The sequence below is a fragment of the Pseudomonas sp. R19M genome, assembly GCF_050312585.1.
GTDB classification, from domain to species: Bacteria; Pseudomonadota; Gammaproteobacteria; order Pseudomonadales; family Pseudomonadaceae; genus Aquipseudomonas; species Aquipseudomonas palleroniana.
The window spans coordinates 455,340-513,010 of sequence record NZ_JBNPJV010000092.1; the positions used below are offsets into that span (position 1 = coordinate 455,340).

Below are 57,671 nucleotides of genomic sequence, written 5' to 3' on the forward strand. Positions count from 1 at the left end.
GCCTACGGTGTCGGCCAGGATCCGGTGTGCTGGACGGAGACCGGGTATGCCACGGGCTTCGTCAGTGGCCTGTTCGGGCAACTGGTGGTATTCCGTGAAGTCGAGTGCCGTGGCATGGGCCACCGCAGTTGCAGGGTGCTCGGCAAGACGGTCGAGCAATGGGGCGACGCCGAGCAGGACTTGCGCTACCTGAATGTGTCCCAGGCCGTCACCGGCCCCGCCGCCGCCCCGCTGCGCCATAGCCCGGCAGGCAGCCCTGCCGGGGTCAGCCAGGCACAACCGCTGGTGGGTGCCAGTGCAGCGTTCAACGCCGCGATGCAAGCCTTGCAACGCGTCGCGCTGACCCCCGCCACGGTGCTGATCAGCGGTGAGTCCGGCGTCGGCAAGGAGATGTTCGCACGCCAGCTGCACCAACTCAGCGGCCGCCGTGACAGCCCATTCGTCGCGCTCAATTGCGCGGCCATCCCGGATAACCTGATCGAAGCCGAACTCTTCGGGGTCGAGCGTGGCGCCTACACCGGCGCCACCCACTCGCGTCCCGGGCGTTTCGAGCGGGCCCAGGGCGGCACCCTGTTCCTGGATGAAATCACCAGCCTCAGCCTGGCGGGGCAAAGCAAACTGCTGCGGGCGTTGCAGGAGCGCGAGATCGAACGGGTCGGCGGCGTGCGCGGCATCACGGTGGACGTGCGGGTGGTGGCCGCGACCAATATCGACTTGCGCAAGGCGGTGGCCGACGGCTCGTTTCGCGAAGACCTGTTCTACCGCCTGAATGTCTACCCCATCGCCCTGCCGCCGCTGCGTGAGCGCCGGGATGACATTCCGCTGTTGATCAATGCGTTCCTGACGCGCTTCTGCCAGGAATACGCGCGGACACCCGCCGGCCTGACCATGCGCGCGCTGAAGGTGCTGCTGCGTTACGATTTCGCGGGCAATGTGCGTGAGCTGCAAAACCTGATCGAGCGCGGCCTGATCGCCAGTGACGAGGGCCAAGCGATTGATCTGGTGCATCTGTTTCGCAACGAACCGCTGCCGGCGGATGCCTATGGCCTGGACCACCACGGCAGCCTGTCAAACACTGCGCCGGCCAGCCCCCCTGTGCTGCTGGACACCCTGGGCCAACTCGACCAGGGGTTTTCCATCGAAGGGCTCGAAGCACGCCTGATCCAGGAGGCGCTGCAGCAGAACGCCGGCAACCTGGCCGCGGCGGCCAGACGCGTTGGGCTCAGCCGTGCCCAATTTGCCTATCGGTTGAAGAAACATCAGCGGCAAACCCCGTGAGCGCGCAGACCGACCTCAGAATTATCGAGCTGCTCCAGCTCCACCCATTAAAAAAAGCAGCCCTTTGGCACCGATAACATCGTTTCTCGGGGACGCCGCCAATCCCTATATTGGCTCGCACTATCTGTGTGAATGACTCAACGTTCACCCCTCAGTGCGAGTATCTCAATGAACAAAAAACCTGACAGCACAGGACTTGATAATGCGGGCGCCGGGACCCGGGCGGTCTGGGGCGGGGAGCAAGTCAGGCACCCCTACAACGCTACCCAAACCCCGATCGTGGCCAGCGCCGCGTATGGCTACGACGACATCGATGTGTGGTATGACGTAGCATTGGGCAAAGCCCAGGGCTTCATCTACAGCCGCATGAGCAACCCGACGGTCGAGATCCTCGAAGCCAAGATCGGCGAGTTGGAAATGGCCGAATCCGCCGTTGCCTTCAGCAGCGGTATGGCGGCGATCAGCAGCGTGCTTTACACCTTCCTGGCTCATGGCGACCGCGTGGTCTCCACCAAGGACAGCTATGGCGGCACCAACAAGATTTTCGAAGAGTTCCTGCCGCGCATGGGCGTGGCGGTCACGCTGTGCGAGACGTTCGATCATGAGCAGATCGAGCGCGAAATCGCCAAAGGCTGTCAGGTGGTGTACCTGGAAACGCCCACCAACCCGACCCTGAAAATCCTCGATATCCAACGGCTGGTCGCGGCGGCCAAACGCGTCGGCGCCTTGGTCGTGGCCGACAACACCTTCGCCACGCCACTGAATCAGAGCCCGCTGGCGCTGGGGGTGGACGTGGTCATTCACAGCGCCACCAAGTTCCTAAGCGGTCACGGTGATGTGCTGGGCGGCCTGGTCTGCGGCCAGGAATCGTTGATGGCCAAGGTTCGGCATTACCGCGAAATCAACGGTGCGTCACTCGACCCGTTCTCGGCCTACCTGATCATTCGCGGCATGAAAACCCTGGTACTGCGCATGCGTCAACAGCAGCGCAGCGCTCGTGCCCTGGCGGAATTCTTGTGCACCGAACCCTTGGTGTCATCCGTCAATTATCCCGGCCTGCCCGGGCATCCGAACCACGCAGTGGCCTGCGCGCAAATGGCTGGCTTCGGCGCCATCGTCAGTTTTGTACTGGTCGGCGGCATGGACACGGTCAAGCTGCTATTGCCACGCCTGCGCTTTGCGCATTGCGCCGGCAACCTCGGTGCGGTGGAAACCATTTACGGCCCGGCCCGCACCACCAGTCATGTGGAAAACACGCTGGAGGAACGGCTGGCGCTGGGGATCTCGGAAGGGTTGGTGCGGGTCTCGGTCGGTATCGAGGACACCGATGATCTGCTGGATGATTTGAAGCAGGCGTTCGCCTTTGTGCGCGGCCTGCGCGAGAAAAACAGCCCACAGAGCAACTGCGCCGAAGTCGCGAGCTGACGTTTCAAACCTCACGACAGGGCCGTCTGTGAGGCGTTTCATGAAGAGGAATAATAATAAGACTTAGCGGCAACGTTCCGACCTGCCCTAACAACTTTCATGAGAACAACCATGTCCACAAAAGAAGAAAAACTCAACACGCGTGCCGGATTCAAACAGGAAATGCAGACCCGCCATATCGTCATGCTCGCACTCGGTGGCGTGATCGGCACCGGGCTGTTCCTGACCTCTGGATATACCGTTAACCAGGCAGGTCCTCTCGGCGCGGTCATCGCCTACGTCATTGGCGCGCTCATGGTCTACATGGTGATGATGTGCCTGGGCGAATTGGCGGTGCAGATGCCTGAAACCGGCTCGTTCAGCAGTTACTCGACGCGGTTTCTCGGCCCGGGCACCGGCTATACCGTGGCATGGCTGTATTGGCTGACATGGACCGTGGCCATCGGTTCGGAATTCACCGCTGCCGGTATCCTGATGACGCGCTGGTTCCCCGACACGCCGGTATGGATCTGGAGTGCGCTGTTCGCCGGCGCGGTGTTTTTCACCAACGTGGTGTCGGTGCGTTTGTTTGCCGAAACCGAGTTCTGGTTGTCGCTGATCAAAGTCGTGACGGTGGTGGTGTTTCTTGTGATCGGCGGCGGCGCCATTCTCGGCCTGCTCAATATCGATCAGGCCCACAGCATCGGCCTGGGTAACTTCACCCGTGAGGGCCTGTTCCCGACCGGTTTCATGTCGATTGCCATGACCTTGCTGGCCGTGTCGTTCGCCTTCTCGGGCACCGAGCTGATCGGTATCGCCGCCGGTGAAACCAAAGACCCCCAACGCAATGTGCCACGGGCCATCCGCACCACCGTGCTGCGCCTGGCGATCTTTTTCGTCGGCACGATTTTCGTCCTGGCAACCCTGCTGCCCCGCGAACAGGCCGGTTTGGTGGAAAGCCCCTTCGTGACCGTATTCACCTATATCGGCATCCCCTACTCCGCCGACATCATGAACTTTGTGATCATCACTGCGCTGTTGTCGGCCGCCAACTCCGGGCTGTACGCCGCCTCGCGGATGCTCTGGACCTTGAGCGACCAGGGCCATCTGCCCAAGCAGTTCTCCCAGCTGACCCGCATGGGCACGCCCTTGAATGCGATTGTGTTGAGCATGGTCGGTGGCGGCGCCTCCCTGCTCAGCAGCGTGTTCGCAGCCGACACCGTGTACTTGGCGCTGGTTTCCATCTCCGGGTTGGCGGTTGTGGTGGTGTGGATGAGCATTGCCGCGAGCCAGATCGCCTTTCGCCGCCAGTATGTGGCCAACGGCGGCGATGTGCGCGACCTCAAGTTCCGGGTGCGCGGTTACCCCTGGGTTCCGCTGGGCGCGTTGGTGTGCTGCGCGCTGGCGTGTGTAGGCATCGCGTTCGACCCCGAGCAGCGGGTCGCGCTGTACTTCGGCGTGCCCTTCATCGCCTGGTGCTACTTCGTGTATTACATTACCCGCAATAGCCGCGAGCGACGCCTGTCGCTCGCCTCCACGGTTCGACCGTCCGATGCGTTCTAGGCACGCTCGACGGTGTGGTCCAGCGTGCTCGGCACAGCGTCGATAAGGGACAGATCATGAAGCAAAAGCCACTCCCGCCGTTGAATTGGCTGCGGGCCTTCGAGGTGTCCGCTCGATGCCTGAACTTCACTCACGCCGCTGACGAACTGTGCTTGACCCAGGGGGCCGTCAGCCAGCAGATCCGGCAGTTGGAAAGCCATCTGGGGGTGGCGCTGTTCAAGCGGTTACCACGTGGCCTGGGCCTGACCGAAGAAGGCCAGGCCTACCTGCCGGTGGTACAGGATGCGATCACCCGCCTGGCCGTCGGCACCAATGAGATCTTTGGCCAGCACAAACGCCGGCCAATCAAAGTGCGCGGCAGCCTGGCGTTTTTCGTGCACTGGCTGGCGCCCAAGCTGGTGGGTTTTCGTCAGGACCATCCGCAGGTGGATATCCGCTACATCAGCAATATCTGGGTCAAGGAGCTAGATGGCGAGGACGATATGGAGATTCGCTGGGGCCATGGTCAATGGCCCGGCCTGGTTTCGCAGCGCCTGACCTGGGACACCTTGTTTCCAGTGTGCTCGCCCGCCCTGATCGCACGTTCACCACTGAATGCGGCCGAGGACGTGGCCCAGCACACACTGCTGCATGTGCTGGGCTACGAAGAAGGTTGGGGCTACTGGTTGAAGATGGTCGGCGCGGACGCCGTCGATTCGTCGTGCGGCCTGCAGTTCGACACGCTGATCTCGACCTTGCGCATGGCGGAGCTGGGGCAAGGGATCGCCCTGGCACGCTCCTCGATGGTCGACGAAATGCTTGAGGACGGGCGCCTGGTCGCACCCTTCGACCAGCGTATCGAAGCCAGCGAATCGTTTTATCTGGTACGCGGTTCAGGCGCCGACGAGCATCCCGACGCCGTGATGTTTTCCACCTGGCTGGTCGAGCAGGCACACCGATACAAGTAGTGGCCGGAGCCCAAGCATGCACTATGTGAGTACCCGAAACGCCGCCGTACGGGTCGACTTCGAAAGGGTCGTATTGTCCGGTATTGCCGACGACGGCGGGCTGTTCGTCCCCCTGGACCTGCCGCAATTCGAAACCCAGGACATCGCGAACTGGTCAACCTTGCCCTATGACGAATTGGCGTATCGGATCTTGCGTCCGTTCATTGGGGACGCCATTCCCGAGCCGGATCTCAAGCGCCTGCTCAAAGACGCCAGCCGCCGTTTCCAGCACCGGGCCGTCGCGCCTTTGCATCAGGTCGACCGCAATGAATGGGTATTGGAGCTGTTCCACGGCCCGACCCGCTCCTCGAAGGATTTTGCCGCGCAATTGCAGGCGCAATTGGTGCAGTACTTTCTGCAACGCCGCGCCCGACGTGCAGTGATGCTCGGCGCCACCAACGGCGATACCGGCCTGGCGGCGATCGAGGCGTTCAACGATTGTGACGAGGCCCATCTGGTAGTGCTTTACCCGGAGCGCGGGGTGCCGCCGCATCAGTTGCACGCACTGTGGGCGGCGGCACGGCCCAATGTGCATCTGTTTGCGGTCGACGGCAGCTTCGACGAGTGCCAGGGCATTGTGAGCCGGCTGTTCAGACAGTGGCCGTGCCCCCAGTACGAGGCGATCAGTTTCAACTCCAGCAACTGGGTCAATGTGCTGGCGCAACTGGTGATGTATTTCCACGCGGTGCTGCAATTGGGCGGCGGTCAGCGGCCGATCGGTTTCAGCGTGCCGGCGGCGAGTTTCGCCGAAGTTTATGCAGGCTACGTGGCGCAGAAAATGGGCTTGCCCATCACTCAGATTATCGTCGCCACCAATACCAACGATGCCCTGCACCAGTTGTTCCTGAAGAACCATTATTCCAGGCTGCGCGCCAACAAGACCCGGTCACCGGCGATGGACCTGTCGACGTTCTCCAACCTGGAGCGGTTCCTCTGGGAAGTGTATGAGCATGACCACCAGGCGGTCAGCGCGTTGATGCTCGAGCTGGAAACCCACGGCGAGATCACCCTCGCCAACGAATGCTGGTTACGTGCACGGATGATCATTGACTCCTACGCCGTCAGCGATGAGGAAACCCTGAATGAGATGACCGCACTGCATCGCGACACCGGCTACGTTGTCGACCCGCACACGGCCACCGGCGTGATTGCCGCTCGCCTGTACCGTCGCAGCCTGGTGGCGCCGATGGTCACGCTGGGGGAAATTTCCCCGGTCAAATCGGCGGCGTTGCTCGCCGAACTGGGGATCGGCCTCCCGCAGCCGGCCAACCAGGGCGAGCCACCGGTACACCCACCGTGCCATCGGGTCGCCCCCGATGACATCACCCCCCTTCTTAACGTGCTCGACACGCTTTGAACGCGTGGCCAGTGGAGGCCCCATGAAGCGCATCCTGGACCCTCTCGATGAACGCATCATCGCCGAGCTGCGGCTTAACGCACGGGCGGCCCACGCCGAGCTGGCGGCCAAGGTCAACCTGTCGCGCAACGCCGTGCGCCAACGGATCGAACGGCTGGAACGCGACGGTGCGATCCTCGGCTATACCGTCCTCACGGGCGATGGACGACACGCCGCCTCACAGATCAACGCAGTGATTTTCGTCTATCGCTATGACCGCATGCGCGGGGAAGACGTCTTGCAGGCCCTGCGCGCGATCCCTGAAGTGACCCAGTGCGATGTCATGAGCGGCGAGTTCGACCTGATGTTGCGCGTCAGCGCAACCAGCCCGCAGCGGGTGCATCAGGTGTGGAATCAGATTTCGGCACTGGCGGGCGTGGAAAACACGGTGACTTCGTTCGTTTTATCCTCAGTCGTCTGAGCCGTTTTTTGCGTGGAAAAAAGTCAACTGCGGTTGGCTTTTTTTATGCCGGTCATGCGCGCCCTCCCTTGGTCAAAACGCCCATGAAATAGAGCAAATCGGCATATTTCACTGCCCTGGGCGCGCCCCTAATCTAGAGCCCTACCCCACCTCATCCAGATCAAGGGCAATAAAAAAATGACTGAATATAAACTCGCGCTGGTCGGCTTTGGCGGCGTCAATCGTGCCCTGGCGCAATTGATTGCCGAGCGCAATGAACGCTGGAAAACCGAACTGGGCTTCAGCCTGAAAATCGTCGGCGTCACCGACCTGTTCCTCGGTTCGCTGATCAATCGTCAAGGGCTGGATGCGGCCTTGCTGGCAGGTCTGCCGGCGGTCAAGGGCGCCCTGGCGCAACTACCGGGTGGCAGCGCCTTGGCGCTCAACGAGGTGGTGATCAAGGACTCCGGCGCGGACATCATCGCGGAGGCGACATTCACCAACCCGGTGGATGGCGAACCGGCGACGTCCTTCTGTCGCTGGGCGCTGGAAAGCGCCAAGCACGTAGTGACCACCAACAAAGGGCCGATTGCCCTGCACGGTGCTCAATTGAAAGCCCTGGCCCAGCGCAATCACGTGGCCTTTGAATATGAAGGTTCGGTCATGAGTGGCACCCCGGTGATTCGCCTGGCCAGGCAGTTGCTGGCGGGCAGCACGATCAACGGTTTCGAGGGCATTCTCAACGGCACGTCCAACTTCGTCCTGACCCGCATGGAGAGTGGCCTGGGTTTTACCGAAGCGGTCGAGCAGGCCCAGGCGCTGGGGTATGCCGAAGCCGACCCGACGGCGGATGTCGAGGGCCATGACGTGCGCCTCAAAGTGGTGATCCTGGCCAACGAACTGCTGGATGCAAAGCTCAATGTCAGCGATGTGCGCTGCCGCGGTATCAGTACCCTCACGCTGGACGACATCGACCAGGCCCGCCAGAACAATGCACGCTGGAAGTTGATCGGCGCCGCCACACGCCAGGCCGACGGTTCGGTCAGTGCCAGCGTCGAACCGCGCCTGCTGGACAACGCGCATCCGTTGGCCAGCATCGGCGGAGCCACCAACGCGGTGTCGTTCAACACCGACCTGATCGGCACGGTGACAGTGTCGGGGCCTGGCGCCGGGCGTACGGAAACCGCCTTCGCGCTGCTGTCAGACATCATCAGCCTGCATCAGGCTGCGGCACAGAACCGGGAGTAAGCGCATGAACGTATCGAACCTGGCCCGGGCCGTCGTGGCACCGCAGATCCAAATCCTCAACCCTTACAACGGTACGCTGATCGACAGCGTCGCCGAGGTGTGTGCCTCGCAGGTACCGCAGTTGCTGGCGCAGGGCCGCGACGGCGTGCAGGCGTGCGCGGGGTTGCCGCGTCATCGCCGGGCGCAGATTCTCGAACAGGCCGCCTTGCACGTGGAGCGCGATGCCCAGGCATTTGCCCGACTGATCGTCGAGGAAGCCGGCAAGACCCTCAAGCAGGCCGAAAAAGAGGTCAAGCGTTGCGTCAACACCCTCAAGCTGTCCGCCGAAGAGGCCAAGCGTAACGCCGGCGAGGTGATCCCCTTTGATGCCTATGAAGGCTCGGCGTCGCGCCAGGGCTGGTTCTCCCGTGAGCCGCTCGGTTTAATCGTCGCTATCACGCCGTACAACGACCCATTGAATCTCGTGGCGCATAAGCTCGGCCCGGCCATTGCCGGCGGCAATGCGGTGATTCTCAAACCCTCGGAGCTGGCGCCGTTATCGGCGATCAAACTGGTGTCGTACCTGGTCGAAGCCGGCTTGCCCGAATCCGTGGTCACGCTGGCCACCGGCGGCGCGGAGCTGGGCAAGGCGCTGGTGGCGGCGCGAGAGGTGCGCATGATTTCCTTTACCGGAGGCTTTGTCACCGGCGAGCAGATTGCCCGCACTGCAGGCTTGAAGAAACTCGCAATGGACCTTGGCGGCAATGCACCGGTGATCGTCATGGCTGACTGCGACCTTGAGGCCACCGTGGCGAGTTGCGTGTCCGGCGCGTTCTGGGCCGCGGGACAGAACTGCATCGGCACCCAGCGGCTGTTGGTGCATGCGTCCATTTACGCAGCGTTCCGCGCGCGTTTCGTCAGCCAAACCGAAGCCTTGGTGGTCGGCGACCCAATGCTCGCCAACACCGATATCGGCCCGATGATCACTCAACAAGCCGCGCAGAATGCCGAGCGTGTGGTCGCTGAAGCATTGGCCCAAGGCGCTACGTTGCTTTGCGGGCATCGACGCCAGGGCGCCTGCTACGCCGCCACCGTCCTGGAAAACGTCGATCACGCCAGCCAGCTCTGGCGCAACGAGGTCTTCGCGCCGGTGGTGGTGTTGCAGAGTTTTGAATCCTTCGATGAAGCCATCGCGCTGGCCAACGAACCCGAGTACAGCCTCCACGCCGGGATCTTTACCCGCGACCTGGCCACGGCCATGAGCGCCGCACGTCGGATCGAAGCCGGTGGCGTGATGGTCAATGACTCTTCCGACTATCGCTTCGATGCGATGCCGTTTGGCGGCTCCAAATACGGCAGCCTGGGCCGCGAGGGGGTGCGTTTCGCCTATGAAGAAATGACCCAGCCCAAGGTGGTGTGCTTGAACACGCTGACTTGATCGCTTCAAGCACGGCCCAATCGGGTAGTGAGGCATTGGGCGGGGCTGGGCGCCTGCCCAATGCGGTTTATCTGCCCAGCGCCCAGACAACAATCGATCCGGGCACCTCGTTCCGACGCCTCATGAGACGAGGCCCACCCCACGAACGGTCCAAGCAGCAGCAACAACGTGACCGAGACCGCCGCAACATCATAAAAATAGAGAATCTTAAAAAATCTCAAAATAACAATATCTAATAATTAGCTTATTCTAAAAAAGACTTTCACTGAGCTTTTTTATAGGAATATCTTCATATCACAGACCGACCCCATACCTGGTGGAGGACGTACCTTCGACCATCGGGAGCCTGAACCAGGCTCAAGGGACCTCGCTCGATATGCCGGACATTGTCTTTCCCATTCCTAAGTTCCACCTGTCATTGTTGACCAGTTCCCTCCTGCTGGCAGCGGCGCCCTCCTTCGCCGAGGAGGCCAAACTCGATACCGTCACCGTGATTTCCACCGGCCTGCGCGGCCAGGCGCGAACGGTGGCGGACAGCCCGGCACCGATTGATGTGATCAACAACGAACAGTTGCTCAAGACCGGTCGCGCCGAACTGTCGGAGGCGATTGCCAAGCTGCTGCCCTCGTTCAATTTCGGCACCAACATCGCCGGCTACAACTCGGTGACGCGCCCCCTGAGCAACCGTAGCCTGGGACCGGCTTACACCCTGGTGCTGGTCAACGGCAAGCGCCGGCACAACGGCGCCACCGGCCAGCGTGGTTCTATCGACAACAGCGGTGCGAATGCCGTGGACATCGACCTGATCCCGGTCAGCGCGGTGGACCATATCGAGGTGCTCAAAGACAGCGCGGCCGCTCAGTACGGTTCGGATGCAGTGGCTGGGGTGATCAATATCATCCTCAAGGCCACCGACAACGGCGGGCACTTGGAAACCAGCTACGGCCAGTTGTTTTCCGGGCAGGGTGAAACTATCAAGGTGGCCGGCGATCAGGGTTTCAAACTCGGTGACGGCGGCTTTTTCCACTTCTCCGCAGATGCTCGCAAACGCGGCAGCGCCGCGTGGAACGACAAGGCAGACAGCAGCGTCAGGGCGTTCAACGATCAGGCCAAAGAAGCCGCGTGGGATCGCGTGGCAATCAAGAACGGCGATCCCGACCTCAAGGCGTTCAACCTGGCCTACAACGCCGAACTGCCCCTGGAAGACTTGACGCTGTATTCGTTCTCCACCTATGGCGAGCGCGATGCCGAGGCGGCCAACTACTTTCGCCTGCCCACCGGCGCCGCTGCCGTGCCTGAAGTATTCCCCAACGGCTACTACCCGCTCAACAACATCAAGGACCGCGACTACCAGTTACTCTTCGGGGGCAAGGGCCAACTGGCCGAGTGGAACTGGGACCTGAGCACCACCTACGGGCGCAACAACGTCCACCACGCCAGCGACCTGAATATCAACCCGTCGCTGGGTACTGCGTCACCGACCCGATTCGACAACCTGGCGACCTTCCGTTTCGAGCAATGGGTCAACAATCTTGACGTCACCCGACGCTACGACAGCCTGTTCAGCCTGACCCTGCCGGTGCAGGTGTCAGCTGGCCTTGAGCATCGCTGGGAACATTTCAGTACCTTCGCCGGCGAACCTGCCGCGTATATCACAGGCACCTACCCGGCCGCTTCAGGTGCGCAGGCGGCGGTGACGATCCGACCGGAAGATGAAGTCAGCCTGATCCGTAACAACTATGCCGGCTACCTGGACTTGGGCTTTGACCTGACCGAGCGTTGGTTCCTCGACGTGGCTGGGCGGGTTGAGCATTACGACGACGATTCGGGCAACACCTTCGGCCTGAAGGTGAACTCACGCTTTGATCTGACCGATACCGTGGCCGTGCGCGGCACCGTTGGCACCGGCTTTCGGGCGCCGTCGCTGACGCAAATCGGCTACACCGTGGCGGACAACCGGGTGGCCACCGACGCGAATGGCAACGTGGTGCCCGCCGTGACCCGACTGACCCCGGCCGGCAGCAACCTGGCCAAAGCCCTGGGTGGCGATGACCTCAAACCGGAAAAGTCGCGCAACCTCGGCCTCGGCCTGACCTGGCAACCGGCGCCGCGTACCAGCATCACGGCCGATGCCTACCTGATCGACATCGATGACCGCATCGCCCTGACCAGCAATATCTACGACCGCGGCAATGGCGCGATCAACGCGATCCTCAAAGCCCAGGGCGTTCCCACCGGCACCTGGGTCAACTACTACACCAACGCCTTCGACACCCGCACCCGTGGCCTGGATGTAGTCGCCGATCACACCACGCCGCTGGATGCCTGGGGCGATGTGCGCTGGAGCCTGGGTTTCAACTGGAACAAGACCACCATCGAAGGCGCCCGCGACACGCCCGGCGCGCTGGCCAACTCCGGCGTGACCCTGGTGGGCCGCGATCGCGAAGGCGACCTCACCGATGCCACACCCAAGACCAAATGGATCCTGGGGGCCAACTGGAAAGTTGAGGACCTGGCCGTCACCCTGCAAACCAGTCGCTACGGCGCGGTCAAGACCCTGGCAGTGAACCCCACAGGTGATCGCAGCTTTGGCGCCAAATGGATCACGGACCTGGACGTGAGCTACACCTTCGTCGACCACCTCACCGTCAGCCTCGGCGGTACCAACATCTTTGACGTGCGCCCCGACCGGCATGCCGTCTACAGCAACCTGGGCCTGGCGCCCTACGGCAACCCGCCGTTCTACCCGGGAGGCGGCTACTGGTACACCAAGCTGGCCTACGACTTCTGATCCGCACCTTGCACGCACCCGAAACGCCACACGAGGGCAACCCATTGAATACCTCCAACTTGATGAGCCGTCTGCTGGCCCCTGGCGCATTGGCATTGAGCCTGGTCGCTTGCTCACCGGGGAATGACACCCAGACGGGCAAGACCCTGAACATCGCTTTCTTCGGCGACAACACCACGCTGGTCAGCGTCGACCCGTTCCAGGTCTATTGGCTTGAGCATCGGGTACTGCTGCGCAATGTCGCCGAGTCCCTCACCGACCAAGACCCGGCTACCGGCAAGATCATTCCGTGGCTGGCCACACGCTGGGAAGTCAGTGACGATGCGCTGACCTACACCTTCCATCTGCGCGACAACGTCACCTTCAGCAACGGTGAGCGCTTTGATGCCAAGGCGGTGAAAACCGCGTTCGACAGCGACAAGGCGCTGGCCACCGAGTTGCCGGCGACCTTCGGCGCGACTTATCTGGCGGGCTATGACCATGCCGAAGTGGTCGACGCCCTCACCATCAAGCTGGTGCTGGCCAAGCCGAATGCCGGGTTTCTGCAAGCCACTTCCACCACTAACCTGGCGATCCTTGCACCCGCTTCCTACGCCCTCAGTGTCAAGGAACGGTCCCTGGGCAAAATCATCGGCACCGGCCCGTTCGTCCTGGCCAGCTACACCCCGGAAGTCGGTGCGCACCTGACTAAACGCAAGGGCTATGCGTGGGCCTCGGCCAATATGAACAACCAGGGCGAAGCACATCTGGACGCGGTAGACATCAGCTACATCCCCGAAGAAAGCGTGCGCAACGGTCTATTCCTGCAGGGCAAGGCTGACATTCTGTGGCCGCGTAATCCGTTCTCGGAAGTGGACCTCAAACTGCTCCAATCCAAGGGCGCAACCATCCAGAGCCGCTCGCTGCCGGGACCTGCTTTGAACCTGTACCCTAACACCCGTGGTGAACGGGCGCTGGCCGACAAACAAGTGCGCCTGGCCGTGCAGAAATCCATCGACCGCAAGAGCTACGCCAGCACCGTGTACAACGCCGAATTCCCGGTGGTGAGCGGCCTCTTCGATGTGACCACGCCCTATTTCAAAAGCCAGGCGTCCAAACTGGCCTATGACCCGGCCGGCGCCGAACAACTGCTGGAACAAGCCGGCTGGGCCAAGGGCGCAGACGGCTATCGCCAGAAAAACGGCAAGCGCTTGAGCCTGAGCTACAACCTCACCCCGGCTGAAACCGCAGGCGACGTGCTGATCCAGGACCAACTGCGCAAGGTCGGTATCGAGTTGAAACTCAGCGTGGTGACACGTGCCGAATGGGTCGCCAACAATTCGGCCGGTAACTACGACCTGACCAGCACCTACATGACCCGCGCCGACCCGATCATCCTGCAAACCATTCTTGATCCACGCACCGCCAACAGCTCGACCCTGGCTACCAACCTTTACTCACCCGCCGTGCTGGATCAAGCCAAGGCTTTATTCGATGCCGGCATCACCGCTACCCAAAGCCCACAGCGCGCGGCGGCCTATGGCGACCTGCAGGACCTGCTGATCGATGAAAGCTCGGCATTCCCGATATACGAGCGAGTCTGGCAGGCCGCCACGTCATCCAAAGTGAAAAACTTCCGCTGGACCGCCGAGGGCTTCGCGCTGCTGGGTGATATCGAGATCGGCACACCATGAGCCGCTACCTGATCGGCCGTGTCGGCCAGGCGCTGCTGGTACTGTGGGGTGCCTATAGCGTCGCCTACTTCATCCTTTATCTGCTGCCCGGCGATACGCTGTCGATCATGCTCAGCGCCGCAGGCATGGAGGCCGATTCGCTGTCGGTGGACGACTTGGCCAAGGCACGGGCGTATTACGGTCTGGATAAAGGCTTGTTCGAGCAGTATTTCGACCTGCTGGTGGGCGCGCTGCACGGTGACTTCGGGCAATCCCTTTCGCTCAATCGTCCGGTCGCCGAGCTGCTCGCCGAGCGCTTGCCTCAGACACTGTCCCTGGCCGGATTCGCCATCGTGCTGTCGTTACTCGGCGGCATCGGCCTGGCCTACCTGAGCGCCTACATTCGCTGGCAGCCATTGAAAAAAGCCCTGGCCCGTCTGCCATCCCTGGGGTTTTCAGTGCCGGTGTTCTGGATGGGCCTGTTGCTGATCCAGGTGTTTGCCTTCGGCCTTGGCTGGTTTCCCGCCACCGGCAGTCGCGGTGTTGAAAGCCTGGTACTGCCGGCAATCACCCTGGCGATTCCCAGTGCGGCGGTGTACGCCCAAGTGTTGCAACGCAGTTTCCAAGGCGTCTGGCAAGAGCGCTACATCGTCACCGCCTATGCCAAGGGCTTGAGCCGGGGCCAGGTGCAAGCACGTCATGGTTTCAAGAATGCAGCGCTGCCGATCCTGACCCTGATCGGCCTGCAGGTGGGCAATACGGTGTCGGGCGCGGTGCTGGTGGAAACCATTTTTGCCCGCTCCGGCATCGGCCGCCTGGCCCAGGAGGCCGTGCTGCGGCAAGACATTCCCGTGGTGCTGGCGATTGTCGCCGTGTCGGCGGCCGCTTTTGTGCTGGTGAACCTGTTGGTGGACCTGCTCTATCCCTGGCTCGACCCACGTATTTCCCACACGCCAAAGGTGTCCTAGACCATGACCATGCTTGAGCAGAACCTGCGCGGTAAAGCTGCCCCGGCCAGCCCTGACCTGTGGCAACGTCGCAGCCGCCTGCAACGCACAACGACAGTAGTGCTGCAGTTGCTGCGCCGTCCGGGGTTCAGCCTGGCGTTGCTGGTACTGGTGTTTGCGTTGATCGCGGCGGTGTGGCCGCATGGGCTCAGCAGCTACGATCCCTACGCCACCGCGCCGGCCGACAAGCTCCGCGCGCCCAACCTGACCCACTGGTTCGGCACCGACGAACTGGGCCGCGATCTGTTCACCCGCGTGGTATACGGCGCCCGCTTGTCAGTGCTGGCTGCCTCCCTGGCGGTGGGAATCGCACTGCTGGGCGGCTTGGGGCTGGGCATTTTGTCGGGCTTTGCCGGGGGACGCATCGATGCGCTGATCATGCGCGTTGTCGATGTGCTGCTGGCCTTGCCCGGCCTGTTGCTGGCGCTGGCTATCGTCACCGCGATCGGCTTCGGCACTGTACCGGTCGCTATCGCGGTAGGTGTCGGGATCATCCCCGGGTTCGCCCGCACCACCCGCGCCGAGGTGCTGCGGGTCAAGACCTTGCCCTACGTCGAAGCCGCACGCCTGGGCGGCGCCAGTTGGGGGCGGACCTTGCTGCGGCACATTCTGCCCAACGCCTGGGGGCCGGTGGCAGTGCTGGCGACCCTGGATTTCGGCGCCGCGATCCTGGCCACTGCCGGCCTGAGTTTTCTCGGTTTCGGCGCCGCACCACCGGCCGCGGAATGGGGCACCTTGATCGCCAACGGTCGGCACTTTCTGATCACCGCCCCGTGGGTGTCACTGCTGCCAGGTCTGTTCCTGGTCGCCGTGGTGTTCAGTCTCAACCATATCGCCCGCACCTTCGAGGAGAACCAGCGATGAACGCTCTAGTGGAGGTTCGCCAACTCAGCGTCACCTACCGTTCCGGCGGGCAAGTCAATCAAGCGGTGCGCACGCTGTCATTCGCCGTCGCCCAGGGCGAAACAGTGGCGATTGTCGGCGAGTCCGGCTCGGGCAAGTCGACCCTGGCCAATGCCATCCTCGGCCTACTACCGGACAGCGCACAGATCAACGCCGGGCAGCTATGGGTGGACGGCAACGACCTGACTCACGCCAATGAGCGCCAGAAACGCAGCTTGCGCGGCCGCACCGTCGGCCTGGTGCCTCAGGACCCAATGGTCAGCCTCAACCCGACCCTACGCGTCGGCCAGCAAATTGCCGAGGCGCTGATCCTGGCCAAGGGTAAACGCTACCCTGCGGTGGATGCCGACATTGTCGAGCTGCTGCAACAGGTGGGCATCGACCAACCCGTGCTGCGCGCACGTCAGTATCCCCATGAACTTTCCGGTGGGATGCGCCAACGCGTGCTGATCGCCATTGCCCTGGCCGGCAACCCGCGCTTGATCATCGCTGACGAGCCCACCAGCGCCCTGGACGTCACCGTACAGCGCAAGATCCTCGACCACTTGCAGCGCCTGGTCAGCGAGCGCGGGATTTCGCTGCTGATCATCACCCATGACCTGGGTGTGGCCGCCGACCGCGCCGACCGGATCCTGGTGATGCAACACGGCGAGCTCGTCGAGCAGGGGCCACCAAGCCAGATCCTCGGCGCGCCACAGCACGACTACACCCGCGCTTTGATTGGTGCCGCCCCCGCGCTCGCCAAACGTCGCGCGCCCTTGACCCGCATCGATCCCGCGCAGCCTCCCATCCTGAGTTTGCAAAACGTGGGCAAAACGTTTGCGCTGCCCAAGGTCAAGGGTGAGGACTCGACGTTCCTGGCCCTTGAAGGTCTCAACCTGCAAGTTTATCCCGGCCAGACGCTGGCCATTGTTGGCGAGTCCGGCTCGGGCAAGAGCACCGCGCTGCGCATTGCCCTGGGCCTGGAAAAACCGACCCAGGGCCGGGTCTGGTTCGAGCAACAGGACGTCACCGACCTGAGCTGGCGCGACTTTCGCCCCCTGCGCCAGCGCCTGCAGTTGGTGCAACAGAACCCGTTTGCCGCCCTTGACCCACGCTTCACAGTGTTCGAGAGCATTGTCGAGCCGCTGGTGTCATTCGGCTTGCTCAAGGGCCCTGCCTTGGAGCAGGCGGCGCGGGAGTTGATCGCACGCGTACACCTGCCCGTCAGCTACCTCGATCGCCTGCCTCGCGAACTGTCCGGCGGCCAATGCCAGCGCGTCGCTATCGCCCGTGCCCTGGCGCTCAAACCTGACTTGCTGCTGCTGGACGAGCCGGTCAGCGCGCTCGATGTGTCGGTGCAGGCGCACATTCTTGAGCTTCTGGAAGAGCTGCAACGGGAGACAGGTATTGCCTATGTGCTGGTGTCCCACGACCTTTCGGTGGTGGCTAACTTTGCCCATGAGGTGCTGGTTTTACGCAATGGCCGGGTGGTTGAACAGGGCTCGGTGGAGCGGATATTCAATCGGCCGGCCAGCGATTACACGCGTGAATTGATTGCAGCCATACCCGGTCGACAGGTCACGGCGACAGCCGCGTGATCAGCCACCTGAGCTGTCACGCAGCAAACTGATCCTGGACGTGAGGTTGATCCGAACGCTCTCCCAGTTCAAGCGTTGAGCTGCTGCCCTGGTCCAGATCGACTCTGCCGTGGGCGGCGCATGGAGGTTCATCTGCGGGGGCATGCGATGGACGCTGCTGGCACGGGTGAACCAGCAGAGTTTGGTGTAGAGCGGCAGCTGATGAAGTTTGGCAGCATGGAGAGCTACCGGACAAATCAGTAGTAAGTCGCCGAATGCAAACAGCTGGTACGCCTGAACCTGCACGCGGCCGTCGTCACGCAAGCGTGTATGCCATTGCAGCGAATCGAGATCGCCCAATTTGACCTGGTCCTCCAGAATAAACCGGGCTGCGTGGGTCTGGCGGATTTCCAGTGTGCCCGCAACAATGTAAGTAATGCTCGACATGGCCCCCCGCGCTGAAAGCAGGAACACGACGAAAAAAATCAACACGGAGACTGCCAGCGTAGACAGGCGACGAAACAGACTGCCCTTGACCACAAAAAACAACAGCGCCGGTATCAGGCTGAATACAAAGGTAAAAATCGAGAAAACGGCGACAAACTTGACCGCCGCTGCATCGTCCTGGCCAACATAGTTACCCAGAATCAGCAGCGTCGGAAATGCTCCGGATACCACTGTGAAGAACAGCATGAGGGCAATAGGAACATACACCCACTTTCCATGACCCTCGGGAGCGCTTTGCTCGATCAGCTCACGAACCTGTCTGATCCTAGTCAGCCCGAAAAGCGCAAGCAGTGTAGCGACCAACACAATCAGCAGCGCCTGCCCAGCGCTAACGTCTTCGTTCCATTTGAAAGCCAATGCCATGAATGCGATGAATCCGACCACTAACGGCAACAATAGCCACAGTGCGATGAATCGGGTTTTCTCAGGACGGCTATGGAGCAGTGAGACCGACATGCCGTACAGCCACGCCGAGACCATCAGCACCGCCAGCTGCAGGGTCATCATGAACATCACGACTAACACCCACACCAGCAGGGCCGATTTGGCATCCAGCGTGGACATGAAAATATCCGCGCGACCAATAGCCTTGGTGTAAATGTAAAGGCTGAGCATGCCAAAGCCAGTGCCGAGAAAAATCACAGTCACCGTAAACGGTGTCCAGTGTTCAAGCAGGTGCTTGAACCCTCTGCGAAAAAATACCTGGAACGTTGAAGCGGTTGCTACGGACATCAGATCTCCTTGAAGTAAACAGTCCGGGGGGCTGTTTTAATTCACAAACCGCTTCACTGCAAACAACGTCAATACGGACTCCTTGCCACACGTGAACGTCAGTCGTTTGCAACATTCTGAAGATGTGACGCTGCACTCACGACGCAGTTGCCAGTCATAGCGCAGCCCTTCAGAATCCGCCTCTTCCATCGGGCACTACAGGGATATTCTGCACATGGCTGCTTCCAATAAATGGCTGATGTCGTCAGTCGCTTATTACCTCGACTTCTTCACCGTTCCCCTCTTCATCCTCCTTGCTCTCTACCTCGCGCCTTTTGACCTCGGCCTGGCACTGGCCGGCTGGTTGGCCTGGACACTCGTGGAGTACTCGGCCCACCGCTTCCTGTTCCATTCGCTGTACCGCCGCGAGCACTGGACCCATCATGTCGACGTACTCGCCTACATCGGCGTGTCGAGCTGGAAAACCAGCTCAACCTTTGCCGCGCTGTTGCTGCTGGCCTGGTTCACCGGCCTGACCTCGGTTTTTGTGGGGGCGGTGAGCGGATACTTCATTTACATCTCGGTGCACTACGTGATGCACCGCCCCGAGCATTGGGCCTACCGTTTTATTCCGGGGCTGGTGGCCAATCACGATCTGCACCATCGCCAGGGTGTCGAAAAGAACTTCGGGGTATCGTCACCGCTGTGGGATCACGTGTTGGGCACCTATGTGCGGGCTGAAACCCTCAACCGTTACGAGTAGGCACGGGTGATACATCCGCATGGCCTCCGGCACCTCTCAGCCTGAAACCACCGTCGCATCGACGCTCGACAAGCGCGCCACGATCCGTTCGATCAACATCCGCACCCGCTGCGGCTGAACCCGGGTCGGCGGATAGACGATGTTCAACGCGGTACTGCCCAGGTCGTAGTCCTTGAGCAGCTCAACCAGGCGCCCGGCAGCGAGGTCGGCGCTGACGTCCCATACCGATTTCAGGCAGATGCCGTGACCGGCCAGGCACCACTGCCGCACCAACGCGCCGTCGTTGGCCACCCTGCGGCCGCGCACCAGGACCCGATGGGTGTGCCCGTGACGCTTGAAGGTCCACTCGCGCGAAATATTGCTACCAAAGCGCATTACCAGGCATTCGTGGCGGGTCAGGTCTTCGGGGTGCAGCGGCGTGACATTGCGTTCCAGGTACTGTGGCGAGGCGCATACGACGCGGCGGTTCTCACCCATCGACCTGGCGTGCAACGTGCTGTCGGCCAACGCCCCATAACGCACGGCAAAGTCGATGCCCTGGCTGACGAGATCGACGTAGCCGTCGCTCAGGTTGAGGTCGATGCTGACTTGCGGATGCTCCTCCATGAACTGCGCCAGGATCGGCTCAATGAGTTGGCGCCCGAGGTCTACGGGAGCGCTGAGGCGGATCGGCCCGCAGACCTGGTGCACCCCCAGGCGAATACTGCTGTGCAGTTCATCGGCTTGCGCCAGCAACTGGCGCGCGCCCTCGACCAGCAGTCGGCCCTCGTCGGTCAGGTTGATCGCACGCGTGGTGCGGTTCAGCAGGCTGGCACCGTAGAAACCTTCCAACTGCGCCAGCCGCTCGGAGACGGACGCGGGCGAAAGCCCCAGCTCCCTGCCGGCGGCCGATAACCCGCCTTTCTCGACGATCAGCAAAAACAGTTCAAGGTTCTTTAGCAGCATTGTTCGGTATTTCCGAAGATGGTTTTTGATTTTTGCCCGATTATCAAAATAAACCTAAAGGCATAGGGTTGCATCCATCCGTTTACAGCGTGGAGTGAAGCGATGCCTTCCAGTGACCCGACAGTGCCCATCATTCAACCCGGGATGGCCCCGATGAATGCCCCCCGCAACCCACTTGCGCCACCTGACCCTCAGCGGCGCACCTTCCTGGCCCAGGCCGGTGCAGGCGCAGCCGTACTTGCCGCAGGCGCATTACTCAATCCGGCCCGCGCCCATACGGCGCCAGCCTCCTCGCCTGCCCCGGCCCAAAGCCCGCCAAACGGCCGGTTCTGGCCCGGCGACACGCGGCTGGTGGTGTCGATCTCGATGCAGTTCGAAGCCGGTGGCCAACCGCTCAAAGGCACTGACAGCCCCTTTCCGAAAGTGCACTTCCCCGACAGTGTTCCAGCGGACCTGGCCACCACGACCTGGTTTGCCTACGGCTACCGCGAGGGCATTACGCGGATGCTTGACCTGTGGGACCGACACGCGGTGAAAGTCACGTGCCACATGATCGGCGACGCGGTTAAGCGCAACCCCGCGCTGGCCCGCGAGATCGTCGCACGCGGTCATGAAGCCTCGGGGCACGGGCCCCACTGGAGTTCGCAATTTGCCATGAGCCGCGATGACGAACGCACGTTCCTGCGCCAGGCGGCCAGCGTGCTGCAAGACGTGACCGGCCAGCCGGTCACCGGCTACAACTGCAATTGGCTGCGCCGAGGCCCCAATACCCTGTCGCTTCTGCAAGAGTTGGGTTACGTCTATCACATCGATGATGTGAGCCGGGACGAGCCCTTTATCGAGAAGGTCAACGGCAAGGACTTTGTCGTCGTGCCCTACACCTTGCGCAACAACGACATCGTGCTGATCGAGGGGCGCAACTACTCACCCTCCCAGTTCCTGGAACAGGTGAAGCTGGAGTTTGACCAGCTGTACGCCGAAGCAGGCAGCCGACGCCGGATGATGTCCATCAGTGCCCACGACCGTATCAGCGGCACACCCCAGATGGTGCGGGTATGGGACGAGTTCCTGCGCTACGCCGGCAGCCATCCGGGCGTGGCCTTCATGCGCAAGGACGCCATCGCCGACTACACCCTCAAGAGTCCGCTCAGCCTGCGGGAAACCGAGACGATTTGAAGCCTCCCCCTTTTGCATTCAAGGAAACAGCCCAATGAAACACTATCGAATCACTGCCCTGGCCTTGGGTTTGGCCCTGTCGGGTGCGGCCGTCGCCGCAAACACCGAGCTGGTCAAACCCGGAACCCTTGTGGTCGACAAAAGCCTCACCACCAGCCAACGCGAGACCATGGAAAACGTCGCCCGGCGCTACGACACGTTCTGGCATACCGGCGATGAAACCCTGGCCCGCGCAGCGTTGGCCGATCACTTCATCGACAAGACCCCACCGCAAGGGCGCAAACAAGGGCCCCAAGGCCCCCTGCTGGCTTCCCGGGCTTTTCGTGGCGCGGTGCCCGACCTGAGCTGTGAGATCGAACAAATGATCATCGCCGGTGACCGGGTCGTGGTGCACCTGCATTTTCGCGGGCACTTCACCGGCACCTTTGGCGAGATCAAGGGCAAGGGCCAGTCGGTGGATTTCATCGCCACCGATATCTACCAGATCGAAGACGGCAAGATCGCCGCCAATTGGCACATCGAAGACAACCTCACACTGATGAAGCAGTTGGGCGCACTTTAGCCAAAAAACACCCTGCCACACCGCCAGACATGTGCGCTGCGTAGACTGATTGCGCAGCGTGCAAAAGTCTTTTGTCATCACGCCTATTGATAGCACCCTAACGAAACCCCCATGCTAGAGGGCTAATCTCGCGCTTATATCATTCCGAATGATAGTTACCTTTGCTTCATTCGATTCGTGACATAGCACATCGCCGCGCATGATCCGCCCATCTCAAATACATTGGCGGATGCACCTCATGGAACAGTCACTCAAACATTTGCGCTTCCCCTTGGCGATCCTGGCCGTGGTGGTGATGAGCGCATGCGGCAAAACCCCGGAACAAGCGGCCGCCATGCCCCCTGCCAAAATCAGCGTGGCCAAGGTGCTGGAACAACCGGTCAACGAGTGGGACGAGTTCACCGGCCGCCTGGAAGCCCCGGAAACCGTGCAGATTCGTCCGCGAGTCTCGGGCCAGATCGATCAGGTGGCGTTCACCGAAGGCGCCTTGGTGAAGAAAGGCGACCTGTTGTTCCAGATCGACCCGCGTCCGTTCCAGGCCGAAGTGCGCCGCCTTGAAGCCCAGTTGGCCCAAACCAAAGCCGCCGCCACCCGCAGCGATAATGAAGCGCAACGTGGCGAACGCCTGCGTCAGAGCAATGCGATTTCCGCCGAACTGGCCGACTCGCGCACCACCGCCGCCCAGGAAGCTCGCGCCGCCGTAGCCGGCATCCAGGCGCAGTTGGACCTGGCCAAGTTGAACCTGAGCTTCACCCGCGTGACCGCACCGATCAGCGGCCGCGTCAGCCGTGCCGAAATCACCGCCGGCAACCTGGTGACTGCCGATGTCACCGCACTGACCAGCGTGGTCTCCACCGACAAGGTCTATGCCTACTTCGACGCCGATGAACGCGTGTACCTCAAGTACACCGAGTTGGCCCGCGAAGGCCGTCGTGGCGCAACCACCCCGGTGTACCTGGGCCTGTCCAACGAAGCCGGCAACCCGCACCTGGGCCAGATGAACTTTGTCGACAACCAGGTCAACCCGGCCACCGGCACCATCCGCGGTCGCGCCGTGTTCGATAACAGCAAGGGCGAATACACCCCTGGCCTGTATGCCCGCCTGAAGCTGGTCGGCAGCGGCACCTACTCCGCCGTGTTGATCAACGACGAGGCGGTCGGCACCGACCTGGGCAAGAAGTTCGTGCTGGTGATGGACGGCGACAAGCCGGCCTATCGTGCCGTGGAACTGGGGCCGAAGATCGAAGGCTTGCGCATCGTGCGCAGCGGCCTGAACAAGGACGACACCATCGTCGTGAAGGGCTTGCAGCGCATTCGCCCGGGGTCGCCGGTAGCGCCGGAAACCATCCCGATGGCCAGCAAGGAAACCCTCGCCGCCTTGGCACAACAACGACAAGCGCTTGAAGCCAGCAACTTGGAGCAAGTGGCGCCGGATAAAGCCGCGCCCAAGCTCGCAGCCGTCGCGACTCCACGCGGTTAAGGGATACGACTCAAGATGAATTTTTCCAAGTTCTTCATTTCGCGGCCGATCTTCGCAGCGGTGCTCTCGCTGTTGATCCTGATCGCCGGTGCGATCTCGCTGTTCCAACTGCCGATCAGCGAATACCCGGAAGTGGTGCCGCCGACCGTCGTGGTACGCGCCAACTTCCCCGGCGCCAACCCCAAAGTCATCGGTGAAACCGTGGCCGCTCCGTTGGAGCAAGCCATCACCGGCGTCGAGAACATGCTGTACATGTCCTCGCAGTCGACCGCCGACGGCAAGCTGACCCTGACCATCACCTTTGCCCTGGGCACCGACCTGGACAACGCGCAGGTACAGGTACAGAACCGTGTGACCCGGACTCAGCCGAAGCTGCCTGAGGAAGTGACGCGCATCGGTATCACCGTGGACAAGGCCTCTCCCGACCTGACCATGGTTGTGCACTTGACCTCCCCGGACAAGCGTTACGACATGCTCTACCTGTCCAACTACGCCTTGCTCAATGTGAAGGATGAGCTGGCACGCCTGGGCGGCGTGGGTGACGTGCAGTTGTTCGGCATGGGCGACTATTCCCTGCGCGTCTGGCTGGACCCGAACAAGACCGCTTCGCGCAACCTGACCGCGACCGATGTGGTCACCGCGATTCGCGAGCAGAACCGCCAAGTGGCCGCGGGTGCACTGGGTGCGCAACCGGCTCCGAATGCCACCAGCTTCCAGTTGTCGGTGAACACTCAGGGCCGCCTGGTAACCGAGGAAGAGTTCGAGAACATCGTCATTCGCTCGGGCGAAAACGGTGAAATCACGCGCCTGAAAGACATCGCACGGGTGGAACTGGGTTCCAGCCAATATGCTCTGCGCTCGTTGCTCGACAACCAGCCGGCGGTGGCGATCCCGATCTTCCAGCGTCCGGGCTCGAACGCGATCGAAATCTCCAACGAAGTCCGCGCCAAGATGGCGGAACTCAAGCAGAACTTCCCGCAAGGCATGGACTTCAGCATCGTCTATGACCCGACCATCTTCGTGCGCGGCTCGATTGAAGCGGTGGTGCACACGCTGTTCGAAGCACTGATTCTGGTGGTGCTGGTGGTGATCCTGTTCCTGCAGACCTGGCGCGCCTCGATCATCCCGTTGGTGGCCGTGCCGGTCTCCTTGATCGGTACCTTTGCGGTGATGCACCTGTTCGGCTTCTCGCTTAACGCGTTGTCGCTGTTCGGCCTGGTATTGGCCATCGGTATCGTGGTGGACGACGCCATCGTGGTGGTGGAAAACGTCGAACGGAACATCGAGCTCGGCCTGGACCCGTTCCCGGCGACCGAAAAAGCCATGAGCGAAGTGACCGGCCCGATCATCGCGACCGCGTTGGTACTGTGTGCGGTATTCGTGCCGGCGGCCTTTATCAGCGGCTTGACCGGGCAGTTCTACAAGCAGTTCGCGCTGACCATTGCGATCTCCACGGTGATCTCGGCGTTCAACTCGCTGACCTTGTCGCCGGCGCTGGCTGCGGTACTGCTCAAAGGGCATGACGCTCCGAAAGACGGCTTCTCCCGGTTCCTCGACAAATTGCTCGGCGGCTGGTTGTTCAAACCGTTCAACCGTTTCTTCGACAAGGCCAGCCATGGTTATGTCGGCACCGTGCGCCGCGTGATCCGTGGCAGTGGTATCGCGCTGTTCCTGTACGCCGGTTTGATCGTCCTGACCTGGCTGGGCTTCGCCCACACCCCGACCGGTTTCGTACCGGCCCAGGACAAGCAATACCTGGTGGCCTTCGCGCAATTGCCGGACGCCGCGAGCCTGGACCGCACCGAAGACGTGATCAAGCGCATGTCCGATATCGCCCTGAAACAACCGGGCGTGGAAGCGGCGGTGGCGTTCCCGGGCCTGTCGATCAACGGTTTCACCAACAGCCCGAACAGCGGCATCGTGTTCGTGACCTTGAAGCCGTTCGACGAGCGTAAAGACCCGAGCATGTCGGCCGGTGCGATTGCCGGTGCACTGAACGGCAAGTACAGCAGCATCCAGGAAGCCTACATGGCGATCTTCCCACCGCCGCCGGTACAGGGCCTGGGGACGATTGGCGGCTTCCGCCTGCAGATCGAAGACCGTGGAAACCTGGGTTATGACGAGCTGTACAAAGAAACCCAGAACATCATTGCCAAGAGCCATAACGTGCCGGAGTTGTTTGGCCTGTTCACCAGCTACACCGTCAACGTGCCGCAGGTCGATGCCGCCATCGATCGCGAAAAAGCCAAGACCCACGGTGTGGCGATCAGCGACATCTTCGACACCCTGCAGATCTACCTGGGTTCGTTGTATGCCAACGACTTCAACCGCTTTGGCCGTACCTACCAGGTCAACGTGCAGGCTGACCAGCAGTTCCGCCTGGATGAAGACCAGATCGGCCAGTTGAAAGTGCGTAACAACAAAGGCGAGATGATCCCGCTGGCGACCTTCATCAAGGTCAGCGACACCTCGGGCCCGGACCGTGTAATGCACTACAACGGCTTTATCACCGCTGAAATCAATGGCAACGCCGCACCGGGCTACAGCTCCGGCCAGGCTCAGGCGGCGATTGAAAAACTGTTGAAAGAAGAACTGCCCAACGGCATGACCTACGAGTGGACCGACCTGACTTATCAGCAAATCCTCTCGGGCAATACCGCGTTGTTCGTGTTCCCGCTCTGCGTACTGTTGGCGTTCCTGGTACTGGCCGCCCAATACGAAAGCTGGAGCCTGCCGCTGGCGGTGATCCTGATCGTACCGATGACGCTGCTGTCGGCCATTACCGGGGTGATTATCTCGGGCGGCGACAACAACATCTTCACCCAGATCGGCTTGATCGTACTGGTGGGCCTGGCCTGTAAGAACGCGATTCTGATCGTCGAGTTCGCCAAGGATAAACAGCAGGAAGGCCTCGACCCGCTCGCTGCGGTACTGGAAGCCTGCCGTCTGCGTCTGCGGCCGATCCTGATGACCTCGTTCGCCTTCATCATGGGTGTGGTGCCCCTGGTGTTGTCCAGCGGTGCCGGTGCCGAGATGCGCCATGCCATGGGCGTGGCGGTGTTCTCCGGGATGATCGGGGTGACCTTCTTCGGGCTGTTGCTGACGCCAGTGTTCTACGTACTGATCCGTCGCTATGTGGAGCGCAGCGAAACGCGCAAAGCGGCCAAGGCCTTGAAGCTGGAGACACAGCAATGAGTGTGAAAGTATTTTTGCCGAGCCTGCTGGTACTCGCACTGAGCGCGTGTGCGGTCGGCCCGGACTACAAAACCGAGAAGCTGGAGGCGGCCAATATCACGGCCGCCGCAGACACCAAAAGCTATGACCATGCCAAATACGAAGGCATCTGGTGGCAGCAGTTCGACGATCCGACCCTCAACCAACTGGTGACCCAGTCACTGAGCGGTAACCGTGACTTGCGCGTCGCTTTCGCCCGTCTGCGGGCGGCGCGGGCCATTCGCGATGACGTGGCCACCGACATCATGCCGGTGGTGACCTCGCGGGCCAGCAGTGACGTGGGCAAAGGCCAGATCCCGGGCCAGACCACCAAGCGCGTCAACAGCGAGCGCTACGACCTGGGGCTGGACATGGCCTGGGAAGTCGACTTGTTCGGCCGCATCCGCCGCAACCTGGAGGCCAGCGACGCCGACCAGCAAGTGGCCGAAGCCGACCTGTACCAACTGCAAGTCACCATGATTGCCGAACTGGTGGACGCCTACGGCCAACTGCGCGGCGCTCAATTGCGTGAACGCATTGCCCTGGACAACCTGAAGAACCAGCAGGAATCGCGCGCCATCACCGTCAGCCTGCGTGATGCCGGTGTAGGCGATCAGCTCGATGTGGAACGCGCCGACGCACGCCTGGCGGCGGTTGAAGCCAGCGTGCCGCAATTGCAGGCCGAACAAGTGCGCGAGCGCAACCGCATCGCCACCCTCCTCGGCCAGCGCCCCGACAAGCTGAGCGTGGACCTGAGCCCGAAAGACCTGCCGGCGATTGCCAAGGCATTGCCGATCGGCGATCCGGGGCAGTTGCTGCAACGTCGCCCGGACATCCTCAGTGCCGAACGCAAACTGGCCGCCGCCACCGCACGTATCGGCGTGGCCAAGGCCGACCTGTTCCCACGGGTCAGCCTCAGCGGCTTCCTCGGCTTTACCGCCGGGCGCGGTTCGCAGATCGGTTCAGCGGCCGCCAACGCCTGGTCCCTCGGCCCAAGCATTACCTGGGCCGCCTTTGACCTCGGCAGCGTGCGTGCCCGCCTGCGCGGCGCCAACGCCGAAGCCGATGGCGCCCTGGCAACGTATGAGCAGCAAGTGCTGCTGGCGCTGGAAGAGTCGGAAAATGCCTTCAGTGACTACGGCAAACGCCAACAGCGCCTGGTTTCGCTGATCCGTCAAAGCGAATCCAGCCGCGCCGCCGCCGACCTCGCCGCGATCCGCTACCGCGAAGGCACCGTGGACTTCCTGGTCCTGCTCGACGCCCAACGCGAACGCCTGGCCGCCGAAGACGCCCAGGCCCAGGCCGAAGTCGACTTGTACCGCGGGATTGTCGCGATCTACAAGGCCCTGGGTGGCGGCTGGCAGCCGGACACGGTGGTCGCCAGCGCCAAATGATGTAAAGCGCTCCTTTGGTTGGTCGCATCCAGCCAATTTTTAGCCCTGCGGTCCATTCGGTCGTGGGGCTTTTTTTGTTTTGGGGGGCCTAAAATGTTGAAGGTTAGTTCTGTAAGTCGGATAAGAAGTCTTTTGTAAGTAAGGTCCTAATGCCGCGCTGTGTTTGGCATTTAGGATTAAAGGGTATTTATTGCAAGCATTATTTTTATGGCTCGAGTGCGACGACACATAGAACTACAAAAATTGATTATTCAAACTCTCTGAAGCTCCACTCAACTGGCTGCGTCCGACCCCAGAAAGCCGGTGACGGATCAAGCCGTCAGAACCGATTGTAGGATTTTGTAAGCAACTTCCAAATATTCTTCACAGCCTAGTAAACCTGTAAATATTAAAGTGATTGGTTCTAGCATTACGCTGCACCGCAAATATTTCTGAGCAACAGCGGAGGTCATCACCATGGCAATTGTACCCACGATTGAACCCGCACAACGGTCAAAGGCAACCAGCGCTTATCTCATCAAAAACCCTAAAGAAGTCAAAAACGCATTTTCTATAACGGACGATGCCAAGGCAGCCGAGATACTGAAAACCAGCGACAACAAGAAGGTTGCCGAGTTAAAGGATTTTTTGAAAACTTACGATATGGCATCGATCAGTACACGCGAACTAAAGAAAGTAGGCAGAGAACTTTACGATAGCGGAGCGATTGACGTAATGACATTTGGAATGTTCATAAGCGGAAATGGAGAGTTCGATGCCAACGGCAATCAGGCAAATACGCACGTTAAATTTAACGCTATCGCGTTATTCAATGAGAAGTTAGAAGAGTATGCTAAATTTCTCGAGGAATACCCCGTTCACGCTACACAGGATAATCTGAGATGGAAACACGCGATGGTCGCAGCCAATCATGCTATCGGTGCCCTCATGCACTTCGCCAACTCATCCAACCCTAAGCTTTCTGTGGATGATCAGGCATGATTGCGACGCTTAGCCAGCAGTGAGCCCATCAACAGCTTGGGCTCACTGCTGACACTCTCTTCAGCGACCGTACTTGACAGTTCCCAAGTAGACTTTAGGTGCAGCATCAGGATTTTTTATCATCACCCGATAAGTACCAAATGAACCGCTATACAAAACATTACTACCCGTATTTCCTGCCACCTGAGCCCACGACGAACCTATTTCCTTATGTATCGATAGCTGAGGTGGCCTTCCGCGGTCTACCGCAGTAATGGTTGCATCAATGTTCGCATTCAGGCACCCATTAGCGGAGGTTATAGTAAAGGGTCCGTAGGCCACTTTTTCGCTTTCTCCTTCCAGTATTCCCGTATAGGTGTCCGTAATAGACCAACACCCAGCAAACGCTTGAAAGGACACAAAAGCCGACATCAAAACGACAAAGGTGATAAACCTTTTCATGATTTCCATCCTCACAGTTGAACGACAGGTTGATCAAGTGACCTACCTATCCCCCAACACCTCAGACAGAACTACAGGTAGGAATCACCCACCTACAATGCACGTTTTATAACCCTGAATATGCCAGACGCGTCCTATCATCAAATAAGCCAACTCTGTCATACCCAGGAGAAAGTCTTGGTCAGCTATTTCCTAGTCCCGCAGGGCGGCAACTAAAACCGGCTGTGTTCATTCAGAATCAGACTTCGATAATGCCCAGGATTGGACCCCGACCACTTACGAAATGCCTTATAAAATGAACTTGCATCGGCAAACCCCAGCCGCGCCGCAATTTCAGCGAAGCTGATCTGCGGTTCGGCCAGCCAGACAATCGCCAGTTCCTTGCGCACGCTGTCCTTGAGGCCCTGGTAGGTCTGCCCTTCTTCCGCCAGACGGCGGCGCAAGGTGGAGGCGGAAATGCATAGGCGGGTCGCCAGACCCTCGGTTTCCGGCCAGGTCTCGGGGGGCATTTGGCGCAGGTCGTGTTTGAGGCGATTGGCGAGGCTATCAGGGTCGCGGTATTTGACCAGGATGTTGGCCGGTGCATGGGCCAGGAAGCGCTTGAGTTCTTCGTTACTGCGCTTGATCGGCAGGTCGAGGCAGTCTGCGGAAAAGATCATGCGCGTGCGTGGCCGATCAAAGCGCAGGTTGTCGGAAAACATCACTTGGTAATCGTCGCAAAAGTCCGGCTGCGCGCAACGCAACTCGATGGCCAGGATCGGAATCCGTCGCCCCGCCAGCCAACACGCCACGCCGTGGACAATCATCCAATACGTAAAATAGGTAAATGCCCGATTGGGTTGCGCCTCGGGTTCGACCAACACGATTTCCGCCAGGCTCTGCTGGCGGACCAGTTGCGCGGGCAACCGCTCGAGCATCAACGACAGAAACCCCAGCGCGGTTTCCAGGCCGGCGGCCAGGGTCGGTTGCGCGATGGCGGCGCGGCAGAGAAACGCCAGGCTGCCGGATTTGAGCTTGCGCGGGTCCATCCCGAAAAACTCATCGTCCATGCGTCGCGCCAACAAACGCCACAACCGCGCATACGCCGTCGCCGGCACACGGGCGTTGCCCTGCTCCAACGCCGCCGGGTCGATACCGGCCTTGCTCAGTACTTCGGCAATCGCCAAGTCGCACGCGCAGCTCTGCAGCAGCGCCTCACGCACAAGATGGATGGAGATGGTGTCTTTTTCCGCCATGGGGAATGGGCTTTTCAACGGCGCATAAGCAAGGCCTGCATCATAAAGGCGCTTGCGATTCGCCACCACCGTTCAGCCTCGGTTCAGCGAAAGTCAATATTTCTTGTTTAGCAATGAGTATCATTATGTTACAAATTGCCATCTCATCCAGTCATGATTGCGGTGCCGAATGCTTGTTCCTTTTTTAATCATGCTGCGCGAAGGCATTGAAGCCGCATTGATCGTTGGCATCATCGCCAGTTACCTGCAACAGACCGGCCGTGGCCAATGGATGCCCGCCGTGTGGATCGGCGTATTTCTCGCCGCCGCCCTGGCCCTGCTGGTAGGCGGTGGCCTGGAGCTGGTCAGCGCTGAGTTCCCGCAGAAACAACAGGAGCTCTTCGAAGGCGTCGTAGGGTTGATCGCCGTGGGCATCCTCAGTTCCATGGTGTTCTGGATGCGCAAGGTCGCACGCTCCATCAAGCACAGCCTGCATGAGTCCCTCGACCACGCCCTGGCTGGTTCAAAACATCAAGTGTTCGCGCTGATCGCCATGGTGTTTTTCGCCGTGGCCCGTGAGGGGTTGGAGACGGTGTTCTTCCTGCTGGCCGTGTTCCAACAGAGCGAAGGCCCCGGCGCGCCGATCGGTGCCCTGCTCGGCCTGATCCTGGCGATTGTGGTCGGCTTGCTGATCTATTCCGGCAGCATGCGCTTGAACCTCGGCGCGTTCTTCCGCTGGACCGGCCTGTTCATTCTGGTGGTCGCCGCCGGCATCCTCGCCAACTCAGTGCAGGCCTTGCATGAAGCCGGCGTGTGGAACCACCTGCAAACCGTGCTGTTTGACTTCAGCGCCGCGCTGCCCATGGACAGCCCGCTGGGCTCGGTGCTGGCCGGTATGTTCGGTTACCAGGAAGCGCCGACCGTCAGCACCCTGGGTGCTTATCTGATTTATCTGGTGGTGGCCCTGGTGATGTTCTTCCTGCCTTCGGCGCCCGCCAAGCCGATTGCCAAATCTTCTTCCGTTTCCAGCCAGTAAGGACCGCCTCTTGTCCAACCCAACCCCTCAACCGGCCCCACCGTCCCGCGCCCTGCGCTGGGCCGTGGCCGGCTCGGTGATCGTGATGATCGCCGCCGGTGGCTTGTTCTACTACGCATCGCAGTTGGCCGCGGCCAAACGCCAGAGCAACCACAATGAAATCGCCGTGACCATCCATAGCCACGCCTGCGAACCCAACGCGCTGACCGTGCCTGCCGGGCGTGCCAGTTTTCGTATCATCAACCGCTCCGACCGTGCGGTGGAATGGGAAATCCTCGACGGTGTGCTGGTGGTCGAAGAGCGCGAGAACATCGCGCCCGGTTTGAGCCAGGTGATCAACGCCAACCTGTTGCCCGGCGACTACGCCATCACCTGCGGCCTGCTGAGCAACCCACGCGGCACCCTGCATGTGACGCCGACTGCCGAGTCCGACGCGCAGGCCAAGGCCAAACCGTCGATGGTGGCGTTTATCGGCCCACTGTCGGAGTTCCGCGTGTATCTGAGCAGCCATGGCAGCGCGCTGGTCAAGGCCGTGACCGCCCTGCAGCAAGCCATTGACGCCGGTGACCTGGCCCAGGCGCAGGCGCTGTATGTGCCGGCCCGCGAAGCCTACCAACGGCTGGCGCCCGCCTCCCAGCGCCTGGCCGAACTGGACAACGCCATCAATGCGCGTGCCGACTACTTTGAAAAGCGCGAGCAAGACCCCGCGTTCAGTGGCTTCCACCGCCTGGAATACAGCCTGTTCCAGCAGCACAACCTGGACGGCCTGGCACCGGTTGCCCAACGCCTGGTCAGCGATGTCACCCAGCTCAAGCAACAATTGCTGACGCAGTCGCTGCCACCGGAACAACTGGTCGGCATCGTGGTACGCAACCTCAACAGCCTGGCGGACACGCGTGCGATCAGCGGTGAAGAAGAACGCTACAGCCACGTCGACTTGAACGGCTTTGCCGCCAACCTTGCGGTGGCGCGCAAGGTGGTCGACCTGATGCGCCCACTGTTGACCCAATCCGCCGCCGACCTGGTGCCCAAGGTCGACAGCGCGCTCGACGCGTTCGATACCGAACTCAATGGTTTCAAAGTCGACGGTCAATTCAGCCGCTACGACAGTGTTACGGCCGATCAGCGCAAGCAGATCGCCGACAAGGCCAAGGCTCTGGCCGTTGCACTCGATGGAATCGACCCCGCCCTTGGCCTTTCCGGCCTGCAGTGAAGACGACCGCACACATGAGTGATTCTGAACACACCAACCTCCAACGTCGCCGCGTCCTGTTGGGCATGGCGGCCACCGGAGCGGCGATTGCCGGCAGTGCCCTGACCTGCCCGGCCATGGCCGCCGCAGCCGAGCAAGTCACCACCGCACCGCGCAGCGACAAGACCCAGGACCACCAGGATTTCTTCGGCAAACACCAGACCGGCATCGTCACCCCGCGCCCCGCCTGCGGCATGGTAGTGGCGTTCGATGTACTGGCCAGCGACCGCGAAGACCTGGAGCGTCTGTTCCGTACCCTGAACGAACGTATCCACTTCCTGATGACCGGCGGCCCCGTGCCGCAAGTCGACCCGAAACTGCCGCCGACCGACTCCGGCATTCTCGGCCCGGTGGTGACGCCCGACAACCTGACCATCACCGTATCGGTGGGTGAATCGCTGTTCGATGAGCGCTTCGGCCTGTCGGCGGTCAAGCCCAAGCGCCTGATCCGCATGGTCGGCTTTCCCAATGATGCATTGGAACCGGCGCAGTGCCATGGCGACTTGAGCCTGCAGTTTTCCTCCAACACCACTGACACCAATATCCATGCCCTGCGCGACATTGTAAAAAACCTGCCGGACCTGCTGCTGGTGCGCTGGAAACAGGAAGGCAGCGTTCCGCCTCAGGCCCCGGCCAAAACCGGCGAACCGGCCCAGAGCGCGCGTAACTTCCTCGGTTTTCGCGATGGTTCGGCCAACCCGAATTCCAACGACAACAAAGCCATGGACCAGATCGTCTGGGTGCAACCGAGCAGCGATGAACCGGCCTGGGCCGCCAACGGCAGCTATCAGGCGGTGCGGATCATCCGCAATTTCGTCGAGCGCTGGGACCGTACCCCGCTGCAGGAACAGGAAAGCATCATCGGTCGGGTCAAACCCACGGGCGCGCCCATGGACGGCCAGCGCGAAAGCCAGGTGCCGGACTACAGCAAAGACCCGGAAGGCAAGCTGACCAAGCTCGATGCCCACATCCGCCTGGCCAACCCGCGTACGCCGCAGACCCAGGCCAACCTGATCCTGCGTCGGCCGTTCAACTACTCCAACGGCGTCAATAAAAACGGTCAGCTGGACATGGGGCTGTTGTTCATCTGCTACCAGGCTGACCTGGAGAAAGGCTTTATCAGCGTGCAAACCCGGCTCAACGGCGAGCCCCTGGAGGAATACCTCAAGCCGGTCGGCGGCGGGTACTTCTTCACCTTGCCGGGCGTCACGGGGCCCAAGGACTTCCTCGGGCGTACGCTGCTCGCGGCCTCGCACCCTCAAACCACTGCCAATACCTAAAACAAACCCAGAGCGGATACGTCCCATGAAGAAGTCGTCTATCGCGTTGTCGTTGTTAATGAGCCTTTCGCCACTGGCCGCTTTCGCCGCCACTGCGCCACTGGACCTGGTAGGCCCGGTGTCGGACTACAAGATCTACGTCACCGAAGAAATCGGTGAACTGGTCACCCAGACCCAGGCGTTCACCGACGCCGTGAAGAAAGGCGACCTGGCCACCGCCAAGAAACTCTATGCGCCGACCCGCGTGCACTACGAGTCGATTGAGCCGATCGCCGAGTTGTTCAGCGACCTCGACGCGTCTATCGACTCGCGTGTCGACGATCACGAGAAAGGCGTTGAAGCCGACGACTTCACCGGCTTCCACCGGATCGAATACGCGCTGTTCTCCAAGAACACCACCGAGGGCCTGGGCGCCCTGGCCGATAAGCTGAACGGCGACGTCAAGGACCTGCAGACCCGCGTCGAAGGCCTGACCTTCCCGCCCGAGAAAGTCGTCGGCGGTGCCGCTGCGCTGCTCGAAGAGGTCGCGGCCACCAAGATCTCCGGCGAAGAAGATCGCTACAGCCACACGGACCTGTATGACTTCCAGGGCAACGTCGATGGCGCGAAGAAAATCGTCGATCTGTTCCGTGGCCAGATCGAGAAGCAGGACAAGGCGTTCCTGGCCAAAGTCGACAAGAACTTCGCCACCGTGGACAAGATCCTGGCCAAGTACAAAACCAAGGATGGCGGTTTTGAGACCTACGACAAGGTCAAGGAAAACGACCGCAAGGCCCTGGTCGGCCCGGTCAATACCTTGGCCGAAGACCTGTCGACCCTGCGCGGCAAATTGGGCTTGAACTGATCTTTGCGCGCGCCTTCGCCACCGTCGCGGCGAAGGCGTCTGTGAGGTCAGGCGGCCGACGGCTGAAAGCCCTGCAGGGGCGCCCCTTCAGGCTTGAAGGTGTGCGGGTTGATCGCATACCACAGGTTGTTTTTCTGCACGGCGTACAACGGGCGTCCGGCACAGGTGCCGGCGCGACTGCCGGCAGGCTGGCCGGATTCTGCGTTGACGCTGGAATACACACCGGCCCCCCAGCGACACTTTTCAAACACAGTTGCAGGCAGGTAGATATCCGCCCCCAGGGCGCGCAACTCTCCGCGCATGAAGTTTTTACCGAAAGCCGCCACCTTCTGCCCCGTTTTCAATACCCCAATGGCGCCATCCAACGGATTGAGCACGCTGCGAAAAAACGGTGATACCCCCGCGAACCCCTGCATGGAAAATGCCCTGCCATTAAATGGCAATACCACTTTCAGCCCTCTGTAAAAGCTCTTCACACCCGCTAACCCACCGGTCACTGCGAACGAGGCGAAATCGATCAATATGCCGCGTACCCCTTGCGCCGTCTTGCCCTCCGCGACATCGGCGAAGGCGCCGACAAAGGGCAGCAGGCCCAAGACCATCCGCAGGTTTTCAGGGCCGAAAACGTCCTCGGAGCCAAACGGGAATGCCCGGCGACGTTGATAGTCGGTGGGCTGGTTGGCATAGCGGAGCAAAGGCTCACGTGGCATGGTAAAGCTGTTACTCAGTACGCCCTCGACAATGCGGCCGGTTTTTTCGCTGCTGAACGTCGTGGGCACCGGCAGCTGTGCGTGCTTTGGATGGCCGGGCATCAACGTGGCAGGCAGGTCGGTCGCGGCCTTTTCGATGATGACCGATGACTGCACGCCGGCTTTCGGCTCGCTGCCAGTTTTATACGCCGCGAAATCAAAGCTGGCAGGTTTTGTGTGCCGGAACTCGCGCCGCACATACGCAAAGGGGCCATGGGGTTTCTGCCCCACTTCGACCTGCCCGCCCAGCGGCAGCGTGTAGCTCAAGTCGTCGCGCTTGACGATACGCATGGCGCCGGGGAACACCTCGAAATACCCGAAGCGAGGCTCGACGGCGCCGGTCTCGTAACGGATCAACGTGCCATGCGTGCCCTTGTGTTCGGCCACCTTGGAATCGGCGCCTTCGTCGTCCTCAATGGCCTCGCCGGTCGCCTCGCGCAAACTGAAGAATTCGATTTGCCCCACTTCAAGGGCCTTACGGTCTTCCAGCGGCAACTGCGCAAACATGAGTTTGAGTACCGTGGCCTGCGCCGCACGACAATCAGCCACGTAGCGCTCGATGGCGGGCGCGACCAGCGGTGCGATTTTCGGCAGTTTTTTGATCCGCTCATCAAAATCCGCCTGGGAAATGCGTGGATGTTCGAACTTGTACTTCGCTTTACCGGCGCGGTATTCGTTCAGCCACGTGTTGAACGCGACCAGCGCACCCGGCGAGTCTTGTTCCGCCAGAAGAAACTCAGTCAACAAAACCTCATGGGGTTGGCCGTGCTGCCTGGGATCCGCCACCCGGCGCAAAGTGAAGCCACGGATTTCATCTTCGCTCATCTCGGGAAACAGCAGCGTCAATTGCTCGACAAGCAGGCGGGTCATCGAGGGCGGCTCGGCCGTCAGCGTCTGGAAGGCGTCGCGGAGGCTGTTTTGCTGCTCGGTGAAGGCTTGTGCAGCCGCCTGGTAGTTTTGCGCGGTGTATTTGCCGTCCAACGGCTTGGGAAACACGCCGGCCATCACGGCCCACTCCAACAAAGGCAGGGTGCCCACACCTTTGATCAACGCCTCCTGCTCCGGGTTTTGCGGTTGCAAGCGTGCCAGGGCATTGACCTGCGTTGCGTTCATCGCCCGCGAACTGCCTGGCCCGGCGAGCGCTTCGGCGATCCCACAGCCCAGACGCATGGCGAGCCATGCCGGGGAACCCATCCGCACGTCATCGGGGTTTTGCTTGAGTACTTGGGGTATTGAGGCAGGCAGTTGTGGGTCGGGCTTGAGCAACATTTCCGGCGCAGCCTGTGCCAGGAACATATGCGCCAGAAACGGCGCACTTTCAGCGCTGGCGCCTTTTTCCCGCAGGTGCCGCTCGATGTCGGCACGCACTTCTTTTTGCGTGCGTCCGAAATTGGCAGGCTGATAAATCGCGTAGCCGGCTACTTCTCCTGGTTTGCCCGGCAGGCTGCCCTGAAGGTTGAGCTTGAGCGCCGTAGCGAGCAACGCATGACGCTGCGCCCTGGGTAACGGCTGACCATCAGCCACGTCGAAAAGCTTGAGTTCCTTGGCCAAGGCTTCGGCCTGGGTCACGGCAGCGGGCGAATCGAAAAAGGCGGTCAACCGCCGGTCAGGGTCTGCAGACAACGCCTGCCAGGGGTCCGGGGTGGCCAGGAAGCTATCGAACAAACCGGCGACGCTCGCCGCGCCAGTCTTTAGCACTTCACAGTCAGCCGCCGTCAATGCGCCCGGTGTCCAGGTGTAGGGGGTCAAAGCTGCGTAGTCAGCGGTCAGCGGTGGCTCAGGCCATCGCGTGTCGAGCCAAGCCTGCACGTCGCGGCCTTGCTCGAGCGTCGTGGGCGAACTCAGGCCAAAGAAATCCAGTGCCTGGCGCATATCCCAAGTATCGGTGGAGTACAGGGCGTTGCCGGTTTTCTGACTTTGCTCGACCAAGGCTTGTAACCGCCTCTTCATTGCCTGCACGCCAGGGTCGGGATTCTTGCCAACTTCGTCATCGAAGTAGGCTTGCAGGGACCGCCACGTGCCCTTGGCATCACACTGTTGAAGCTCGCCCTGACTGATTCTGAAACGGTCACCGACGCTGTCCAGGCCGATTTTCTCAAGAAAGTCCCGAAACGCCGGCGAGGCGAGCAGCTCGACAAAGGCTTGGCGTGGCAATTGGCTGTTGCGCTCCAGAGAGGAGCCCGGTGGCGCCACATAGGCTTGCTCATCCAACCGCGGAGCCTCGCCCTCCTTCAGGCCTCGCAAGCGCTGGCGAAGTTGTTCGGCCAAACCGCTGCGAGCGGTTGCATCGCTGTTCGCCGTCACTGTGCGGGTAAAAGCGTCGCGCCACTGCTGGCGCTTCTCAACGCTGATGGGCGGCCAGCCATTACGCTTGAGCTGCGCCCCCAGCGCGGGTGCCGCCTGCTCGTTCTTCGCAGGTTGCACCCCATAAAAATCCAGGATGATATCCCGCGGGATCGGCTCGGAGGGCATGTTGGCGGGAATCCCCAAGTCACTCGGCGAGAGTATTTTTTGCACCTTGCGAAGCTTGCCGCTGGCCTCCCACCAGCCGGAACCATCGGTGGTGGTAAACCGTACGAAGATGTCTTTTCCATCGCGACTGACCACGCCCACCACACTGTCGCTGAACACGCGCACCGTAGAGATCTTCAAGCCCTTGGCGCGAAACCAGTCCTGCACTGGCGGCTCGCTGAGTGCCTGTTGGTATTGACTGATAAACGGCCCAATCGAGGCATTTCGCGGGATAAGCGGCTCAGGGGCAACCCCTGAACTCAGCCAGCGCCCCACCTTGGTCTGCAGGGTTGCATCGCCTTTGGGCGCGTTTTCTTCGGAGGGGAATCGACGTGGCGCTTCAGCTACGGCAGCCGTGGCGCCACGCTTGTCTCGCGTTGACGGGTTCGACACCGCCCCATCCGACGCAGGAGGCAGGTGGGAGAACCGGTGGTAAGGGTTTACCTGGATAAGCGACATTTCTATTTCCTCTCTACCAGTCAGAATGGTGAGAGTTCTCGTCCGTAAGAACTGTCGAGAGGAAATCTACAAGTCGCAATTGGGCTCTTTCGTAAGCCAAGTCCCAAAGAGATGCAGGCAGAAACCGGGAATTATCTTGTGACGCTCAGCGCTTACAGAATCCGGTACAACAACCGCTCAATCCGCACCCGACTGACCCGCCGTAAAAACTTGCCTACGGCCGGGGGGTAGTCCACCAGGGACTGCAACTGTTGATAGCCGGCAATACGCGTGGTGTGCTGGAAAATTTGCGCGAGCTCCGCACGTCGCGGCGCCAGCCATTGGCCTTGGGGGTCATCGATCAGCAAACCGTTTTCCAGGTCGAGGCGGAACGCTCGCGGGTTGAGGTTATTGCCCGTGAGCAAGGTGTAGCGTTGGTCGACCCACATGCCCTTGAGGTGGTAGGTGTTGTCGCCGTCGCGCCACAGGTGCAGGTTCAACTGGCCACTGTCGATCACCGGCTGATGCCGCTTGGCGAAGCGGCGCAGGCTGATTTCGTAGAGGTACGGCAACGCTGCGATCACCTTGAACGGCTCGCTGGGCGGGATGTAGAAATCATTGGCGGTTTTGTCACCGACGATGATGTCGACCTTCACGCCTCGCGCCAGGGCTCGGTTGAGTTCCCGGGTCACAGGCAGTGGCAGGTTGAAATACGGGGTGCAGATGGTCAGCTGATGCTGGGCGCTGGCGATCAGTTCTAGGACGACCCGGTTCAGCGGGTTGTTCTTGCCCACGCCCAGCAACGGGCTGACGGCCAGGTGGTTATTGGGCAACTGCCCGGCGGTGGTGTCGTAGGCCGCATGTTTCAGGCGGCTGCGCAGGTCGCCGATGTCGTTGCGCAGGCTGCGGGTGGTGGGCGGGTTGGGCAGGTCCAGGCGATGCACCGCCTTGGAAGCGACCAGGCCATGCTCCACCAGATGCTGCATGGAGTCGGCCAGCGGCTGGCTGTGGATCAAGTGGTAGCGGTCATAACGGTACTTGTCGAACTTGTGCAGGTACACGTTGTTCAGGCTCGCGCCGCTATACAACACGCTGTCGTCGATCACGAAGCCCTTGAGATGCAGCACGCCGAACAGTTCGCGGGTTTGCACCGGCACGCCGTACACCGGCACTTCGCTGGCATGGCTTTGGGTCATGGCCTGGTACCAGGCGCTGTTGCCGGGTTGCTTGCCGGCGCCGATCAGGCCGCGTTGTGCACGCAGCGAGTCGACCACGACCACAATGTCCAGCTCCGGCCGTGCGGCCTTGGCGGCATGTAACGCGTCGTAAATCTCCTGCCCCGCTTCGTCGTGCTGCAAATACAGCGCAACGATGTAGATGCGCCGAGTGGCCTGGGGAATCTTTTCCAGCAGGCAACGCCGGAACGCCTCGGCGCCGGACAGCACGTCAATGGCCTCGGGGGTGATTGGAAAACCGCGAAGTTTGGGCAACAGGGAGCGTTTGAAGAACGACGGCATAAGGCTCGCAATGGGTCGAATCCGAAGAGGTCACGAGCTTACACCATGGGTGCGCTCAGGTCTCGCAGTCACGCATTGAAAAAGTTGGTTGACCAAGAAGAACGATCGTTCTACTGTTAGCCACATGAACGACATGACTCCCAGTGAAACCCGCGACATTATCCTCGACGTCACCGAGAAGTTGATCTATCGCCACGGCATCGCCGCCACCGGCATGGATTTCTTGGTGAAAACCGCCGGTGTGTCGAGAAAAAGTATTTATCGCTACTTCGCCAACAAGGACGAGTTGGTGATCGCCGCCCTGCAACGCCGCGATGAGCGCTGGATGCAGTGGCTGCGCGCAGAAGTGGAACGCAGCGAAAGCAGCGGCGAGCGCCTGCTGGCGCTGTTCAGTGCGCTGAAAACCTGGTTTGCGTCGGCGGACTTTCGTGGCTGCGCCTTCATCAACACCAGCGGCGAAACCGGTGACGCGCAAGACCCGGTGCGGCTGTTGGCCAAAGCCCATAAACAGAAACTGTTCGAGTACGCACTTGAACTGTGTGAAGCACATGGCACCCCCGACCCGCAACAGCAGGCCGCGCAACTGCTGATATTGATCGATGGTGCGATAACCGTTGCCTTGGTGATGGGCGATTCAACAGCCGCTGATAATGCGCAATGCATGGCGCGAACGTTATTAGGACTTGAGAACGCGTAAATCCGGCAACTCTCGATAACCCTTATTGTGTCAAGGAACTGCCCAATGTCATCTCTCCCGGAAACACGCCCGCCTTTGCCGCCCTTTACCCGCGAGTCGGCGATCGAAAAAGTTCGCCTGGCCGAAGACGGCTGGAACTCCCGCGACCCACAGCGAGTGTCGCTGGCCTACACCCTGGATACGCAATGGCGTAACCGCGCCGAATTTGCCCACAACCGCGAAGAAGCCAAGGGCTTCCTCACCCGTAAATGGGCCAAGGAGCTGGACTATCGGCTGATCAAGGAATTATGGGCGTTTACCGATAACCGGATTGCGGTGCGGTATGCCTATGAATGGCACGATGACTCCGGCAACTGGTTCCGTTCCTACGGTAACGAGAACTGGGAGTTCGACGAAAACGGCCTGATGGCGAACCGCTTTGCCTGCATCAATGACCTGCCGATCCAGGAAAGCGAGCGCAAATTCCACTGGCCGCTGGGCCGACGCCCGGATGATCATCCGGGGCTGTCCGAACTGGGGCTCTAAACATTTAGAGCGGACGACGGATAACCTGTGGCGAGGGAGCTTGCTCCCGTTGGACTGCGTAGCAGGCCCAGTCTTTTCAAACCAAAAGCTGGGGCCGCTTCGCGGCCCAACGGGAGCAAGCTCCCTCGCCACAGTGACAGCAGCAAGCCCTGACTGACTGGCATTGCACCGCAACCCACTCAGTCCGAGTTCAGGCCAACCCGATACAACACGCCGTCATCCTCATCCGTGAGCACATACATATAGCCATCCGGGCCCTGCCGTACATCGCGGATGCGGGCTTTCAAGCCGCCAAGCAAACGCTCCTCATGGATCACCTTGTCGCCATCGAACTGCAGGCGTATCAGTTCCTGGCTGGCCAAGGCACCGATGAACACGTTGTGCTGCCAGGGTTTGAAACGATCAGCATCGTAAAACGCCATGCCACTGATGCCCGGTGATTTCTCCCAGACGTGATGGGGCGCCACGGTGCCTTCCACTTCCTTGCCCTTGGCCTCCGGGATCGGCGTCAACGAATAGTCGATGCCGTGAGTCGCCAGCGGCCAACCGTAATTCTTGCCACGCTCGATGATGTTGATTTCATCACCACCGCGAGGCCCATGTTCATTTTCCCAGATCGTGCCGCTCCACGGGTTCATTGCCAGACCCTGCGGGTTACGCTGGCCATACGACCAGATTTCGGGGCGTACGCCCTGCTGGCCGACAAAGGGGTTGTCCTCCGGCACCCGGCCATCCGGGAAGATGCGCACCACCTTGCCTTGCAGCTTGTCCAGGTCCTGGGCCGTCGGGCGATCGTTGTTTTCACCCAAGGTCACAAACAGGTAGCCATCACGGTCGAAAGCCAGGCGCGAGCCGAAGTGGTTACCGGTCGACAACTTGGGTTCCTGGCGCAGGATGACCTTGAAGTCCTTCAAGCCGCTCAAGTCATCGGCCAGGCGCCCACGCCCGACGGCGGTACCGGCCTTGCCCCCCTCGCCACCGCCTTCGGCGTAGGACAGGTACACCAGGCGGTCCTGTTTGAAGTCCGGTGACAGCACGACGTCAAGCAAGCCGCCCTGCCCTTTGGCCCACACCTGAGGTACGCCGGTCAGCGGTGCCGACAGTTTGCCGTCCGGGCTGACGAACCGCAGGTGGCCAGGACGCTCAGTCACCAGGAAACCTTGTTTATCCGGCAGGAATGCCATGGCCCATGGATGCTCCAGCCCCTTGGCGACGGGCGTGACGCTGATGCTGCCCTGCTCGCTGGGAAACTGTCGAGCCTGCGCCGCAAACACGGCCGTCAATGGAAGTAGCGTGGTTGCACACATCGCGGCTAGCAGGGTTTTGCGTAGAAACATAAGACGTCGTCCTTACCGGCGATTGCCGTTGGCATCATAGGTGGGTGCTTTGGTTTCGGTCGCGGGCCGGCTGGGGGCGCTGTCGCGCTGGGGATAGCGATTGCCGATACCGCCGTTTTCAAGGGTCGGCGCGGGGCCGCTGGGAACGGCCGGGATACCCCGAGTGGGCGGCGCATTGGGCACCGTACCCTGCATGCTGTTGGGGTTGGCCCGATGAATAGGGCTGTTGTTGGTATCAAAGTGGCCGGGCAGATTTTGCGCCTGGGCCAAGGGCACCAGCGCCAGGCCCAACGCCAATGCAGCGAAATGACGTACACAACGGTTCATGACTATGCCTCTCTGAAGCGGACAACACGTGCTTTCGATAACACGCTACGCCTAGGGTTCGGCATTCGTAACTAAATACTTTCTGATCAGGTGTAACACGATCTGTCCGTGCATCCCTCCGTCGAAACTTTTTCCCGAGCCGGCCAGTCACCAGAAGACCGGCACTTCTCAAGGAATCGCACTTATGCCACGAGCAATCTGGAAAGGCGCCATCAGTTTCGGACTGGTCCACATCCCTGTCTCCCTGGTCTCGGCGACGTCTTCACAAGGCGTCGATTTTGATTGGCTGGACAAACGCAGCATGGACCCGGTGGGTTACAAACGCATCAACAAGACCACCGGCAAGGAGGTCACCAAAGAGAACATCGTCAAGGGAGTGGCCTATGAAAAGGGTCGCTACGTGGTGCTCAGCGAAGAAGAAATCCGCTCAGCTCACCCCAAGTCGACCCAGACCATCGAAATCATCGCCTTTGTCGCCAGCGACCAGATCCCCCTGCAAAACATTGACACGCCCTACTTCCTGGCCCCCGACAAACGCGGCGGCAAAGTCTATGCGCTGCTGCGCGAAACCCTGAAGAAAACCGGCAAGGTCGCCCTGGCCAATGTCGTGCTGCACACCAAGCAGCACCTGGCGGCGCTGATGCCACTGGAATCGGCCCTGGTGCTGGTCATGCTGCGTTGGCCCGCCGAAGTGCGCAGCCTGGACGAACTGGAATTGCCCAGCGACGTCACCAAGCCCAGCCTGGCCAAGGGCGAGCTGGAGATGGCCAAGCGCTTGGTGGAGGACATGACCGCCGACTGGCAACCGGATGATTATCGCGACAGCTTCCAGGACAAAATCATGGCGCTGGTCGCGAAGAAGGCCAAGGCCGGCAAGATCGAAGACGTGGAATCCAGCGAAGGCAGCGAGGAACGTAAGACCGCCGACGTGATTGACCTCACGGAATTGCTCAAACGCAGCCTGGCCGGTAAACCGGCGAAAAAAGCCGCCCCCAAAAAACCGCGCAAAGCTTCCTGAACCGACCAAAGGAGCCCTTGCCATGCCCAAGCCCCTGAGCGAATACAACCGTAAACGCGACTTCGAGATCACCGCAGAACCCTCCGGCAGTGCGCCAGGCAACACGCGAGAGGCAGGCGCCCTGTCGTTTGTCATCCAGAAGCACGCCGCACGCAACCTGCACTATGACTTTCGCCTGGAGTTGGACGGCGTACTCATAAGCTGGGCTGTGCCCAAAGGCCCCAGCCTGGACCCGAGCCAGAAACGCCTGGCGGTGCATGTCGAAGACCATCCGCTGAGCTACGGGACCTTCGAAGGCAGTATCCCGGCCGGTCAATACGGTGCCGGCGATGTGATCGTCTGGGACCGGGGCATCTGGCAGCCCCACGATGACCCGCACAAAGCCTATCGCGCCGGCAGGCTGAAATTCACCCTGATCGGTGAAAAGCTCTCCGGCGACTGGGCCTTGGTGCGTACCCGCCTCCAGGGCAGTGGCACCAAGGAACAATGGCTGCTGATCAAGGAAAAGGACCCGCAGGCACGCCCGGCCACCGACTACGATATCGTCGAGGCCGAACCGAACAGCGTTATCAGCAACGCTTCGGTGGGTAAACACACAGCGCGAACCCAGCCTTCTCACGCGCCTGTCGCCGTCCCGGCACAACGCTCCGCGCAAAAGCGCGCCCCGCGTAGTCAGCTGAACATCACCCATGCCGACCGCGTCATAGACCCGCAGAGCGGCACGCAAAAGCAGCAATTGGCGCAGTTCTATGCACAGATCAGTGATTGGATCCTGCCGTTCCTGCGGCACCGGCCGGTGTCGCTGCTCAGGGCGCCAGAAGGCATTGAGGGCGAACAGTTCTTCCAGAAGCACTCAGAGCGCCTGGCCATTCCACATATCAAGCACCTGGAACCTGCGCTGGACCCAGGCCATGCGCGCCTGATGGAGATCCGCACCACCGACGCGCTGATCGGCGCCGTGCAGATGGGCACGATCGAACTGCACACCTGGGGCGCCACCACGGACAAGATCGAAACACCGGACCAATTCGTACTCGACCTTGACCCGGACCCGGCGCTGCCTTGGAAAAACATGCTGGAGGCGGCGCAACTGACGCTGTCGGTACTCGATGAGCTGGGGCTCGACGCATTCGTCAAGACCAGCGGCGGCAAAGGTTTGCACCTGATCGTGCCATTGGCACGCAGGGACGGCTGGGACACCGTCAAAGCGTTCGCCAAGGCCATCGCACAGTTCATGACCCGGTCACTGCCTGAACGCTTCACGGCCACCAGCGGCCCGAAAAACCGGGTCGGCAAGATCTTTGTCGATTACCTGCGCAACGCCCGTGGCGCCAGTACCGTTGCCGCCTATTCAGCCCGCGCACGACCTGGCCTGCCCGTGTCGGTGCCGATCAGTCGGGATGAATTGAAGGGATTGCAAGGCGCCCAGCAGTGGACGGTGGCGAACCTGCAGGAACGCCTGCAAGGTTTGAAGAACGACCCATGGGCCGGTTATGCCAACCGGCAGCGGATCAGCAAAAAGATGTGGGACAGGCTGGGCGCGCAACCACCGCAGTGATTCGCGCCGCCGCCAGGTTTCAGATGAGAATGAAGATCAGCGCCAAACCTGCAAAAATTGCCCACTTTTCCAGGTAGTAACGCGCACGATTGCGCTTTTTAAGCTCTTTGCCACGTAGGCGAATCTTGTACAGGCGGGTAAAGGCACGGTTCAAGCCACCGGTCTTGTCGCCGTCGTCATTGGGCGAACCTGCAGCGGCCATCACATTGCGGCTGAACCAACGGTTGAACGCGGCCGCCCAGCGATACTTCATCGGGCGCTCGATATCACAGAACAGAATGATGCGGTTCTGCTGCGTAGCGTTTTCCGCGTAGTGAATGTAAGTCTCGTCAAACATGACTGGCTCGCCATCGCGCCAGTAATAGCTTTCACCGTCCACATTGATGTAGCACGCTGGATCGTTGGGTGTATCCAGGCCCAAGTGGTAGCGGTAGGAACCCGCGTAGGGGTCGCGGTGACGCACCAGCTTGGACCCCGGTGGCAGCTCGGCGAACATGGCGGCCTTGATCGAGCCGATGCTCTGCACCAACTCCGTGGTACGCGGGCACAGCTTCATCGCCGATGGGTGACTGTCGCCGTACCACTTGAGGTAGAAGCGCTTCCAACCCGACTTGAAGAACGAGTTGAAACCCACGTCGTTGTATTGATCCGAGCGTTTGATCGCCCCTGCCTGCATCAGGTTCTGACCTTCCTTGCGGATCTCCTCCCAATGCTCCTGCAAAGGGCTCAGGTCCGGAAAGTCACTGGCTGACAGAAAAGGACGGCTTGGCTGCTTGGAGAACAGATAAAGAAAGCAGTTGATCGGCGCCAGGAACGTCGAGTGATCGCTGAGTTGGCGGCCCAGCTTGTGCCGCACCCGGCCACGCAGGTGGACATACGCAATAGAGGCAACGTAGAGAAGAACAATGATGAGTTTCAAGGGATTCGTCACAAGTCAGGGAGAGAACAGGCTGCTCCTGTGGCCCATATCAGCCAAGGATGAAAAGGCAGCACCTGAAATCACAATTCACGTACAAGTGGCACACGGCACGCAAGCTCCTGCGACGTGTGACCATTGGCCGGTATTTAGCCACAGTTTGTAACCAAAGGTTAACTAAGAATTGTGAAAAGCTGTCGACTGAATGTGCTGGAGAATTTGTGGGCAGGCGCTCGCGCCCGCCCACGGGCGCAGGTCTTTTACGTCAAGGGTTGATCGTCTTTGCGTTCGCGGCGGGAAAAACTGCTGTCTTCCAATGCTGCGTAGGCTATGGCGCCTTGACGGCTGAGCATGAGGTAGCGGATCAGCGCAATCACCAACCCTAGCAACAGGCCACCCACCAGGCTAAACGCAATGACCAAGGCTTTTTTGGGCTTGACCGGTGCCAATGGCTCCTGGGCGCGGCGGTCGACCGTGACCAACTTGAGGTTGCTCATATCGATGTTAAGACCTCGCAAACGCGCAACTTCAGCGCGTAGCGGCTCGACGTCCTTCAGGAAAATATCTTCATTCCCACGCTTTTTCAGGATCTCGACTTCCCGGTTGGACTCGAGCATCTGAAGTTCCTTGCCGATTTCCGCAATACGAGGGTTGGTGAAATCATCACTGGTTCGCTGCTGCAATGCGGAGCGCTCTGCTTCCAGGGCTTCGGTACCCATGAAATACAGCGGGATCTTCTGATTGTTGACCTCGGTACGCATGACCTGACTCGAACCGCCACGCGAGTCATCGGCCATGGAGGATGGCGTGGTCGGTGTCTTGATCCCCATGGACTTGGCAATGGAGATGGCCTCGGCCAGTTCGGCCAGGCGATTGGTGCGCTCCATCTTCAACTGCAGACGCAAGGCACCTAGCTCATCCTGCAATTGCGCACGCTTGAGTCGATCAGCCTCAAGCAGCTTGGCGATCTTGGATTCCTTTTCGGTATCGTAGTTGGCGCGGGCTGCGTCGATCTTGCCCTTGAGTTCAGTCAAACGGTTATTAACAATGACCTTGAGGTCTGCGCCGACTTGCTCACGTTCGGCTGCGATGGCGTAATCGACGAAGCCGTTGAGAATGCTCACACCGTCAACATCCGTCGGGTACTGCAACTCCAGGCGAATATAGTTGCTCAGCGAGTCTGCTTTCTTTGGGTCCGGCAGGATCAGGTTGACAGAGTTGCGGTTGAAATCCTCAAAGCTCTGTTCCAGGGTTTGCCCAGGCTTCTTGAAAGCCTTGAACAGCTCTTCATGCTCCTTGAAAAAACCCAGGCGGGCTTCGTACGAATCCAACTGAGACCCGACTTTCAATAGAGCATCGGCGGGCGGGAGTTTGTAGACCTCAGAGCGGTTCAAGGCGTCCAATTCGTTGATGGCCGCAGGCCTGAGCACACTGCTGACTTCATAAGTCTTCGGCGCCAGGAAGGCATAACCCGCTCCCAAGACACCCACCAGAAGCGTACAACCCACGATCAGCTTTTTTTGCCGCCAAATACCCTGGAACAATTCAAATAGATCGATTTCATCGGAAGCGACAGCGGGCGGAAGCTGGGAAGTACGATTCAAAATAAGAACACCTCAAAATTGACACTAAAATGCCATCACTCTTCAAAGCCCTATGACTTTAAAAATCAGGGACAACGCCCTGGCACTACAGACTGATGGCAATGTGACCACTGAGTCTGATGAAAGATCCTACGAAGCTGGCGTTTATTTCTGTCTTATATAAGCAAACATCAACTACAACATTCATGTAGGGTCAATGCACTTGGAAGCGTAGCCAATACAACATGAAAAAGCTGTCAAATCGCTGTCTTCTAAAGAAAAATTCCCACACGTCGTCTGGATTATCGTTTTTCATCCGATATAACTGGCTCTTCCACGCGCAGAAAAGGAATTTGCATGCCCTCCCATCCCCACTCCGACTATCAGGCCCTCCAAGGTGCCTGGGAACAGACCGCCCTTGAAGACAGCGGCGTGCTCAACCCAGCCGACGCCCACAGTGCGCCAGGTGCCATTACCACTATTACAGGGGACAGCTTCCAAGTGACGACGGTCGATGGCGATGTCCTGCTGGCCGGCCGGTTTTCCCTGGACGCCAGCACTCACCCCAAAAGCATTACCTGGGTGGACTCCATCGGCGAGGATGCGGGCAAGCAGCTACCCGCCAGCTACCGGCTCGACGGCGATCATTTCGTCTTTATCGCGGCTGATGAAGGCATGCCCAGGCCGACGGTGTTCAGCACCGGCCCGGGGCAAACCATGCGAACGTTTGTGCGGCGCGGTTGAATGGGCGTACATCCGAATGCTCGACAGCTTTTTCACATAGCCTTCACTTCCCAAGCGATACGTTGACGCTTACCTACTCCAGTGAATCCCTTGGCCCGCCTCGCGCGGGCTTTTTTTTGCCTTCGGCAAGCCGGCTCAGGCGGGACGCCGGGTCGCGGTCAGGGTGAAGCACAGCGGCAATTGCGCACGTTGATTCTCGTATTGATCGTACAGCTCTTCACGATTGGAGTGCGGGTACTCCTGCAAATGGCCTATCTGCAGCTGCGCCGCAATCGCGCCGCTCACCACGCTTCCCAATGTGTGCACAAACCAGTACGACGTCGGCCCCTCAAGGGCGCCTCGCCCCTCATAAACGATGGATTCCTGCAATACAAAGGGATCGCGCTGGAAATACGAACTGGCCGGCAACATTGGGTTGGCGGCCGCGGGATCGAATACTTCAAGGAACGGATGGGTTTCATACATCACCAGAACACCGCCTGGCTTGAGTACACTCGCAGCATGGCGCATGAACAGCGCCACATCCGGCATCCAGCCCAATACACCGATGGTCACCAGCGCTACATCGAACTGCCCCATCAGCGCTTCAGGCAAATGGTGGATGTCGCTCTCAATGAACTGCGGACAGTGGGGCGAAACATCGGCCAGTTCCCGGGCCTGCTGGAGAAACTTACGGGATTGATCGACCCCCACCACCGAACGAGCACCCAGGCCAAATAACGACAGGCACTCGCGGCCATTGTTACAGCAAAGCTGCACCACGTCCTTGCCGGCAACGCCGACCTCTTGCAGCAGCTGGGTAATCGTTGGGTCAAGGCAGGAAAAGTCGGCGCGAGCAACCGCTGCCAGCGTCGCCTTCCAGGTGGCGGTGTCTTTATGCAGCCGGGCGGATTCATCCCAGGCTTGCCTATTGCTCTTGATAGCCTGCTCGGCCGATGGCATATCCATTGCGTCTCCAGAAGTCAGTGCGGCGAGGTTCGGAAAGTAAGCCAGTTTCATGTCAGATAAAACCCCTGGACATGCCGAACTAATCTCGATGGCTACAGGTCATTAGCCCAATGAGTGCTCAACCCCTGCGCACTGCCGCTGAAGAATTCATCGTGGCTCATCACACCGACCTGCGTACCACCCTCTCTCTGGACAGCCTGAACTTCTTCCTGGCAGACGTGCGTGATGGGCTTGGGCCGTATCTGGCGATCTATCTGTTAGCGGTGCATAAATGGGACCCGGCCAGTATCGGTATCGTCATGACCCTGGCGGGTATCGCCGCTCTGATCACCCAAGGCCCGGCGGGTGCGCTGGTTGACCGCACGCATAGCAAACGCGCGGTGATTGCGATCGCCGCCATCCTCGTGACCGCGAGTTGCCTGATATTGCCTTTTGTCAGCTCGTTCGGCTGGGTGGCGCTGACTCAGGCGGCCAGCGCGGTGGCGGCCTCCGTATTCGCCCCGGCGATTTCCGCGATTTCCCTGGGGATTACCGGGCCACGCGCCTTTACCCGTCGCACCGGGCGCAACGAAACGTTCAACCATGCCGGCAATGCCGTGGCGGCCATGCTGGCGGGCGGCCTGGCCTACCTGTTCGGCCCTGTCGTGGTGTTCTACCTGATGGCTTTTATGGCGATAGCCAGCCTGGTGGCCGTGAGTTGCGTATCACCCACGGCGATCGATCACGAAGTGGCCCGGGGTTTCGACCCAGCCCACGCGCAGGACCACGAAGCGCCATCCGGCTGGAAAGTATTACTGGCCAACCGTCCGCTGTTGCTGTTCGCCGTTTGCTGCGCGCTGTTTCACTTGGCCAATGCCGCCATGCTGCCACTCGTCAGCCAGAAGCTGGCCCAGATCAACCTGCAAATGGCGACGCCCCTGACCTCGGCCTGTATCGTCGCCGCACAGTTGGTGATGGTGCCAATGGCCTGGCTGGTGGGCCTGAAAGCCGATGTGTGGGGCCGCAAGCCGTTACTGCTGGCGGGGTTCCTGATCCTGCCGTTGCGCGGTGTGCTGTACACACTGTCCAACGATCCCTATTGGCTGGTGGCGGTACAAATGCTCGACGGCATCGGCGCAGGTATTTTCGGTGCGCTGTTCCCGGTGATCGTCAAAGACCTGACCCAAGGCACCGGGCGCTTCAACGTCAGCCTGGGCGCACTGTCCACGGTATTCGGCCTGGGCGCGGCGTTAAGCAGCAGCCTTGCCGGCTTCGTGGTCCAGCAGGCCGGCTACAATGCTGCGTTCCTGACCCTGGCGTTTGTCGCGGCAGCAGCGCTGGTACTGCTCTGGCTGGCGATGCCGGAGACCCTGGCAAAACCATCTTTCGAGTGCCATACAACTGTCGCCTGACATATGCGACAATGCGCGCCAAATTCCAACACACATCCCCCATTTTCTGCTCAGCGACCGGGTTTCGCGCCTTGATGTCGCTGTTGATGCATGCCTGAAGGCTCCTGCCGCAATGCTTGCAACTCATTGATAGGTAAAGTAATTGATCTCCACAGCTAACATCACCATGCAGTTCGGCGCCAAGCCGCTCTTCGAGAACGTCTCGGTCAAATTCGGCGCCGGCAACCGTTATGGTTTGATCGGTGCCAACGGTTGCGGCAAGTCGACCTTCATGAAAATCCTCGGCGGCGACCTCGATCCGTCCGGTGGCCAGGTCATGCTGGAACCGAACGTACGCCTGGGCAAGCTGCGCCAGGACCAGTTCGCCTATGAAGAATTCACCGTGCTCGACACCGTGATCATGGGCCACGAGGAACTGTGGAAGGTCAAGGCCGAACGTGACCGCATCTACTCGCTGCCGGAAATGAGCGAAGAAGACGGCATGGCCGTGGCCGAGCTGGAAACCGAATTCGCCGAGATGGACGGCTACACCGCCGAATCCCGCGCCGGTGAACTGCTGCTGGGCCTGGGGATTCCCCTGGAACAGCACTTCGGCCCGATGAGCGAAGTATCGCCAGGCTGGAAACTGCGGGTGTTGCTGGCCCAGGCGCTGTTCTCCGATCCGGAAGTGCTGCTGCTCGACGAACCGACCAACCACCTGGACATCAACACCATCCGCTGGCTGGAGAACATCCTGACCCAGCGCTCCAGCCTGATGATCATCATCTCTCACGACCGTCACTTCCTGAACAGCGTGTGCACGCACATGGCTGACCTGGACTACGGCGAGCTGCGCCTGTTCCCGGGCAACTACGACGAGTACATGACGGTGGCCACCCAGTCCCGCGAGCAGCTGCTGTCGGATAACGCCAAGAAGAAGGCGCAGATCTCCGAACTGCAATCTTTCGTCAGCCGCTTCTCGGCCAACGCCTCGAAAGCCAAGCAGGCCACGTCCCGCGCCAAGGCGATCGACAAGATCCAACTGGCCGAGGTCAAGCCTTCGAGCCGTGTGAGCCCGTTCATTCGTTTCGAGCAAAACAAAAAGCTGCACCGCCAGGCGGTCATCGTCGAAAACATGGCCAAAGGCTTCGACGGCAAGCCGCTGTTCAAGGACTTCAGCTTCCAGGTTGAAGCGGGCGAGCGCGTCGCGATCATCGGACCGAACGGTATCGGCAAGACCACCCTGCTGCGTACCCTGGTCAACGAACTGACGCCGGATGCCGGCAGCATCAAGTGGACCGACGCAGCGGAACTGGGCTACTACGCCCAGGACCATGCCCATGATTTCGAAGACGACGTCACGCTGTTCGACTGGATGGGCCAGTGGACTCAGGGCGAGCAAATGATCCGTGGCACCTTGGGCCGCATGCTGTTCTCCAACGACGAGATCCAGAAGTCGGTGAAGGTGATTTCCGGTGGTGAGCAAGGTCGCATGCTGTTCGGCAAGCTGATCCTGCAAAAGCCGAACGTGTTGATCATGGACGAACCGACCAACCACCTGGACATGGAATCCATCGAAGCGCTGAACCTGGCGCTGGAAAACTACCCGGGCACGCTGATCTTCGTCAGCCACGACCGTGAATTCGTATCGTCCCTGGCCACCCGCATCATCGAGTTGAGCGCCACTGGCGTCATCGACTTCAGCGGCACCTATGACGACTACCTGCGCAGCCAGGGCGTGGTGTTTTAACCCGCGTAGCGAGCGGGCTTGCCCCGCGCTGGGTGGCGAAGCCGCCCCATCTGGGACGCCTCGGTCTTTCAGGAGGACCGAGGTGTCTGGATTTAGGGCGGCTGCGCCACCCAGCGCGGGGCAAGCCCGCTCACTACAACAGGCGCCGTATTCTTTCAGACAGAATGCGGCGTTTTTTTATTGGGATGAGCCCGCTCACCGCAGGGCTGAAGAATAGATAGGGTGCTTTCTTTTGTCCCGGGCCCTTGCCATGATGCATTCACCGCCCGCCCGCGAACGAGTGCCCATGTCCGACGCCGCCCCTTCCTCCCTGTCGATCACCTTGCAGATCGTCTCCATCGTCTTCTACACCTTTATCGCGTTTATCTGCATCGGCCTGCCGATCGCGGTGATCCCTGGCTATGTGCATGAACAACTGGGCTTCAGCGCAGTCGTCGCCGGTATCACCATCGGCTCGCAGTACCTGGCCACCCTGCTCAGTCGCCCCATGGCTGGGCGTATGTCGGATAACGTGGGCACCAAACGCGCCATTGTGCTGGGGCTGGCCGGCATTTTCGTCAGTGGCGTGTTGACGCTTGTTGCCACATGGGTGCAGAGCATGCCCGCCCTGAGCCTGGGCATTCTGATCGCCGGCCGACTGTTGCTGGGCGTGGCCCAAGGTCTGATCGGCGTGGGCACCATCAGCTGGTGCATGGGGGCAGTAGGCGCCGAGCATACGGCCCGTTCGATTTCCTGGAACGGGATCGCGTCCTATGGCGCAATTGCTATCGGTGCGCCGTTGGGCGTGGTGATGGTGGCCGATTATGGCTATGCCAGCCTGGGCGTCGCCTTGTCGGTGCTGGCGGCGCTGGGGCTTTGGCTGATTCGCAATAAACCTTCAGTGCCTGTGGTGCGCGGCGAGCGATTACCGTTCTGGGCGGTGTTCGGTCGTATCGCACCGTTTGGCGCGAGCCTGTGCCTGGCATCGATCGGCTACGGCACGCTCACCACCTTTATCACCCTGTACTACCTCAACCGTGGCTGGGCGGGCGCGGCCTACTGTCTCACCGTGTTTGGCGTGTGCTTTATCCTGTCGCGCCTGGTGTTTATCTCCGCCATCAGCCGCTTCGGCGGCTTTCGGGCGGCCATCGCCTGCATGACCATCGAGACACTGGGGCTGACACTGCTGTGGCTGGCGCCGTCCACCGGTGTCGCCTTGATTGGCGCAGGGCTGACCGGTTTCGGTTTGTCGCTGGTGTACCCGGCGCTGGGCGTGGAAGCCATCAAGCAAGTGCCCAACAGCAGCCGTGGCGCAGGCTTGAGCGCGTATGCGGTATTTTTTGACCTGGCCCTGGCGATTGCCGGCCCGCTGATGGGGGCCGTAGCGCTGAATCTTGGCTACGGCTGGATCTTCTTCTGCGCCGCGCTGCTATCGATCACGGCATTGGCCGTGACCTTGCAGCTCAAGCGCCGCGCCTACTGATCGGCGGTCTGCAAACCGGCGCGGGTCGCCTGGCCAAGGGTGTTCGTGAAAAAGCGCCCCGCCTCGGAAATCAGGTTGCGGTGAATCCCTTCGCGGTCGACGCCATCCGCATCGGTGCAGACGGCCGGCATCGCCATCTGTTGATCGCTGTCGCACGGCGCCATGAAGACGAAGTGCCCTGCCCCGGCCAATAGTTTGAAATCCGGTGGTTGCGGCAGTTTGCGCGCCAGGGCGGCAGCATTCTTGTCCACGGCCACCAGTTTGTCGCCATCGCCGCTATAGAGCAGCACCGGCACATGCACGTCCGCCAGCGTGTGGCGGCCAAACATCAGGCTCAGCGGGGCCATCAGCATTAACGCATGGATACGCGGGTCGGCTTGCGGTTGCAGGTCGTCACGGTCCACCACCAGCTCTCCTTTGGTGGTGCAGGCATCACGGTCCTCCGGACGCTCCTGGCAATAGCGACGCAGGCGATCGAAGTCGGGCTTGGCACCGGCGAGGATCAACGCCGTCTCGCCCCCGGCCGAGTAACCGATGACACCCACCTGATCGACATTGACGAACGGCGACAGCATCGGTTCATTCAAGGTCGCCGTAATCGCCGCAGAAATCTGGATAGGCCGGCCATACAAATTGCTCACGGTGCCCAGCCGGCTGTGATCCTTGTAGTTGTCGCCGGGATGCAGCACCGCCACCACCACAAAACCTTTGCGCGCCAGAGACGTGGCGAGGTCATGCAGGGCCAGCGGTGTACCGGTATTGCCATGGGACAGCATCAGCATCGGGAAACGGCCGATGGCGACCCGCGCGTCCTCAGTGGCGGCAACGTCATACGGCCCCAACCGAGTGATATGTTCAACGCCCAGGGCTGGGCCGCTGGAGGGATAGAACGCGATAGCCTTCATCGGCTGCGAATCCAGCGGGTCGAGAAACGTCATGCGATGAAAGCCCACACTCCAATGCGGGTGCGGTGCAGGCGCGGCGTGCACTGAAACCAGGCCGCCGAGCAGAGAAAGAACCAAAACAGCACAAAGACGCATCATGGGGATGTCCACCTTTGCTGCATGAGAACCGACATGTCGAATTAAAAGTCCAGGTGATAAACCCACGAATGCATAACCTGGGCCAAATTAGTGACATCGGCAAAACGAAAAAACTCCGTACTCCATCGTTTTCGCACGATCAGAGTACAGAGTTTAGGCGCCCGGATTCAGATTGAAACCGAGCAAGCGGCAAATTTACACAAGCCTTACGCGGCGGCGAACAATTGTTCGTTGATGACTACGTTGGCGTCGTTCAGGGACTTGGTCCGGAACTCGTCACCGTAGGCCAGGCCGTGGGCGCGAACGAATTCAATGTCAGTGATGCCCAGGAAGCCCAGCAGCACTTTCAGATAGTCTTCGTGAGCAACACCCGTGGCCTGGCCGACATGCAGGCCGCCCGAGGTGGACACGATGATGACTTTCTTGTTGCCGCACAGGCCTTCAGGGCCGGCTTCGGCGTAGCGGAAAGTCTGGCCGGCCACCGCGATACGGTCGATCCAGGCTTTCAACTGGGTCGGAATAGTGAAGTTGTACATCGGCGCCGCCAGGACAATGGCATCGGCTGCCAGGAACTCGGCCAGGGTGGAAGCGCTGAGGTCGGCTTCCTGCTTTTGTGCGGCACTGCGCTGATCGTCAGGTGTGCCCAGTGCACCCAGGGTGGCGCCGGAAAAATGGTTGATCCCTTCGCTGGCCAGGTCACGGTAAGTCACTTCCACACCGGGTTCAGCCGCTTGCCAGGCCTTGACCACGGCAGCACTGAGCTGACGGGAGGCCGAGTTGTCGCCGAGGATGCTGGAATCGATATGCAACAGTTTCATGCGGAATCTCCAAGTGAGGATCGCGGTGGGGCGACCAAGTGAGGTTAATCCTACACATGAAGCCAATACTCGATTAGATGGTACAAATGCGATTGTTCGTCCTATTAATGGGACGATACGTAAATTGAAGCCGAGGTGGGCGCCGGCAATGCATAGGTGCGCTTCATCCATTGGATCTCTTCCTGGGGCGTGCGCCCGAAGAAGCGCTTGAACTCACGACTGAATTGCGAGGCGCTTTCGTAGCCGACCTGGGCGCAGGCCGTGGCGGCGGTGATGTCGCTGCGCAGCATCAACAACCGCGCCTGGTGCAGGCGTGTGGACTTGAGGTACTGCATCGGCGACGTGTCGGTCACGGTGCGAAAGTGCGCGTGAAAACTCGGCACGCTCATCATCGCCTCTTGCGCCAGCGCCGCCACGTCCAGGTGCTGGTGATAACCCCCATGGATCTTGCGGATCGCCCGCGCCACCTTGCCGAACTGGCCCTGACGATTGAGCGCCGCACGCATCGAACCGCCCTGCTCGCCGGTGAGGATCCGGTAGTAGATCTCGCGCATCAGCATGGGGCCGAGGATTTTCGCGTCCATCGGCGCGCTCATCGCTTCGAGAAAACGCAGTAATGAATCGCTGAGCGGGTCATCCATGGGCGATGAGTACATGCCCCGGGGCTCGGCCTCCAGCAGTGCGGGAAAGTCCGCCAACGCCAGCATCAATTGCGCCGCCAGGGTGAAGTCCAGCCTCAGGTACACCGCCAGCATCGGTTCCTCTTCACTGGCCTCGGTTTCCATGGTGAACGGCACCGGCACCGAGACCACCAGATAGTGCTGGGCGTCATACCGGTAAATCTCACTGCCCAGATAACCGCGCTTGGAGCCCTGGCAAACGATCACGATGCCGGGGTCATACAGCACCGGCACCCGATGCAGCGGCCGATTGGAACGCAGGAAGCGCACGTCATCC

The 57,671-nt window shown here is 60.5% G+C and carries 46 protein-coding genes (2 of these 46 cut by a window edge); 32 read left to right on the forward strand and 14 right to left on the reverse strand.

Annotation, left to right across the window (positions count from 1 at the left end; all coding sequences use genetic code 11):
• The 13 genes from ACQRBT_RS23305 to ACQRBT_RS23365 all read left to right on the forward strand — a co-directional run.
• On the forward strand, positions 1-1,278 hold the 3' portion of the coding sequence (locus ACQRBT_RS23305) for a sigma 54-interacting transcriptional regulator (protein WP_412045977.1). The gene continues 480 nt to the left of window position 1, outside the view; only the last 1,278 of its 1,758 coding nucleotides appear in the window; the start codon falls outside the window, past its left edge; its stop codon occupies positions 1,276-1,278.
• A gap of 168 nt (positions 1,279-1,446) precedes the next feature.
• On the forward strand, positions 1,447-2,703 hold the full coding sequence (locus ACQRBT_RS23310; RefSeq protein ID WP_412045976.1) for a cystathionine gamma-synthase family protein: 1,257 nt from the start codon (positions 1,447-1,449) through the stop codon (positions 2,701-2,703).
• A gap of 111 nt (positions 2,704-2,814) precedes the next feature.
• Positions 2,815-4,245: an amino acid permease gene (locus ACQRBT_RS23315; RefSeq protein WP_060752837.1), complete on the forward strand. Its 1,431-nt coding sequence runs from the start codon at positions 2,815-2,817 to the stop codon at positions 4,243-4,245.
• Between the two features lie 56 nt (positions 4,246-4,301).
• Entirely contained in the window at positions 4,302-5,192 is an 891-nt protein-coding gene (locus ACQRBT_RS23320; protein ID WP_060752836.1) for a LysR substrate-binding domain-containing protein, read from the forward strand.
• A 16-nt stretch (positions 5,193-5,208) separates the two neighbouring features.
• Positions 5,209-6,588: a threonine synthase gene (thrC, locus tag ACQRBT_RS23325; protein ID WP_412045975.1), complete on the forward strand. Its 1,380-nt coding sequence runs from the start codon at positions 5,209-5,211 to the stop codon at positions 6,586-6,588.
• Positions 6,589-6,610: 22 nt separating this feature from the next.
• Complete coding sequence (locus ACQRBT_RS23330; RefSeq protein WP_060752834.1) at positions 6,611-7,048, forward strand: Lrp/AsnC family transcriptional regulator; 438 nt, start codon at positions 6,611-6,613, stop codon at positions 7,046-7,048.
• 177 nt (positions 7,049-7,225) lie between these two features.
• The gene (locus ACQRBT_RS23335; RefSeq protein WP_104993562.1) at positions 7,226-8,275 is read left to right on the forward strand and encodes a homoserine dehydrogenase; all 1,050 of its coding nucleotides are present in this window, start codon (positions 7,226-7,228) and stop codon (positions 8,273-8,275) included.
• Positions 8,276-8,279: 4 nt separating this feature from the next.
• Complete coding sequence (locus ACQRBT_RS23340; RefSeq protein WP_412045974.1) at positions 8,280-9,692, forward strand: aldehyde dehydrogenase family protein; 1,413 nt, start codon at positions 8,280-8,282, stop codon at positions 9,690-9,692.
• Between the two features lie 376 nt (positions 9,693-10,068).
• A complete protein-coding gene (locus ACQRBT_RS23345) occupies positions 10,069-12,483 on the forward strand; it encodes a TonB-dependent receptor plug domain-containing protein (protein WP_412045973.1) in 2,415 nt (804 codons plus the stop codon).
• A 62-nt stretch (positions 12,484-12,545) separates the two neighbouring features.
• Positions 12,546-14,156 carry an ABC transporter substrate-binding protein gene (locus ACQRBT_RS23350; protein WP_244701941.1) on the forward strand — a complete coding sequence of 537 codons (1,611 nt, stop codon included), beginning with the start codon at positions 12,546-12,548 and terminating at the stop codon, positions 14,154-14,156.
• Entirely contained in the window at positions 14,153-15,103 is a 951-nt protein-coding gene (locus ACQRBT_RS23355; protein ID WP_060752830.1) for an ABC transporter permease, read from the forward strand. Before ACQRBT_RS23350 ends, ACQRBT_RS23355 begins: the two co-directional genes overlap by 4 nt.
• 3 nt (positions 15,104-15,106) lie before the next feature.
• The gene (locus tag ACQRBT_RS23360; RefSeq protein ID WP_060752829.1) at positions 15,107-16,006 is read left to right on the forward strand and encodes an ABC transporter permease; all 900 of its coding nucleotides are present in this window, start codon (positions 15,107-15,109) and stop codon (positions 16,004-16,006) included.
• Positions 16,003-17,625 (forward strand): dipeptide ABC transporter ATP-binding protein, encoded by a 1,623-nt coding sequence (locus tag ACQRBT_RS23365; protein WP_412045972.1) that lies wholly within the window; start codon positions 16,003-16,005, stop codon positions 17,623-17,625. The genes ACQRBT_RS23360 and ACQRBT_RS23365 overlap by 4 nt, the downstream gene beginning before the upstream one ends.
• On the opposite strand, the gene ACQRBT_RS23370 is transcribed toward ACQRBT_RS23365, so the two are convergent.
• Positions 17,626-18,843 carry a hypothetical protein gene (locus tag ACQRBT_RS23370; RefSeq protein WP_412045971.1) on the reverse strand — a complete coding sequence of 406 codons (1,218 nt, stop codon included), beginning with the start codon at positions 18,841-18,843 and terminating at the stop codon, positions 17,626-17,628. It lies immediately after the preceding gene.
• Between the two features lie 214 nt (positions 18,844-19,057).
• Here ACQRBT_RS23370 and ACQRBT_RS23375 point away from each other — a divergent pair, with 214 nt between their 5' ends.
• On the forward strand, positions 19,058-19,585 hold the full coding sequence (locus ACQRBT_RS23375; protein WP_412045970.1) for a sterol desaturase family protein: 528 nt from the start codon (positions 19,058-19,060) through the stop codon (positions 19,583-19,585).
• Positions 19,586-19,621: 36 nt separating this feature from the next.
• Here the strand turns inward: ACQRBT_RS23375 and ACQRBT_RS23380 are convergent, their stop codons facing one another.
• Positions 19,622-20,530, reverse strand: coding sequence for a LysR family transcriptional regulator (locus ACQRBT_RS23380; RefSeq protein WP_412045969.1), 909 nt, complete (start codon positions 20,528-20,530; stop codon positions 19,622-19,624).
• Positions 20,531-20,683: 153 nt separating this feature from the next.
• Here ACQRBT_RS23380 and ACQRBT_RS23385 point away from each other — a divergent pair, with 153 nt between their 5' ends.
• From ACQRBT_RS23385 to ACQRBT_RS23410, 6 genes are all read left to right on the forward strand, one after another.
• The gene (locus ACQRBT_RS23385) at positions 20,684-21,706 is read left to right on the forward strand and encodes a polysaccharide deacetylase family protein (RefSeq protein ID WP_412045968.1); all 1,023 of its coding nucleotides are present in this window, start codon (positions 20,684-20,686) and stop codon (positions 21,704-21,706) included.
• 34 nt (positions 21,707-21,740) lie between these two features.
• Positions 21,741-22,268, forward strand: a complete 528-nt coding sequence (locus ACQRBT_RS23390; protein WP_060752823.1) for an ester cyclase — start codon at positions 21,741-21,743, stop codon at positions 22,266-22,268.
• Positions 22,269-22,506: 238 nt separating this feature from the next.
• Positions 22,507-23,748: a multidrug efflux RND transporter periplasmic adaptor subunit MexE gene (gene mexE / locus ACQRBT_RS23395; protein ID WP_060752822.1), complete on the forward strand. Its 1,242-nt coding sequence runs from the start codon at positions 22,507-22,509 to the stop codon at positions 23,746-23,748.
• A 15-nt stretch (positions 23,749-23,763) separates the two neighbouring features.
• A complete protein-coding gene (locus tag ACQRBT_RS23400) occupies positions 23,764-26,943 on the forward strand; it encodes an efflux RND transporter permease subunit (RefSeq protein WP_060752821.1) in 3,180 nt (1,059 codons plus the stop codon).
• A complete protein-coding gene (locus ACQRBT_RS23405; protein ID WP_060752820.1) occupies positions 26,940-28,355 on the forward strand; it encodes an efflux transporter outer membrane subunit in 1,416 nt (471 codons plus the stop codon). The genes ACQRBT_RS23400 and ACQRBT_RS23405 overlap by 4 nt, the downstream gene beginning before the upstream one ends.
• A gap of 456 nt (positions 28,356-28,811) precedes the next feature.
• Positions 28,812-29,336: a hypothetical protein gene (locus ACQRBT_RS23410; protein ID WP_411984040.1), complete on the forward strand. Its 525-nt coding sequence runs from the start codon at positions 28,812-28,814 to the stop codon at positions 29,334-29,336.
• A 60-nt stretch (positions 29,337-29,396) separates the two neighbouring features.
• Here ACQRBT_RS23410 and ACQRBT_RS23415 read toward each other — a convergent pair whose 3' ends face one another.
• Positions 29,397-29,777 (reverse strand): hypothetical protein, encoded by a 381-nt coding sequence (locus tag ACQRBT_RS23415; protein WP_161548912.1) that lies wholly within the window; start codon positions 29,775-29,777, stop codon positions 29,397-29,399.
• A 212-nt stretch (positions 29,778-29,989) separates the two neighbouring features.
• A complete protein-coding gene (locus ACQRBT_RS23420) occupies positions 29,990-31,012 on the reverse strand; it encodes an AraC family transcriptional regulator (protein WP_412045967.1) in 1,023 nt (340 codons plus the stop codon).
• Between the two features lie 169 nt (positions 31,013-31,181).
• Here ACQRBT_RS23420 and efeU point away from each other — a divergent pair, with 169 nt between their 5' ends.
• Genes efeU through efeO (ACQRBT_RS23440) form a run of 4 tightly spaced genes read left to right on the forward strand, consistent with a single transcriptional unit; the run spans position 31,182 to position 35,403 of the window.
• Positions 31,182-32,027, forward strand: coding sequence for an iron uptake transporter permease EfeU (gene efeU / locus ACQRBT_RS23425; RefSeq protein WP_090371252.1), 846 nt, complete (start codon positions 31,182-31,184; stop codon positions 32,025-32,027).
• A gap of 10 nt (positions 32,028-32,037) precedes the next feature.
• Positions 32,038-33,240, forward strand: coding sequence for an iron uptake system protein EfeO (gene efeO / locus ACQRBT_RS23430; protein ID WP_411984038.1), 1,203 nt, complete (start codon positions 32,038-32,040; stop codon positions 33,238-33,240).
• Positions 33,241-33,254: 14 nt separating this feature from the next.
• Positions 33,255-34,559 carry an iron uptake transporter deferrochelatase/peroxidase subunit gene (gene efeB, locus ACQRBT_RS23435; protein ID WP_411984037.1) on the forward strand — a complete coding sequence of 435 codons (1,305 nt, stop codon included), beginning with the start codon at positions 33,255-33,257 and terminating at the stop codon, positions 34,557-34,559.
• Between the two features lie 25 nt (positions 34,560-34,584).
• Entirely contained in the window at positions 34,585-35,403 is an 819-nt protein-coding gene (efeO, locus tag ACQRBT_RS23440) for an iron uptake system protein EfeO (protein WP_198763112.1), read from the forward strand.
• Positions 35,404-35,450: 47 nt separating this feature from the next.
• Here efeO (ACQRBT_RS23440) and ACQRBT_RS23445 read toward each other — a convergent pair whose 3' ends face one another.
• Both ACQRBT_RS23445 and pssA read right to left on the reverse strand, forming a co-directional pair.
• On the reverse strand, positions 35,451-39,122 hold the full coding sequence (locus tag ACQRBT_RS23445) for a hypothetical protein (protein WP_412045966.1): 3,672 nt from the start codon (positions 39,120-39,122) through the stop codon (positions 35,451-35,453).
• A 152-nt stretch (positions 39,123-39,274) separates the two neighbouring features.
• Complete coding sequence (pssA, locus tag ACQRBT_RS23450; RefSeq protein WP_060752814.1) at positions 39,275-40,618, reverse strand: CDP-diacylglycerol--serine O-phosphatidyltransferase; 1,344 nt, start codon at positions 40,616-40,618, stop codon at positions 39,275-39,277.
• Positions 40,619-40,742: 124 nt separating this feature from the next.
• Here pssA and ACQRBT_RS23455 point away from each other — a divergent pair, with 124 nt between their 5' ends.
• A complete protein-coding gene (locus tag ACQRBT_RS23455; RefSeq protein WP_060752813.1) occupies positions 40,743-41,315 on the forward strand; it encodes a TetR/AcrR family transcriptional regulator in 573 nt (190 codons plus the stop codon).
• Positions 41,316-41,360: 45 nt separating this feature from the next.
• Positions 41,361-41,840: a DUF1348 family protein gene (locus tag ACQRBT_RS23460; protein WP_060752812.1), complete on the forward strand. Its 480-nt coding sequence runs from the start codon at positions 41,361-41,363 to the stop codon at positions 41,838-41,840.
• Positions 41,841-42,019: 179 nt separating this feature from the next.
• Here ACQRBT_RS23460 and ACQRBT_RS23465 read toward each other — a convergent pair whose 3' ends face one another.
• Positions 42,020-43,177, reverse strand: coding sequence for a PQQ-dependent sugar dehydrogenase (locus ACQRBT_RS23465; protein ID WP_412045965.1), 1,158 nt, complete (start codon positions 43,175-43,177; stop codon positions 42,020-42,022).
• A gap of 12 nt (positions 43,178-43,189) precedes the next feature.
• The gene (locus tag ACQRBT_RS23470; protein ID WP_060752810.1) at positions 43,190-43,504 is read right to left on the reverse strand and encodes a hypothetical protein; all 315 of its coding nucleotides are present in this window, start codon (positions 43,502-43,504) and stop codon (positions 43,190-43,192) included.
• Between the two features lie 184 nt (positions 43,505-43,688).
• Between ACQRBT_RS23470 and ACQRBT_RS23475 the strand changes: the two genes are divergently transcribed.
• A complete protein-coding gene (locus tag ACQRBT_RS23475; protein ID WP_244383581.1) occupies positions 43,689-44,522 on the forward strand; it encodes a Ku protein in 834 nt (277 codons plus the stop codon).
• A 22-nt stretch (positions 44,523-44,544) separates the two neighbouring features.
• Positions 44,545-46,080: a DNA ligase D gene (gene ligD / locus ACQRBT_RS23480; protein WP_244698723.1), complete on the forward strand. Its 1,536-nt coding sequence runs from the start codon at positions 44,545-44,547 to the stop codon at positions 46,078-46,080.
• A 19-nt stretch (positions 46,081-46,099) separates the two neighbouring features.
• Here the strand turns inward: ligD and lpxO are convergent, their stop codons facing one another.
• The gene (lpxO, locus tag ACQRBT_RS23485; protein WP_060752807.1) at positions 46,100-46,999 is read right to left on the reverse strand and encodes a lipid A hydroxylase LpxO; all 900 of its coding nucleotides are present in this window, start codon (positions 46,997-46,999) and stop codon (positions 46,100-46,102) included.
• A 257-nt stretch (positions 47,000-47,256) separates the two neighbouring features.
• Positions 47,257-48,600: a Wzz/FepE/Etk N-terminal domain-containing protein gene (locus ACQRBT_RS23490; RefSeq protein ID WP_244383583.1), complete on the reverse strand. Its 1,344-nt coding sequence runs from the start codon at positions 48,598-48,600 to the stop codon at positions 47,257-47,259.
• A 336-nt stretch (positions 48,601-48,936) separates the two neighbouring features.
• On the opposite strand from ACQRBT_RS23490, the gene ACQRBT_RS23495 reads away from it, so the two are divergent.
• Entirely contained in the window at positions 48,937-49,323 is a 387-nt protein-coding gene (locus ACQRBT_RS23495) for a TIGR03067 domain-containing protein (RefSeq protein WP_104993543.1), read from the forward strand.
• A gap of 135 nt (positions 49,324-49,458) precedes the next feature.
• Here the strand turns inward: ACQRBT_RS23495 and ACQRBT_RS23500 are convergent, their stop codons facing one another.
• The gene (locus tag ACQRBT_RS23500) at positions 49,459-50,271 is read right to left on the reverse strand and encodes a class I SAM-dependent methyltransferase (RefSeq protein ID WP_412045964.1); all 813 of its coding nucleotides are present in this window, start codon (positions 50,269-50,271) and stop codon (positions 49,459-49,461) included.
• 152 nt (positions 50,272-50,423) lie between these two features.
• Between ACQRBT_RS23500 and ACQRBT_RS23505 the strand changes: the two genes are divergently transcribed.
• The 3 genes from ACQRBT_RS23505 to ACQRBT_RS23515 all read left to right on the forward strand — a co-directional run bounded on the left by ACQRBT_RS23505 (position 50,424) and on the right by ACQRBT_RS23515 (position 54,853).
• On the forward strand, positions 50,424-51,662 hold the full coding sequence (locus tag ACQRBT_RS23505; RefSeq protein ID WP_104996121.1) for an MFS transporter: 1,239 nt from the start codon (positions 50,424-50,426) through the stop codon (positions 51,660-51,662).
• Positions 51,663-51,804: 142 nt separating this feature from the next.
• Entirely contained in the window at positions 51,805-53,391 is a 1,587-nt protein-coding gene (locus ACQRBT_RS23510) for an ABC-F family ATPase (protein WP_081086944.1), read from the forward strand.
• A 286-nt stretch (positions 53,392-53,677) separates the two neighbouring features.
• Positions 53,678-54,853 carry an MFS transporter gene (locus ACQRBT_RS23515; protein ID WP_090371270.1) on the forward strand — a complete coding sequence of 392 codons (1,176 nt, stop codon included), beginning with the start codon at positions 53,678-53,680 and terminating at the stop codon, positions 54,851-54,853.
• Here the strand turns inward: ACQRBT_RS23515 and ACQRBT_RS23520 are convergent.
• The 3 genes from ACQRBT_RS23520 to ACQRBT_RS23530 form a co-directional block, all read right to left on the reverse strand.
• Positions 54,847-55,896, reverse strand: coding sequence for an alpha/beta hydrolase family protein (locus ACQRBT_RS23520; RefSeq protein ID WP_090371272.1), 1,050 nt, complete (start codon positions 55,894-55,896; stop codon positions 54,847-54,849). The genes ACQRBT_RS23515 and ACQRBT_RS23520 overlap by 7 nt on opposite strands.
• A gap of 206 nt (positions 55,897-56,102) precedes the next feature.
• A complete protein-coding gene (locus ACQRBT_RS23525; RefSeq protein WP_412045963.1) occupies positions 56,103-56,714 on the reverse strand; it encodes an FMN-dependent NADH-azoreductase in 612 nt (203 codons plus the stop codon).
• Between the two features lie 104 nt (positions 56,715-56,818).
• Positions 56,819-57,671, reverse strand: the 3' portion of a protein-coding gene (locus tag ACQRBT_RS23530) for an AraC family transcriptional regulator (protein ID WP_412045962.1). Its footprint extends 74 nt past the window's final position; only the last 853 of its 927 coding nucleotides appear in the window; its start codon lies off the right edge, out of view; the stop codon is at positions 56,819-56,821.

Excerpts from the sequence above, each read along its gene's own strand:
- ACQRBT_RS23495 (WP_104993543.1), top strand. The coding sequence starts at position 48,937 with ATGCCCTCCCATCCCCACTCCGACTATCAGGCCCTCCAAGGTGCCTGG.
- ACQRBT_RS23335 (WP_104993562.1), top strand. The coding sequence starts at position 7,226 with ATGACTGAATATAAACTCGCGCTGGTCGGCTTTGGCGGCGTCAATCGT.
- ACQRBT_RS23470 (WP_060752810.1), bottom strand. The coding sequence starts at position 43,504 with ATGAACCGTTGTGTACGTCATTTCGCTGCATTGGCGTTGGGCCTGGCG.
- ACQRBT_RS23360 (WP_060752829.1), top strand. The coding sequence starts at position 15,107 with ATGACCATGCTTGAGCAGAACCTGCGCGGTAAAGCTGCCCCGGCCAGC.
- ligD (WP_244698723.1), top strand. The coding sequence starts at position 44,545 with ATGCCCAAGCCCCTGAGCGAATACAACCGTAAACGCGACTTCGAGATC.
- ACQRBT_RS23515 (WP_090371270.1), top strand. The coding sequence starts at position 53,678 with ATGTCCGACGCCGCCCCTTCCTCCCTGTCGATCACCTTGCAGATCGTC.
- ACQRBT_RS23315 (WP_060752837.1), top strand. The coding sequence starts at position 2,815 with ATGTCCACAAAAGAAGAAAAACTCAACACGCGTGCCGGATTCAAACAG.
- ACQRBT_RS23405 (WP_060752820.1), top strand. The coding sequence starts at position 26,940 with ATGAGTGTGAAAGTATTTTTGCCGAGCCTGCTGGTACTCGCACTGAGC.
- ACQRBT_RS23310 (WP_412045976.1), top strand. The coding sequence starts at position 1,447 with ATGAACAAAAAACCTGACAGCACAGGACTTGATAATGCGGGCGCCGGG.
- pssA (WP_060752814.1), bottom strand. The coding sequence starts at position 40,618 with ATGCCGTCGTTCTTCAAACGCTCCCTGTTGCCCAAACTTCGCGGTTTT.
- ACQRBT_RS23330 (WP_060752834.1), top strand. The coding sequence starts at position 6,611 with ATGAAGCGCATCCTGGACCCTCTCGATGAACGCATCATCGCCGAGCTG.
- ACQRBT_RS23340 (WP_412045974.1), top strand. The coding sequence starts at position 8,280 with ATGAACGTATCGAACCTGGCCCGGGCCGTCGTGGCACCGCAGATCCAA.
- ACQRBT_RS23415 (WP_161548912.1), bottom strand. The coding sequence starts at position 29,777 with ATGAAAAGGTTTATCACCTTTGTCGTTTTGATGTCGGCTTTTGTGTCC.
- ACQRBT_RS23400 (WP_060752821.1), top strand. The coding sequence starts at position 23,764 with ATGAATTTTTCCAAGTTCTTCATTTCGCGGCCGATCTTCGCAGCGGTG.
- ACQRBT_RS23365 (WP_412045972.1), top strand. The coding sequence starts at position 16,003 with ATGAACGCTCTAGTGGAGGTTCGCCAACTCAGCGTCACCTACCGTTCC.
- ACQRBT_RS23375 (WP_412045970.1), top strand. The coding sequence starts at position 19,058 with ATGGCTGCTTCCAATAAATGGCTGATGTCGTCAGTCGCTTATTACCTC.
- efeO (WP_198763112.1), top strand. The coding sequence starts at position 34,585 with ATGAAGAAGTCGTCTATCGCGTTGTCGTTGTTAATGAGCCTTTCGCCA.
- ACQRBT_RS23475 (WP_244383581.1), top strand. The coding sequence starts at position 43,689 with ATGCCACGAGCAATCTGGAAAGGCGCCATCAGTTTCGGACTGGTCCAC.
- mexE (WP_060752822.1), top strand. The coding sequence starts at position 22,507 with ATGGAACAGTCACTCAAACATTTGCGCTTCCCCTTGGCGATCCTGGCC.
- ACQRBT_RS23500 (WP_412045964.1), bottom strand. The coding sequence starts at position 50,271 with ATGGATATGCCATCGGCCGAGCAGGCTATCAAGAGCAATAGGCAAGCC.
- thrC (WP_412045975.1), top strand. The coding sequence starts at position 5,209 with ATGCACTATGTGAGTACCCGAAACGCCGCCGTACGGGTCGACTTCGAA.
- ACQRBT_RS23345 (WP_412045973.1), top strand. The coding sequence starts at position 10,069 with ATGCCGGACATTGTCTTTCCCATTCCTAAGTTCCACCTGTCATTGTTG.
- ACQRBT_RS23355 (WP_060752830.1), top strand. The coding sequence starts at position 14,153 with ATGAGCCGCTACCTGATCGGCCGTGTCGGCCAGGCGCTGCTGGTACTG.
- ACQRBT_RS23410 (WP_411984040.1), top strand. The coding sequence starts at position 28,812 with ATGGCAATTGTACCCACGATTGAACCCGCACAACGGTCAAAGGCAACC.
- ACQRBT_RS23465 (WP_412045965.1), bottom strand. The coding sequence starts at position 43,177 with ATGTTTCTACGCAAAACCCTGCTAGCCGCGATGTGTGCAACCACGCTA.
- efeU (WP_090371252.1), top strand. The coding sequence starts at position 31,182 with ATGCTTGTTCCTTTTTTAATCATGCTGCGCGAAGGCATTGAAGCCGCA.
- ACQRBT_RS23350 (WP_244701941.1), top strand. The coding sequence starts at position 12,546 with ATGAGCCGTCTGCTGGCCCCTGGCGCATTGGCATTGAGCCTGGTCGCT.
- ACQRBT_RS23525 (WP_412045963.1), bottom strand. The coding sequence starts at position 56,714 with ATGAAACTGTTGCATATCGATTCCAGCATCCTCGGCGACAACTCGGCC.
- ACQRBT_RS23445 (WP_412045966.1), bottom strand. The coding sequence starts at position 39,122 with ATGTCGCTTATCCAGGTAAACCCTTACCACCGGTTCTCCCACCTGCCT.
- efeB (WP_411984037.1), top strand. The coding sequence starts at position 33,255 with ATGAGTGATTCTGAACACACCAACCTCCAACGTCGCCGCGTCCTGTTG.
- ACQRBT_RS23460 (WP_060752812.1), top strand. The coding sequence starts at position 41,361 with ATGTCATCTCTCCCGGAAACACGCCCGCCTTTGCCGCCCTTTACCCGC.
- ACQRBT_RS23380 (WP_412045969.1), bottom strand. The coding sequence starts at position 20,530 with ATGCTGCTAAAGAACCTTGAACTGTTTTTGCTGATCGTCGAGAAAGGC.
- ACQRBT_RS23370 (WP_412045971.1), bottom strand. The coding sequence starts at position 18,843 with ATGTCCGTAGCAACCGCTTCAACGTTCCAGGTATTTTTTCGCAGAGGG.
- ACQRBT_RS23520 (WP_090371272.1), bottom strand. The coding sequence starts at position 55,896 with ATGATGCGTCTTTGTGCTGTTTTGGTTCTTTCTCTGCTCGGCGGCCTG.
- ACQRBT_RS23320 (WP_060752836.1), top strand. The coding sequence starts at position 4,302 with ATGAAGCAAAAGCCACTCCCGCCGTTGAATTGGCTGCGGGCCTTCGAG.
- ACQRBT_RS23420 (WP_412045967.1), bottom strand. The coding sequence starts at position 31,012 with ATGGCGGAAAAAGACACCATCTCCATCCATCTTGTGCGTGAGGCGCTG.
- ACQRBT_RS23385 (WP_412045968.1), top strand. The coding sequence starts at position 20,684 with ATGAATGCCCCCCGCAACCCACTTGCGCCACCTGACCCTCAGCGGCGC.
- ACQRBT_RS23455 (WP_060752813.1), top strand. The coding sequence starts at position 40,743 with ATGAACGACATGACTCCCAGTGAAACCCGCGACATTATCCTCGACGTC.
- ACQRBT_RS23390 (WP_060752823.1), top strand. The coding sequence starts at position 21,741 with ATGAAACACTATCGAATCACTGCCCTGGCCTTGGGTTTGGCCCTGTCG.